At 72.2% G+C, this 57,070-nt stretch carries 45 protein-coding genes (1 of these 45 cut by a window edge); 17 read left to right on the top strand and 28 right to left on the bottom strand.

Annotated elements, in window-relative coordinates; genetic code table 11:
• From EV699_RS16545 to EV699_RS16515, 7 genes are all read right to left on the bottom strand, one after another.
• Window positions 1–1,153 carry the 5' portion of a GH1 family beta-glucosidase gene (locus EV699_RS16545; protein ID WP_132544826.1) on the bottom strand. Its footprint begins 185 nt before the window's first position, so 1,153 of the gene's 1,338 nt are visible here — the first part of the coding sequence; it begins with the start codon at window positions 1,151–1,153; the stop codon falls past the left edge of the window.
• 78 nt (window positions 1,154–1,231) lie between these two features.
• Window positions 1,232–1,873: a maleylacetoacetate isomerase gene (gene maiA, locus EV699_RS16540; RefSeq protein ID WP_132544824.1), complete on the bottom strand. Its 642-nt coding sequence runs from the start codon at window positions 1,871–1,873 to the stop codon at window positions 1,232–1,234.
• Window positions 1,874–1,999: 126 nt separating this feature from the next.
• Window positions 2,000–3,019, bottom strand: a complete 1,020-nt coding sequence (locus tag EV699_RS16535) for a fumarylacetoacetate hydrolase family protein (protein WP_132544822.1) — start codon at window positions 3,017–3,019, stop codon at window positions 2,000–2,002.
• Window positions 3,020–3,033: 14 nt separating this feature from the next.
• Window positions 3,034–4,173: a homogentisate 1,2-dioxygenase gene (locus EV699_RS16530; RefSeq protein WP_132544820.1), complete on the bottom strand. Its 1,140-nt coding sequence runs from the start codon at window positions 4,171–4,173 to the stop codon at window positions 3,034–3,036.
• Window positions 4,174–4,175: 2 nt separating this feature from the next.
• Complete coding sequence (locus EV699_RS16525; RefSeq protein WP_132544818.1) at window positions 4,176–4,400, bottom strand: DUF2783 domain-containing protein; 225 nt, start codon at window positions 4,398–4,400, stop codon at window positions 4,176–4,178.
• A 15-nt stretch (window positions 4,401–4,415) separates the two neighbouring features.
• Window positions 4,416–6,083, bottom strand: a complete 1,668-nt coding sequence (locus tag EV699_RS16520; RefSeq protein ID WP_132544816.1) for an FAD-dependent oxidoreductase — start codon at window positions 6,081–6,083, stop codon at window positions 4,416–4,418.
• A gap of 126 nt (window positions 6,084–6,209) precedes the next feature.
• Window positions 6,210–7,163 carry an MBL fold metallo-hydrolase gene (locus tag EV699_RS16515; protein WP_132544814.1) on the bottom strand — a complete coding sequence of 318 codons (954 nt, stop codon included), beginning with the start codon at window positions 7,161–7,163 and terminating at the stop codon, window positions 6,210–6,212.
• A gap of 125 nt (window positions 7,164–7,288) precedes the next feature.
• On the opposite strand from EV699_RS16515, the gene EV699_RS16510 reads away from it, so the two are divergent.
• Together EV699_RS16510 and EV699_RS16505 are read left to right on the top strand one after the other, a co-directional pair.
• On the top strand, window positions 7,289–7,789 hold the full coding sequence (locus EV699_RS16510) for a MarR family winged helix-turn-helix transcriptional regulator (RefSeq protein WP_132544812.1): 501 nt from the start codon (window positions 7,289–7,291) through the stop codon (window positions 7,787–7,789).
• A gap of 107 nt (window positions 7,790–7,896) precedes the next feature.
• Entirely contained in the window at window positions 7,897–8,247 is a 351-nt protein-coding gene (locus tag EV699_RS16505; RefSeq protein ID WP_132544810.1) for a RidA family protein, read from the top strand.
• A 46-nt stretch (window positions 8,248–8,293) separates the two neighbouring features.
• Here EV699_RS16505 and gcvT read toward each other — a convergent pair whose 3' ends face one another.
• From gcvT to EV699_RS16475, 6 genes are all read right to left on the bottom strand, one after another.
• Window positions 8,294–9,415, bottom strand: a complete 1,122-nt coding sequence (gene gcvT, locus EV699_RS16500) for a glycine cleavage system aminomethyltransferase GcvT (RefSeq protein WP_132544808.1) — start codon at window positions 9,413–9,415, stop codon at window positions 8,294–8,296.
• Window positions 9,416–9,443: 28 nt separating this feature from the next.
• Window positions 9,444–9,965, bottom strand: a complete 522-nt coding sequence (locus tag EV699_RS16495; RefSeq protein ID WP_132544806.1) for a glycine cleavage system transcriptional repressor — start codon at window positions 9,963–9,965, stop codon at window positions 9,444–9,446.
• Window positions 9,966–9,986: 21 nt separating this feature from the next.
• Window positions 9,987–12,851, bottom strand: coding sequence for an aminomethyl-transferring glycine dehydrogenase (gcvP, locus tag EV699_RS16490; RefSeq protein ID WP_132544804.1), 2,865 nt, complete (start codon window positions 12,849–12,851; stop codon window positions 9,987–9,989).
• A gap of 126 nt (window positions 12,852–12,977) precedes the next feature.
• Entirely contained in the window at window positions 12,978–14,357 is a 1,380-nt protein-coding gene (locus EV699_RS16485) for an L-serine ammonia-lyase (RefSeq protein WP_132544802.1), read from the bottom strand.
• A gap of 165 nt (window positions 14,358–14,522) precedes the next feature.
• Window positions 14,523–15,107 carry a YceI family protein gene (locus tag EV699_RS16480; RefSeq protein ID WP_132544800.1) on the bottom strand — a complete coding sequence of 195 codons (585 nt, stop codon included), beginning with the start codon at window positions 15,105–15,107 and terminating at the stop codon, window positions 14,523–14,525.
• Between the two features lie 71 nt (window positions 15,108–15,178).
• On the bottom strand, window positions 15,179–15,733 hold the full coding sequence (locus EV699_RS16475; RefSeq protein WP_132544798.1) for a cytochrome b: 555 nt from the start codon (window positions 15,731–15,733) through the stop codon (window positions 15,179–15,181).
• A gap of 121 nt (window positions 15,734–15,854) precedes the next feature.
• Here EV699_RS16475 and EV699_RS16470 point away from each other — a divergent pair, with 121 nt between their 5' ends.
• Window positions 15,855–16,781: a LysR family transcriptional regulator gene (locus EV699_RS16470; protein WP_132544796.1), complete on the top strand. Its 927-nt coding sequence runs from the start codon at window positions 15,855–15,857 to the stop codon at window positions 16,779–16,781.
• A gap of 16 nt (window positions 16,782–16,797) precedes the next feature.
• Here the strand turns inward: EV699_RS16470 and EV699_RS16465 are convergent, their stop codons facing one another.
• Window positions 16,798–18,336 carry a sigma 54-interacting transcriptional regulator gene (locus EV699_RS16465; protein ID WP_165904180.1) on the bottom strand — a complete coding sequence of 513 codons (1,539 nt, stop codon included), beginning with the start codon at window positions 18,334–18,336 and terminating at the stop codon, window positions 16,798–16,800.
• Between the two features lie 270 nt (window positions 18,337–18,606).
• Between EV699_RS16465 and ipdC the strand changes: the two genes are divergently transcribed.
• Window positions 18,607–20,256: an indolepyruvate/phenylpyruvate decarboxylase gene (ipdC, locus tag EV699_RS16460; RefSeq protein WP_132544792.1), complete on the top strand. Its 1,650-nt coding sequence runs from the start codon at window positions 18,607–18,609 to the stop codon at window positions 20,254–20,256.
• Between the two features lie 127 nt (window positions 20,257–20,383).
• On the opposite strand, the gene EV699_RS16455 is transcribed toward ipdC, so the two are convergent.
• On the bottom strand, window positions 20,384–21,124 hold the full coding sequence (locus EV699_RS16455) for a class I SAM-dependent methyltransferase (RefSeq protein ID WP_132544790.1): 741 nt from the start codon (window positions 21,122–21,124) through the stop codon (window positions 20,384–20,386).
• Between the two features lie 126 nt (window positions 21,125–21,250).
• On the bottom strand, window positions 21,251–22,450 hold the full coding sequence (locus tag EV699_RS16450; protein ID WP_132544788.1) for a BtaA family protein: 1,200 nt from the start codon (window positions 22,448–22,450) through the stop codon (window positions 21,251–21,253).
• Window positions 22,451–22,604: 154 nt separating this feature from the next.
• Between EV699_RS16450 and EV699_RS16445 the strand changes: the two genes are divergently transcribed.
• Window positions 22,605–22,832 carry a hypothetical protein gene (locus tag EV699_RS16445; protein ID WP_132544786.1) on the top strand — a complete coding sequence of 76 codons (228 nt, stop codon included), beginning with the start codon at window positions 22,605–22,607 and terminating at the stop codon, window positions 22,830–22,832.
• Between the two features lie 52 nt (window positions 22,833–22,884).
• On the opposite strand, the gene mgrA is transcribed toward EV699_RS16445, so the two are convergent.
• Window positions 22,885–23,910 carry an L-glyceraldehyde 3-phosphate reductase gene (gene mgrA, locus EV699_RS16440; protein ID WP_132544784.1) on the bottom strand — a complete coding sequence of 342 codons (1,026 nt, stop codon included), beginning with the start codon at window positions 23,908–23,910 and terminating at the stop codon, window positions 22,885–22,887.
• 398 nt (window positions 23,911–24,308) lie between these two features.
• On the opposite strand from mgrA, the gene EV699_RS16435 reads away from it, so the two are divergent.
• The 3 genes from EV699_RS16435 (at window position 24,309) to EV699_RS16425 (ending at window position 29,263) form a co-directional block, all read left to right on the top strand.
• Complete coding sequence (locus EV699_RS16435) at window positions 24,309–24,548, top strand: hypothetical protein (protein ID WP_132544782.1); 240 nt, start codon at window positions 24,309–24,311, stop codon at window positions 24,546–24,548.
• A gap of 73 nt (window positions 24,549–24,621) precedes the next feature.
• Window positions 24,622–25,272 (top strand): DUF4124 domain-containing protein, encoded by a 651-nt coding sequence (locus EV699_RS16430; RefSeq protein WP_165904179.1) that lies wholly within the window; start codon window positions 24,622–24,624, stop codon window positions 25,270–25,272.
• Window positions 25,273–25,573: 301 nt separating this feature from the next.
• A complete protein-coding gene (locus tag EV699_RS16425) occupies window positions 25,574–29,263 on the top strand; it encodes a hypothetical protein (protein ID WP_132544778.1) in 3,690 nt (1,229 codons plus the stop codon).
• A gap of 73 nt (window positions 29,264–29,336) precedes the next feature.
• On the opposite strand, the gene EV699_RS16420 is transcribed toward EV699_RS16425, so the two are convergent.
• A complete protein-coding gene (locus tag EV699_RS16420; protein ID WP_132544776.1) occupies window positions 29,337–31,133 on the bottom strand; it encodes a potassium channel family protein in 1,797 nt (598 codons plus the stop codon).
• Window positions 31,130–31,513 (bottom strand): DUF6394 family protein, encoded by a 384-nt coding sequence (locus EV699_RS16415; RefSeq protein ID WP_132544774.1) that lies wholly within the window; start codon window positions 31,511–31,513, stop codon window positions 31,130–31,132. The genes EV699_RS16420 and EV699_RS16415 overlap by 4 nt, the downstream gene beginning before the upstream one ends.
• A gap of 163 nt (window positions 31,514–31,676) precedes the next feature.
• Between EV699_RS16415 and EV699_RS16410 the strand changes: the two genes are divergently transcribed.
• From EV699_RS16410 to EV699_RS16400, 3 genes are read left to right on the top strand one after another with little or no spacing between them, the layout of a single operon-like run.
• Window positions 31,677–33,407 carry an FAD-dependent oxidoreductase gene (locus EV699_RS16410; RefSeq protein WP_132544772.1) on the top strand — a complete coding sequence of 577 codons (1,731 nt, stop codon included), beginning with the start codon at window positions 31,677–31,679 and terminating at the stop codon, window positions 33,405–33,407.
• A 34-nt stretch (window positions 33,408–33,441) separates the two neighbouring features.
• The gene (locus EV699_RS16405) at window positions 33,442–34,257 is read left to right on the top strand and encodes a shikimate dehydrogenase family protein (RefSeq protein WP_132544770.1); all 816 of its coding nucleotides are present in this window, start codon (window positions 33,442–33,444) and stop codon (window positions 34,255–34,257) included.
• A 36-nt stretch (window positions 34,258–34,293) separates the two neighbouring features.
• Window positions 34,294–36,012 carry an FAD-dependent oxidoreductase gene (locus EV699_RS16400; RefSeq protein WP_132544768.1) on the top strand — a complete coding sequence of 573 codons (1,719 nt, stop codon included), beginning with the start codon at window positions 34,294–34,296 and terminating at the stop codon, window positions 36,010–36,012.
• Window positions 36,013–36,022: 10 nt separating this feature from the next.
• Here EV699_RS16400 and nhaA read toward each other — a convergent pair whose 3' ends face one another.
• Together nhaA and EV699_RS16390 are read right to left on the bottom strand one after the other, a co-directional pair.
• Complete coding sequence (gene nhaA, locus EV699_RS16395) at window positions 36,023–37,192, bottom strand: Na+/H+ antiporter NhaA (protein WP_132544766.1); 1,170 nt, start codon at window positions 37,190–37,192, stop codon at window positions 36,023–36,025.
• 507 nt (window positions 37,193–37,699) lie between these two features.
• On the bottom strand, window positions 37,700–38,185 hold the full coding sequence (locus EV699_RS16390) for a hypothetical protein (protein WP_132544764.1): 486 nt from the start codon (window positions 38,183–38,185) through the stop codon (window positions 37,700–37,702).
• A 275-nt stretch (window positions 38,186–38,460) separates the two neighbouring features.
• On the opposite strand from EV699_RS16390, the gene EV699_RS16385 reads away from it, so the two are divergent.
• From EV699_RS16385 to EV699_RS16370, 4 genes are all read left to right on the top strand, one after another.
• A complete protein-coding gene (locus tag EV699_RS16385) occupies window positions 38,461–39,648 on the top strand; it encodes an AlbA family DNA-binding domain-containing protein (RefSeq protein ID WP_165904178.1) in 1,188 nt (395 codons plus the stop codon).
• Between the two features lie 454 nt (window positions 39,649–40,102).
• Entirely contained in the window at window positions 40,103–41,065 is a 963-nt protein-coding gene (locus tag EV699_RS16380) for a fatty acid desaturase family protein (protein ID WP_132544760.1), read from the top strand.
• Entirely contained in the window at window positions 41,062–41,553 is a 492-nt protein-coding gene (locus tag EV699_RS16375) for a GNAT family N-acetyltransferase (RefSeq protein WP_132544758.1), read from the top strand. Before EV699_RS16380 ends, EV699_RS16375 begins: the two co-directional genes overlap by 4 nt.
• Window positions 41,554–41,706: 153 nt before the next feature.
• A complete protein-coding gene (locus EV699_RS16370; protein ID WP_132544756.1) occupies window positions 41,707–42,474 on the top strand; it encodes a class I SAM-dependent methyltransferase in 768 nt (255 codons plus the stop codon).
• A 9-nt stretch (window positions 42,475–42,483) separates the two neighbouring features.
• Here the strand turns inward: EV699_RS16370 and EV699_RS16365 are convergent, their stop codons facing one another.
• From EV699_RS16365 to metH, 6 genes are all read right to left on the bottom strand, one after another.
• Window positions 42,484–44,037 (bottom strand): DHA2 family efflux MFS transporter permease subunit, encoded by a 1,554-nt coding sequence (locus EV699_RS16365; RefSeq protein WP_132544754.1) that lies wholly within the window; start codon window positions 44,035–44,037, stop codon window positions 42,484–42,486.
• An 8-nt stretch (window positions 44,038–44,045) separates the two neighbouring features.
• The gene (locus tag EV699_RS16360) at window positions 44,046–45,266 is read right to left on the bottom strand and encodes an HlyD/EmrA/EmrK family protein (protein WP_132544752.1); all 1,221 of its coding nucleotides are present in this window, start codon (window positions 45,264–45,266) and stop codon (window positions 44,046–44,048) included.
• Between the two features lie 16 nt (window positions 45,267–45,282).
• Window positions 45,283–46,779, bottom strand: a complete 1,497-nt coding sequence (locus tag EV699_RS16355; protein ID WP_132544750.1) for an efflux transporter outer membrane subunit — start codon at window positions 46,777–46,779, stop codon at window positions 45,283–45,285.
• 71 nt (window positions 46,780–46,850) lie between these two features.
• Complete coding sequence (locus tag EV699_RS16350) at window positions 46,851–47,348, bottom strand: MarR family winged helix-turn-helix transcriptional regulator (RefSeq protein WP_132544748.1); 498 nt, start codon at window positions 47,346–47,348, stop codon at window positions 46,851–46,853.
• 66 nt (window positions 47,349–47,414) lie between these two features.
• On the bottom strand, window positions 47,415–48,779 hold the full coding sequence (locus tag EV699_RS16345; protein ID WP_132544746.1) for a sedoheptulokinase: 1,365 nt from the start codon (window positions 48,777–48,779) through the stop codon (window positions 47,415–47,417).
• Window positions 48,780–48,811: 32 nt separating this feature from the next.
• On the bottom strand, window positions 48,812–52,504 hold the full coding sequence (gene metH / locus EV699_RS16340; protein WP_132544744.1) for a methionine synthase: 3,693 nt from the start codon (window positions 52,502–52,504) through the stop codon (window positions 48,812–48,814).
• Between the two features lie 141 nt (window positions 52,505–52,645).
• Here metH and EV699_RS16335 point away from each other — a divergent pair, with 141 nt between their 5' ends.
• Together EV699_RS16335 and EV699_RS16330 are read left to right on the top strand one after the other, a co-directional pair.
• Window positions 52,646–52,840, top strand: coding sequence for a hypothetical protein (locus EV699_RS16335; RefSeq protein ID WP_132544742.1), 195 nt, complete (start codon window positions 52,646–52,648; stop codon window positions 52,838–52,840).
• 71 nt (window positions 52,841–52,911) lie between these two features.
• Complete coding sequence (locus tag EV699_RS16330) at window positions 52,912–53,859, top strand: glycoside hydrolase family 17 protein (protein ID WP_132544740.1); 948 nt, start codon at window positions 52,912–52,914, stop codon at window positions 53,857–53,859.
• Between the two features lie 27 nt (window positions 53,860–53,886).
• On the opposite strand, the gene EV699_RS20005 is transcribed toward EV699_RS16330, so the two are convergent.
• Window positions 53,887–57,070 (bottom strand): beta strand repeat-containing protein (locus tag EV699_RS20005; protein ID WP_165904177.1); only part of this gene is annotated, 3,184 nt, incomplete at its 5' end.

Here is a 57,070-nt window from a genome sequence, read left to right as displayed (position 1 = left end):
CTTCGTGCAGCGCGCCGGTGTAGGCGCTGAGGTAGGCGATGCGGTGGTGGTCGTCGATGCTGCCGTCGGGGCCGGGGCCGTCCTGCCCGCCGGCGCCGTTCTCGGTGACGTAGATCGGCAGGCGGAAGCGGCGCGTCAGTTCGAGCAGTTCGTCGCGGAAGGCCTCGGGGTAGATCGGCCAGCCGATTTCGGAGCGTGGTGCATCGGCCGGGGCTTCGCCCCAGGTGAAGTTCCAGGTGCCCTGCGGGTCGGGCTTGACGAAGATCGGGCCGTAGTGATTGAGGCCGAACCAGTCGATCGGCCGGCAGATGCGCGCGAGGTCGCCGGCGCGCAGGTAGGGCTCGATCGCCGCGGCGATGCGCGGCGGGTAGTGGCCGAGCAGTTGCGGCTCGGGGAAGGCGCGGTTCCAGTGCTCGTCGAGCAGCGCCGCGGCCTCGTGGTGCTCGGGCAGGTCCTGCTCGGGCCACACCGCCTGGCGGTTGTGGATGGCGCCGATCGACGCCCCCGGCACCAGGTCGCGCAGCACGTCGACGCCGGCGCCGTGGGCGAGGTTGACGTGGTGGATCGCGGCGAGGTGGTCGGCACGGTCGGCACGCCCCGGCGCGCCCCACTCGATGGCGTAGCCGAACAGCGTGAACACCGCGAACTCGTTGAAGGTCGCCCAGCGCTTGACGCGATCGCCGAGGCGCTGCGCCATCAGCACCGCGTAGTCGGCGAACCAGCCGGCGCTGTCGCGCCGGGTCCAGCCGCCGCGGTCCTGCAGCGCCTGCGGCAGGTCCCAGTGGTACAGGCACGCCCACGGCTCGATGCCGGCGGCGAGCACGGCGTCGACCAGGCGGTCGTAGAAGTCGAGCCCCTTGGGGTTGGGGGAGCCGCGCCCGCGCGGCAGCACGCGCGGCCAGGCGATCGAGAAGCGGTACGCGGCCACGCCGAGTTCGCGCATCAGCGCGATGTCCTCGGGGTAGCGGTGGTAGTGGTCGCAGGCGACGTCGCCGGTGTCGCCGTTGGCGATCGCGCCCTGCTGGCGGCAGCGGATGTCCCAGATGCTCGGGGCGCGGCCGTCCTCGCTGGCAGCGCCTTCGATCTGGTAGCTCGACGTGGAAACGCCCCAGACGAAATCCCGGGGCCAGGCGGGGGTGTCAGCGGTGGGCATGGTGCTCTCCTGCGGGCGACGACGCGCCCTACCCCCTTATAGACCGCGCCCCCCGCCCGCGCCCGGCGGCGCGCGCACTCAGCGCGCGTCGGGCTGGCGGTCGGGTGCGGCGGCGGCGAAGGCGTCGAGCGCCTCGCAGGCGGCGACGATGCGGGTCACGCTCGGGAAGGCATCGAGCGGGCAGTCGAAGCGCCGCGCGTTGAACACCTGCGGCACCAGGCAGACGTCGGCGAGCGTGGGCCGGTCGCCGTGGCAGTAGCGGCCGCTGGCGGGGTGGCCGGCGAGCAGCGCTTCGAGCGCCGCGAGGCCCTCGGTGACCCAGTGACGGTACCAGTCGAGCTTCTGCGCCTCGCTGGCGCCGAGCTCGGCGACCAAGTACTTGAGCACGCGCAGGTTGTTGATCGGGTGGATGTCGCAGGCGACGACCTGGGCCAGCGCCCGCACCCGCGCGCGGCCGGCGGGGTCGCGCGGCAGCAGCGGCGGCTCGGGGTGGGTCTCGTCGAGGTACTCGCAGATCGCCAGCGACTGCGTGAGCACGCTGCCGTCGTCGAGCACCAGCGCCGGCACCAGGCCCTGCGGGTTGAGCGCGCGGTAGGACGCGGCCGCCTCCTCGCCCCTGACCAGGTTCACCGGCACGTGCTGGTAGGCGAGCCCCTTCAGGTTTAGCGCGATGCGCACGCGGTAGGCGGCCGAGGAGCGGAAGTAGTCGTGGAGTTGCATGGCCGTGGGCACCTCGGTGGTGGGGAGGCGGACGCGCCGCCGCGAAACGGACGGGAGAGCGGTCGTGGCGATCGAAATAACCCTCACCCCAACCCCTCTCCCACCGGGAGAGGGGCTCCAGCGGGGTCAGGGGCCGTCGTGGCGCTGCACGGTCTGCTCGATCGCGCCGAAGATCGAGCGGCCGTCGGCGTCGTGCATCTCGATGCGCACGCGGTCGCCGAAGCGCAGGAACGGGGTCTGCGGCGCGCCGGTCTCGATGGTCTCGTACATGCGCACCTCGGCCAGGCAACAGTAGCCGACCCCGCCGTGGGCGACGCTCGAACCGTGCAGGTCGCCCTGCTTGTTCGACACCGTGCCCGAGCCGACGATGCTGCCGGCTTCGAGCTCGCGCGTCTTCGCGACGTGGGCGACGAGCTGGCCGAAGTCGAAGGTCATGTCGACGCCGGCATCGGGGCGACCGAACGGCTCGCCGTTGAGGTGGACTTCGAGCGGCCGGTGCACCCTGGCGCCCTCCCACGCCGCGCCGAGCTCGTCGGGGGTGACGGCGACCGGCGAGAACGCGCTCGCCGGCTTCGACTGGAAGAAGCCGAAGCCCTTGGCCAGCTCCGCCGGGATCAGATGGCGCAGGCTGACGTCGTTGACCAGCATCACCAGGCGGATGCGCTCGCGGCACTGCGCCGGCGTGGCGCCCATCGGCACGTCGTCGGTGACCACCGCGAGCTCGGCCTCGAAGTCGATGCCCCAGTCCTCGCTCGCCGCGAGCACCGGGTCGCGCGGGCCGACGAAGCTGTCGGAGCCGCCCTGGTACATCAGCGGGTCGGTCCAGAAGCTCGGCGGCATCTCCGCGTTGCGCGCCTTGCGCACCAGCTCGACGTGGTTGACATAGGCCGAGCCGTCGGCCCACTGGTAGGCGCGCGGCAGCGGCGAGGCGCAGGCGGCCGGGTCGAAGGCGAAGGCGTCGGCGCGGGTGCCGGCGTTGAGCGCGGCGTACACGGCTTCGAGCCGCGGCGCGAGCGTCGCCCAGTCGTCGAGCGCGCGCTGCAGCGTCGGCGCGATCTCGGGCACGGCGGCGGCGCGGGCGAGGTCGCGCGACACCACCACCAGGCGGCCGTCGCGGCCACCGGCTTTCAGGGATGCGAGTTTCATCGGCGGCCTCCGCGTTAGCGCGCGCGCTTCCAGGAATTGACGTAATCGGGGTTCTCGACGCCTTCGGGCTGCGGCGCCAGGTCCACCGGCATGCGGGTGTCGATCATCACCGCGACCTCGTCGGTGTAGCGCCGCTCGCCGCCGGTGTTGGCCTCGGCGAGGGCGAACGCCTTCGGGTGCGGGCCGTGGGCGAAGCCGCTCGGGTGCAGCGTCAGCATGCCCGGGCCGATGTTGTCGCGGCTGAAGAAGTTGCCGCGGTGGTAGAAGATCGTCTCGTCGAACTCGTCGTTGTTGTGGAAGAACGGCACCTTCAGCGCGCCGGGGTCGGACTCCAGCGGGCGCGGGGCGAAGGTGCAGATCACCACGGCCTTCGACAGGAAGGTCGCGTGCGCGGTCGGCGGCAGGTGGTAGCGGTCGCTCAGCATCTCGCGGATGTCGCGCCAGTTGAGCTTCACCGGCACGCAGTCGCCGTGCCAGCCCACCGCGTCGAGCGGGTTGAACGGGAAGGTCACGGTGGTGAAGCGGCCGCGGCGCTTGATGCGCACGCGCGTTTCGGTCTCGCTGTACTGGGCCTTGAAGGCGTCGTCGATCTTCGGCGTCTCCAGCACCGCGAGGTCGAACAGCGCGTGGCGCCCGGCGATGCCGCGGTCGGGGAGCTGGTAGTAGTCCTCGGTGGCCTCGACCAGCAGGATCTCGACCGGCTCGGCGGCCTCGATCCGCCACGCGGTGCCGCGCGGCATGATGATGTAGTCGCCGTCGCGGAAGCTCATGTGGCCGTAGTCGCAGTAGAGCTCGCCGCGGCCGTTGTGCACGAACAGCAGGTCGTCGCCGTCGCCGTTGCGCACCAGGTGCGGCATGTTGCCGGCCGGCGCGCGCCACATGCGTACCTGCACCTGCGCGTTCGACATCACCGGGTGCGCCGTCCACGGGCACAGTTCGGTGGCGGGCAGGCGGTTGAGGTCCAGGCAGTGCGGCTGCAGCGGGCCGTCCCAGGCGCTCCAGTCGGTCGGCCGGTGCGCGTGCAGGATGTGGCTCGCGGCACCGAAGAAGCCCTCGCGGCCATGCTCGCGCTCGTAGAGCCCGGCGGGGATGTCGCAGTGCGCCTGCTTGTTGTAGAGCCCCTCGCACTTGGGGAAGGTGATCGGCTGTTTCATGGTCAGGCTCCGTCGCGGGCGATGGCGAGCGCCTGGCGCAGCACGCCGAGGTCGCCGATGTGGTTGGCGAGCAGCAGGATCAGCCGGGCGTTGAGCCGCTGGCTGTGCTCGTCGTCGAGGTCGCGGTGCGCCTCGATCAGGGCTTCGTAGAAGTCGTCGCCCGGGGTGTAGGCGCGCAGGTAGCGCTGCCCGGGCTCGCCGAAGTTCGGTTGCAGGTTCAGGGACATGGGGTCTTCCTCCGGTCAGGCCTGGGCGGTGGCGCGGGCGAGCGCGCGGCCGACCGCGGCGACGTCGAGCGCGCGCCAGCGGGCGCACACGTGCTGGTCGGGGCGCACCAGGTAGAACGTGCCGTCGGTGGCGTCGTAGCGCTGCGCCGCGAGCCCGTCGGCGTCGACCAGCACGCGCGCGCCGTCGACGCTGCCGGGGCGCGCCGCCACCACCACCACCTCGACCGGCAGCGGGCCGGCGGCGAGCGCGGCGAAGGCGGCGCGCGTCGGCGCCGCGATGCGCGCCGGGTCGGCGGCGAAGTACAGCCCGGTGAAGCCGCCGCCGGTATGCTCGAGCAGCCAGCCCGGGGCATCGCCGGCGCGCACCGGGGCGTCGTCGAGCGGCGCGCCGGGGAGCATCCAGCCGGCGAAGGCGTCGCCGTCGGGGGTGTTGAGCGGCGAGTCGACGAGCACGCTCGGCACCGACAGCCGGCCGCTGTTGACCAGCGCGCGGGCGAAGGCGTGCTCGCGGGCGAGTTCCAGCACGGCGTTGCGGAACTGCTTGCTGGCACCGCTCTTCGGCGTGATGAAGTCGGTCGAGCGCGTCGAGTTGAGGAGGTTCTCGTCGGCCGCGTACACGCGCTCGTCGGAGTAGCTGTCGAGCAGCCGGGCGGGGGCGCGACCGTCGATCACCAGCGCGAGCTTCCACGCCAGGTTGTCGGCATCCTGGATGCCCGAGTTGGCGCCGCGCGCGCCGAACGGGCTGACCTGGTGCGCGGCGTCGCCGACGAACAGTACGCGGCCGTGGTTGAAGCGCCCCATGCGCCGGCACTGGAAGGTGTAGACGCTGACCCACTCCAGCTCGAACGGGCGCTCGTCGCCGAGCATCGCGCGGATGCGCGGGATCACGTTCTCCGGCTTCTTCTCCTCCTCCGGGTCGGCGTTCCAGCCGAGCTGGAAGTCGAGGCGCCAGACGTCGTCGGCCTCGCGGTGCAGCAGCGCCGACTGGTTGGGGTGGAACGGCGGGTCGAACCAGAACCAGCGCTCGGGTGGGAACGCCGCCTGCATCACCACGTCGGCGATGAGGAAGCGGTCCATGAAGATCTTGCCGTCGATGTCGAGCCCGAGCATGCGGCGGATCGGGCTGCGCGCGCCGTCGGCGACCACCAGCCAGTCGGCCGCGAGCGCGTAGATGCCGTCGGGGGTCTCGACCTTCAGCAGCGCGCCGTCGTCCTGCGGCGTCACCGACACCACGCGGTTCTTCCAGCGCTGCTCGATCGCCGGCAGCGCCGCGGCGCGGCGGTTGAGGAACTCCTCGAGGTAGTACTGCTGCAGGTTGATCATGCCCGGGCGCTTGTGCCCGGCCTGCGGCAGCAGGTCGAAGTTGTACACCTCCTCCTCGCGGAAGAAGGTGCGCCCGACGTTCCACGACACCCCCTTGTCGACCACGGCGTCGCCGCAGCCGAGGCGGTCGAGCACTTCGAGCGTGCGCTTGGCGTAGCAGACGCCGCGCGAACCGATGCTGACGGTGTCGTCGTCGTCGAGCAGCAGCACCGGCACGCCGTGCCGGGCGAGGTCGATGGCCGTCGCCAGGCCGACCGGGCCGGCGCCGACGACGACCACCGGCACGCGCCGCACGGTGCCGGCGGCCAGCTCGGGCGGCGGCGTGTAGGCGAACTTCGGATACTGGTAGGTGCTCAGCATGGAGCGGTTCCTCCTCGGACCTGGGGGTGGCGGGGTGGGGCGCGCCGCGCGGGCGCAGCCGTCCCCGCGCGACCGGGCGGGCCGGTCGCGTTCGATACGGGTGTCGAAGAAGTGGGCGGGCGGGGCTCAGCCTTCGAGGGCGGCCCACATCTGCGTGTCGCGCTCGGCGGTCCAGACGCGCGGGTCGCGGATGCCCGAGGCCTCGTCGTAGGCACGGGTGACGTCGAACGGCATGCAGTGATCGAAGATCACCCAGTTGCCGAAGCGCGGCTGCATCGCCGCGTAGGTGGCCTTGTAGGTCTCGTTCAGCGACTTGCCCGCCGCCACCGCCGCCTGCGCCGAGCCGAACAGCGCGTCGATGAAGGCCTTGGTGCCGTCGAGCGCGGCGTTGACCTCGGCGGCGTTCTGCAGCGCCTCGCCACGCCCCGGCACCAGCTTCTCGGCGCCGAGCGCACGCAGGTTCTCGAGCGTCTGCGGCCAGTCGCCGAGATAGGCGTCGCCGGTGTAGAGCGCCGAGGCGTACTCGACCAGGTCGCCGGCGAACAGCACCTTCTCGCGCGGCAGCCAGACCACGGTGTCGCCCTTGGTGTGGCCGCGGCCGAGATGCATGATCCGCACCTCGGTTTTGCCCAGCCACAGCGTCATGCGGTTCTCGAACACCAGGTTCGGCCAGGTCAGCCCCGGCACCGACTCGAACGAGCGGAACAGGCGCGGGAAGCGGCCGTACTCGGACATCATGTCGGCCTCGCCGCGCTCGCGGATCAGCTCGTAGGTGCCCTGGCTGGCGATGATGGTCTCGGCACCGTAGGCCGCGGCACCGAGCACGCGCACCGCGTGGTAGTGGGTGAGCACGATGTGCCTGATCGGCTTGTCGGTGACGCTGCGGATGCAGTCGATCAGCCCCTGCGCCATCACCGGCGTGGCGAGGGTGTCGATGACCATCACGCTGTCGTCGCCGATGATCACCCCGGCGTTCGGGTCGCCCTCGGCGGTGTAGGCGTAGGCGTTGTCGGCGAGCTTGACGAAGCTCACCTTCTTTTCTTCGAGATCTCCCTGGGAGGCAAAGGCTTTCTGGCTCATGTGTATCCTCTCGCTGGCAGGCCGCCCGAGCGGCTCAGATTTTCCTTTGGTTCACGACGAAACCAAATTATCTTGTTACGGAAGGTCACCTTAGGTGTGACGAAAATTAGTTTACCACGAAACTAATGTCAAGCGATCCCAACCCCGTCGAAACCCCCGCGGGCGAGTCTCCGTTCGAACTCGACCACTTCCTCCCCTACCGCTTCAACGTGCTGGCGGAGTGCATGAGCCGTTCGCTCGCGCGCATCTACCAGGAGCAGTTCGGCATCTCGGTGCCGGAGTGGCGGGTGCTCGCCACGCTCGGGCGCGAGTCGCCGCTGTCGGCCGGCGAGGTCGGCAGCCGCGCGCACATGGAGAAGGCGCGCGTCAGCCGCACGCTCGCGCGCATGCTCGACGCCGGGCTGATCAACCGTCAGGTCGACGCGCGCGACAACCGCGTCGCGGTGCTCGCACTCACCCGCCGCGGCCAGGACATGTTCCGCCGCATCGCCCCGCTCGCGCGTGCCTGGGAGGCCGAGATGCTGCAGGTGCTCGACGCCGGTGAGGTCGAGCGCCTGCACGAGCTGCTCGACCGCCTGCTCGCGCGCCTGCGCGGGATGCGCGCCGGCAGCGACGACGCCGACTGAAACCCCGCCGGTGGCGCGCAAGACGCGCCTCCCCGCGGCAGAATGCGCGCGCACAGGCCACACTGGAGGCCAGCGCATCCGCGCATCACGCCCGGGGAGACACTCCAATGCACATCGACAGGCAGCAGATCGGCAAGCGCATGAGTCAGATCGTCGTCCACGGCGATACCGTCTACCTCGCCGGCCAGGTTTCCACCGATCGCAGCAGCGACGTGCGCAACCAGACCGAGGAGGTGCTTTCCAAGATCGACGAACTGCTGGCCGAGGCCGGCAGCGGCAAGACCCGCATCCTCTCGGCGCAGATCTGGCTGCGCGACATCGACCGCGACTTCACGGCGATGAACGACATCTGGGAAAAGTGGATGCCCGCGGGCTGTGCGCCGGCGCGCGCGACCACCGAGGCGAAGATGGCCGCCCCGGACATCCTGGTGGAAGTGATGGTGATCGCCGCGCGCTGAACGCGCGGCGCGTGGCCCGCCGCACGGCGGGCCGCGGCCGCATGCCTCAGCCGCGGTAGTAGCGCTGCGGCACGAACGGCGTGCGGCACACCGTCACCGCCACCGCCTTGCCGCGCACGCTGGCGACGAGCGCGGTGCCGGGCTCGGCGCAGGCGGTTTCGACGTAGCCCAGCATCACCGGCCGCCCGGCGCTGGGGCCGAAGCCGCCGCTGGTGACGCGCCCGACCGGGCGACCGTCGGCGGTGCTCAGCTCGGCGCCCTCGCGCACCGGCTGCTTGCCCTCGCCGACCAGGCCGACGCGCTTGCGCGCCACCCCCTCGGCGAGCTGGCGCAGGATGACGTCGGCGCCCGGGAAGCCGCCGGCGCGCGCGCCGCCGCTGCGGCGGACCTTCTGCATCGCCCACAGCAGCGCCGCCTCGACCGGGGTCGTGGTGGTGTCGATGTCGTGGCCGTACAGGCACAGCCCCGCCTCCAGGCGCAGCGAGTCGCGCGCGCCGAGGCCGATCGGGGCGACCTCGGGCGCTGCCAGCAGCGCGCGGGCGAGCGCCTCGGCCTGCGCCGCCGGCACCGAGATCTCGAAGCCGTCCTCGCCGGTGTAGCCCGAGCGCGTCACCAGGCAGGGGATGCCGGCGACGTCGACGCGGCGCGCGGTCATGAACACCATGCCGACGACCGCCGGGGCGAGGCGTTCGAGCACCGCGCCCGCCGCCGGCCCCTGCAGCGCGAGCAGCGCGCGGTCGGCGAGCTCGTCGACGTCGCAGCGCGCGCCGAGCTGCGTGCGCAGGTGCGCGAGATCCTGCGCCTTGCAGGCGGCGTTGACCACCAGGAACAGCCCGTCGGGCTCGCGCACCACCATCAGGTCGTCGAGGATGCCGCCGCGTTCGTCGGTGAACAGCGCATAGCGCTGCTGGCCGAGCGGCAGGTCGACGATGTCCACCGGCACCAGGGTTTCGAGTGCGGCGGCGGCCTCGGCGCCGGCGAGCCGCACCTGGCCCATGTGCGAGACGTCGAACAGCCCGGCCTGCGCGCGGCAGTGCAGGTGCTCCTTGAGGATGCCGGCGGGGTACTGCACCGGCATCGCATAGCCGGCGAAGGGCACCATGCGGGCGCCGAGTTCGAGGTGCAGCGCGTACAGCGGGGTGCGCGCGAGGTTGTCGGTGTCGGTCATGGCGGGCTCCGGGTGGGGACGGCGGTGCTCAGGCGAGGTCGTCGAGCGTCAGGTCGACCATCATCTCGTTGGCGAGCGCCTCCAGCGCGCCGCGCAGGTCGGCGAGGCCGAGCGTGGCCGGCACCGCGAGCCGCGCGTGCGCCTCGAACAGCGTCTCGCCGGACATCGACGCGCTGGCGACGCGGGTGTGCAGCTCGTCGATGCTGACGCCGAGGCGCGCCAGCGCGGCGGCGATCTCGCGCACGATGCCCGGGCGGTCCTGCCCGACCAGGTCGAGCGTGAGCGCACGCGCCGCGGCGGCGCCCGCCGCCTGGCTCCGGGCGATCTGCACGCGCAGGCCGTCGGCCTCCAGCGCCTGCAGCGCCGTGGCCAGCGCGTCGACCTGCGCGGCCGGCAGCACCACGCGCAGGATGCCGGCGAACTGGCCGGCGAGTTCGGCCATGCGGCTCTCGGTCCAGTTGCCGCCGTGCGCGGCGACGGTGCGCGCGAGGCTTTCCACCAGCCCGGGGCGGTCCGGGCCGATCACGGTGAGTACGAGCGAAGTCTGCATCGGGGCGTCTCCTGTGCCGGCTCAGGCGTAGTCGCCGAGCGGCACGCACGAACAGAACAGGTTGCGGTCGCCGTAGACGTTGTCGACGCGCCCGACCGGCGGCCAGTACTTGCCGGCGCGCAGGCCGGGCACCGGATAGGCCGCCTGGCTGCGCGGGTAGGCGTGCGGCCAGGCGTCGGCGCTGACCACCGCGGCGGTGTGCGGCGCGTGCTTCAGCGGGTTGTCCTCGGCGTCGAGCACGCCGCTCTCGACCGCGCGGATCTCCTCGCGGATCGCGATCATCGCCTCGATGAAGCGGTCGAGCTCGGCCTTCGACTCGCTCTCGGTGGGCTCGATCATCAGCGTGCCGGCCACCGGGAAGGACATCGTCGGCGCATGGAAACCGTAGTCGATCAGGCGCTTGGCGACGTCCTCGACGGAGATGCCGGTGATCTCCTTGAGCGGGCGCAGGTCGAGGATGCACTCGTGCGCGACGAAACCCTCGGCGCCGCTGTAGAGCACCGGGTAGTGCGGCGCGAGCCGCGCGGCGATGTAGTTGGCGGCGAGGAGGGCGTTGGCCGAGGCAAGCCGCAGGCCCTCGCCCCCCATCAGCGTGACGTAGGTCCAGGTGATCGGCAGGATCGACGCCGAACCGTAGGGTGCGGCACTCACCGGGCCGATCGCATGCGGCCCGCGCCCGGGCAGGAACTCGGCGAGGTGCGCGGCGACGCCGATCGGCCCGACCCCCGGCCCGCCGCCGCCGTGCGGGATGCAGAAGGTCTTGTGCAGGTTCAGGTGCGAGACGTCGCCGCCGTAGGCGCCGGGCGCACACAGCCCGACCTGGGCGTTGAGGTTGGCGCCGTCGATGTACACCTGCCCGCCGTGGGCGTGGACGATCTCGCAGATCTCGCGCACGCGGGTCTCGAACACGCCGTGGGTCGACGGGTAGGTGATCATGATCGCGGCGAGGCGCTCGGCGTGCTGCACGGCCTTGCTGCGCAGGTCGTCGACGTCGACGTTGCCCTGGCGGTCGCAGGCCACGACGACGACCTTCATGCCCACCATCTGCGCCGACGCCGGGTTGGTGCCGTGCGCCGAGCTCGGGATCAGGCAGACGTCGCGGTGCGCCTCGCCGCGGCTGGCGTGGTAGGCGCGGATCACCAGCAGGCCGGCGTACTCGCCCTGCGAGCCGGCGTTGGGCTGCAGCCACACCGCGGCGTAGCCGGTCACCGCGCACAGCATGGCTTCGAGCTCGTCGGTGAGCGCGCGGTAGCCGGCGGCCTGCTCGGCCGGCACGAAGGGGTGCAGCTGGCCGAACGCCGGCCACGTCACCGGGATCATCTCGGTGGTGGCATTGAGCTTCATCGTGCACGAACCGAGCGGGATCATCGCGCGATCGAGCGCGATGTCCTTGTCCGCGAGACGCCGCAGGTAGCGCAGCATCTCGGTCTCGGAGTGGTAGCGGTTGAAGGTCGGGTGGGTCAGGTAGGCGCTGCCGCGGCGCAGGCCGGCGGGGATCGCGTCGGCCACCACGGCCTCCAGCGCGTCGAAGTCCGGCAGCGCCGCGCCCGCCGCGGCGAAGGCCCCCCACAGCGCCAGCACGTCGGCGCGGGTCACGGTCTCGTCGAAGGACACGCCGAGGTGCCCGGCGTCGATCTCACGCAGGTTGTAGCCGCGCGCGCGCGCGGCGTCGTGGATCGCCGCGGTGTGCACGCCGCTGGCGACGGTGAGGGTGTCGAAGAACGCCTCCGGCGCCGGCGCGTAGCCGAGCGCGCGCAGCCCGGCGGCGAACACCCCGGTGAGGCGGTGCACGCGCGCGGCGATGGTCGCGAGCCCGGCCGGGCCGTGGTAGGCGGCGTAGAGGCTCGCGATCACCGCCAGCAGCACCTGCGCGGTGCAGATGTTGCTGGTCGCCTTCTCGCGGCGGATGTGCTGCTCGCGCGTCTGCAGCGCCAGGCGGAAGGCGGGCGCGCCCTGGGCGTCGACCGACACTCCGACCAGGCGCCCCGGCATCACCCGCTTGTGCGCGTCGCGGGTGGCGAGGTAGCCGGCGTGCGGGCCGCCGAAGCCCACCGGCACGCCGAAGCGCTGGCTGCTGCCGACGGCGACGTCGGCGCCCCACTCGCCCGGCGGGGCCAGCAGGGTCAGCGCCAGCAGGTCGGCAGCCACCACCACCAGGCCGCCCTGCGCCTGCACCGCGGCGGTGACCTCGCGGTAGTCGTGCACCGCGCCGTCGGCGCCGGGGTACTGCAGCAGCGCGCCGAAGCACGCGCGCCCCGGCAGCTCGCGGCGCGCATCGCCCACCACCACCTCGATGCCGAGCGGCTCGGCGCGGGTGCGCACCACCGCGAGCGTCTGCGGCAGCACGTCGGCGGCGACGAAGAACACCGGCGACTTGTTGCGGGCGACGCGCGCGCACAGCGCCATCGCCTCGGCGGCGGCGGTGGCCTCGTCGAGCATCGAGGCGTTGGCGATGTCGAGCCCGGTCAGCTCGGCGACCATGGTCTGGAAGTTCAGGATCGCCTCCAGCCGGCCCTGCGAGATCTCCGGCTGGTAGGGCGTGTAGGCGGTGTACCAGGCCGGGTTCTCGAGCACGTTGCGGAGGATCACCGGGGGCGTGTGGGTGCCGTAGTAGCCGAGCCCGATCAGCGACTTGAGCACGCGGTTGCGCTCGGCCAGCGCACCCAGGCGGGCCAGCGCCGCGGCCTCGGTGGTGCCCGCGGGCAGCGCCAGCGGGGCGCCGCTGCGGATGTCGGCCGGCACCACCCGCGCAATCAGCGCGTCGAGCGAGTCGAGCCCGAGCTCGGCCAGCATCGCGGCCTGCTCGGCCGCCGTCGGGCCGATGTGGCGGCCGACGAAATCGGTGGTCTGCTCCAGCTCGCCGAGCGAGCGCCGTGCATGCGACATGGGACTCTCCTCACAGGGGCGGCCGCTGCCGGCCGCGACAGGCGGCACCTTATACGGATTCCGCGGCGTTTCCGCGCGTGCCGCGCACCTCGCGGGGGCCGCACGCGCGCGCGCCGGGTGTGGCGCTCAGCATTCGATGACGTTGACCGCGAGCCCGCCGCGCGAGGTTTCCTTGTACTTGTCCTTCATGTCGGCGCCGGTCTCGCGCATGGTCTTGATCACGCGGTCGAGCGATACGAAGTGCGTGCCGTCGCCCTTCAGCGCCATGCGCGCGGCGTTGATCGCCTTCACCGCGCCCATCGCGTTGCGCTCGATGCAGGGCACCTGCACCAGCCCGCCGACCGGGTCGCAGGTCAGCCCCAGGTTGTGCTCCATGCCGATCTCGGCGGCGTTCTCGACCTGCGCCGGGGTGCCGCCGAGCACCTCGGCCAGCGCGCCGGCGGCCATCGAGCAGGCCACGCCGACCTCGCCCTGGCAGCCGACCTCGGCACCGGAGATGCTGGCGTTCTCCTTGTACAGGATGCCGATGGCGCCGGCGGTGAGCAGGAAGCGCACCACGCCGTCCTCGGTGGCGCCGCGCACGAAGCGCCAGTAGTAGTGCAGCACCGCCGGCACGATGCCGGCCGCGCCGTTGGTCGGCGCGGTCACCACGCGCCCGCCGGCGGCGTTCTCCTCGTTGACCGCGAGCGCGTAGAGGTTGACCCAGTCGAGCGCGGCGAGCGGGTCGCTCAGCGCCGCCTCGAAGCCGCTCGACAGCTTGCGGTGCAGCTCGGCGGCGCGGCGGCGCACCTTGAGCCCGCCGGGCATGGTGCCCTCGCGCTCGCAGCCGCGCCGTACGCAGCCCTGCATCACCTGCCAGATCGCCAGCAGGCCGGCGCGCACCTCGGCCTCGGAGCGCCACGCCTGCTCGTTGGCGAGCATCAGCCCGCTGATCGGCAGCTGCTGCTCGGCGCACAGCCTGAGCAGCTCCGCGCCGCTGCGGAACGGGTACGGGATCGGCGTGGTGTCGGCGACGATGCGGTCGGCGCCGGCCGCCTCCTCGTTGACCACGAAGCCGCCGCCGACCGAGTAGTAGACCTTGTTGCGCAGCTCCTCCCCGGTGTCGTCGCAGGCGATGAAGCGCATGCCGTTGGGGTGGTACGGCAGGCTCTGGCGCCGGTGCATCACCAGGTGCTCCTTCTCGACGAAGCGCACCGGGTGCACGCCCAAGAGCCGCACCAGGCGCTCCCCGCGGATGCGTGCCAGGCGCGCGTCGACGCCGTCGGTGTCGACCTGGTCGGGCAGTTCGCCCTCCAGCCCGAGCAGCACCGCCTTGTCGCTGCCGTGGCCGCGGCCGGTGGCACCGAGCGAGCCGTACAGCTCGACCTTGACCGAGGCCACGCGCTCGAGCAGGCCGTGCTCCTGCAACTGGCTGGCGAAGCGCCAGGCGGCGCGCATCGGCCCCACCGTGTGCGAGCTCGACGGGCCGATGCCGATCTTGAACATGTCGAAAACGCTGATGGCCATGGAGGTCCTCCGGCCGTCGCGGCGGCAAGGTCGTGGGAAGGGGCGCTGCGCCAAGCTTAGACACACGCCCGCCCCGCCGGGCGCCAAATGGCGCCGCCGCGAGCCGCGCAAACGCAACGGCCGCCCCGGGGGGCGGCCGCGTGCGCTACCGGTACGGCGCCGGCATCACTTCTCGCGGACGCCCTCGATGATGAACTTCAGCGCCACGCTGTCGGCCTTCGGGCCGAGCGGCTGGGTCATGCCGAAGTCGCTGCGCTTGACCGTCGTGGTGCCGGTGTAGCCGCGGCGGTAGCCCCCCCAGGGGTCGTCGCCGGCGCCGACGAACTCGAGCGCCACGCTCACCGGCTTGGTCACGCCGTGCAGCGTCAGGTCGCCGTCGAGCGTGGCCTTGCCGTCGCCCTTGTCGGTGAACTTGGTGCTGACGAACTTCGCCTCGGGGAAGTCCTTGACGTCGAGGTACTTCTCGCGCAGGTGCTTGTCGCGCTCGGCGAAGTTGGTGTCCACCGTGTCGGTCCTGACCGTCGCCGCGATCTTCGAGGCGGCCGGCTGGGCGGCGTCGTAGCTGAAGCTGCCTTCGAGCTTGTTGAAGCGGCCCTGCAGCATGCTGAAGCCCAGGTGCGAGATCTCGAAGGTGACGAACGAGTGGTTCGGATCGATCTTGTAGTTCTCGGCGGCCTGGGCGCTGCCGAAGGCGAAGGCGGCGGCGAGGCCGGCGGCCAGCAGGGAACGGCGGACAAGACTGTGACGCATGGCGGATGATCTCCGTAGTCGTTGGGCGGATGGCAATGCAAAAGCGCGCCCGCGGGCGCGGTCGGAACAGGTCAGCGGCGCGGCGCGCGGCCGGCCATGCGGCTCAGCGTGCCGTCGCGGTCGATGAGCTGATGCTTGAGCGCGGCGGCGGCATGCACCACCACCACGGCCAGCGTGCCCCAGGCGAACAGCACGTGGGCGCTGTCGAACACCTCGGCCACGGCTTCGTCGACCGTCAGCAGCGCCGGGAGTTCGAACAGGCCGAACACCTGCACCGGGTGGCCGTCGGCGGTCGACACCAGGTAGCCGCTCACCGGGATCAGCACGGTCATCAGGTACAGCACGCGGTGGCCGAGCTTCGCCCCCAGGCGCTCCCAGGGCTTGAGGCTCGCGGCGAGCGGCGGGGCGCGGTCGAGCAGCGCCCAGGCGATGCGCACGAGCGCCAGCACCAGCACCAGCAGGCCGGTCGAGCGGTGCAGGCTCGGCGCCCAGCGGTAGGCGGGGTCGTAGTAGTCGAGCCCGCTCATGTACCAGCCGAGCGGGATCAGCGCGAGGATCAGCAGCGCGATCGTCCAGTGCAGCGCGCGGGCGACGGTGCCGTAGCGGTCGGGCGAGTTGGTCAGCATGGTCGGGACTCGCGGAAGGCGGCGCGGGTCCGGCCCGCGAAGTGAAATCAGCCTAGCACGTGATTCGCAAGCGATAACCGCTCGCATCGTCACATCATTGTTGAACCGGAGGCGACAATCCATGCGGCAGACGGCCACCATCGACGACATGCTGCTGTTCGCCTGCGTCGTCGAGCGGGGCGGGCTGAGCGCCGCGGCGCTCGAACTCGACCTGTCGCGCTCGCTGGTCAGCAAGCGCATCGCCGCGCTCGAAGCGCGCCTCGGCGCGCGCCTGCTCAACCGCACCACGCGCCGGCTCAGCCTGACCGAGCCCGGCGAGGCCTACTTCGGCTACTGCGTGCAGGTGCGCGACACCCTCGCCGAGGCCGAGGCGCGCGTCGCCGACTTCGGCGAGCGCCCGCGCGGCGTGCTGCGCCTCGCCGCGCCGGTGACCTTCGGCGAGCTGTACGTGGCGCCGCTGCTCGCCGAGTTCCTCGCCGCCCACCCCGGCCTGGTGGTCGACATGGACCTCGACGACCGCTTCGTCGACCTCGTCGACGGCGGCTACGACCTCGCCATCCGCATCGGCGCGCTGGAGGACTCGACCCTGGTCGCGCGGCGCCTGGCGACCACCGACGTCGTCGTGGTCGGCGCGCCGGCGTACTTCGCCCGCCACGGCGTGCCGCGCCACCCCGCGGAGCTCTCCGGCCACAACTGCCTGACCTACCGCCACCACCGCGGCCGGCGCGACGAATGGCGCTTCACCGGCCCCGACGGCGTGGTGACGGTGCGGGTGTCGGGCAACCTGCGCAGCACCGGCATCGCGCTGCGCAACGCCGCGCGCGCCGGCCTAGGGCTGACCTACCCGCCGCGCTTCATGGTGGCCGCCGACATCGCCGCCGGGCACCTGCAGCCGGTGCTCACCGACTGGTGCCGCGACGGCATCGGCATCCACGCGGTCACCCCGCAGGGCCGGCAGCTGCCGGCGAAGACCCGCGCGCTGATCGACTTCCTGCGCGAGCGCCTCGCCGCCGAGCGCCAGTGGACGCACGCCGACGAGGCCGGCTGAGGGCCGCGCCGGCGCCCTAGTTGCGCGACGCCGCCGCGCCGCCGGCGATGCCGTACTGGCGCAGCTTGTTGGCGATCGCGGTGTGCGACAGGCCGAGGCGGCGGGCGAGCTGGCGCGTGCTCGGGTGGCTCGGATAGAGGCGCGTCAGCATCAGCCGTTCGAGCCGCGCGACGGCATCGGCGAGGGTGCCGGCGAACAGCGCGTCGCTGACCTCGTCGGCCGACTCGGCGGGGCCGAGCGCGAGGTGCTCGGCGGTGATCGCACCGGCCTCGGCGACGGTCACCGCGCGCAGCACGGTGTTTTCGAGCTGGCGCACGTTGCCCGGCCACGGGTGGGCGAGCAGCGCCTGCTCGGCCTCGGCGGTCAGCCGCGGCGGCGCGATGCCGAGCTGGCGGCTCGCCGCCTCGATCGCCGCCTGCGCGATCGGCAGGATGTCGGCCTGGCGCTCGTGCAGTTGCGGCACCTGCAGGCTGAGCACGTTGAGGTGGTAGTAGAGGTCGTCGCGGAAGCGCCCCTCGCGGCAGCGCTCGGCGAGGTCCTCGCGGGTGGCGGCGATCACGCGCACGTCGCTGCGCCACGACTGCAGCGCGCCGACGCGGCGGAAGCGCCCGGTCTGCAGGAAACCGAGCAGCTTGAGCTGCAGCCCCGTGCTCAGCCCGGCGACCTCGTTGAGGAACAGCGTGCCGCCGGCGCCCTGCTCCAGCAGCCCCGGCTGCTCGCCGGCGCCGAAGAGGATCTGCTCGGCGCTGTCCTCGGCCAGGTCGGCGGCGTTCAGGCGCAGGAACGGCGCCTCGCGGCGCGGCCCGGCGAGGTGGCAGGCGTGCGCGAGCGCGGCCTTGCCGGTGCCGGTGGCGCCGTGGATCAGCAGCGGTGCCGGCAGTGGCGCCATGCGCCGCGCCTGGCGGATCAGCGCACGCATCGACGCCGATTCGTGGGTGATCGACTGGAAGCCGGCGAGGTCGGCGCCGCACTCCACCGGCGTCGCCGCGCCGCCGTGCAGCACCAGCACCGCGCCCGACAGCGACTTGCCGATCTTGCCGACCGGCACCAGCACCGGGAACACGTCGGCGAGCAGCGCCTGCCCGCGCACCGCGAGCTGCACGCCGTAGCGGCTGCGGTCGAGCTTGTCGATCAGCTCCACCAGGTCGAGGTTGTCGACCAGCGGCGCCAGCGCCGTGCCCTGGCCGTCGGCGCCCTTCAGCTTGAGCAGTTGCTGCGCGGCCTCGTTGGCGACGATCACCCGCCCCTGCAGATCGACCGACAGCACCGGTGCCGGCAGCGCCGACAGCAGCGTGCGCAGCTCCGACTGCTTGCGCTCGCTCGGCAAGAGCGGGATCGGGCGCACGTCGAGCACGCCGGGGACGGCGCGGATCTCCACGGTGACGCGCTGCAGATCGTCGAGCTTCATCGCCGCGGCGTACATGAACAGGGCGCCGCGGCGGTCGGTCTGCGTCAGCATCTCCAGGCCGTCGAGGTTGATGTTGTGGCGGGCGAGCACGGTGAGCACCGCGGTGCCGATGCCGACCCGGTCTTCGAAATTCACCTGTAAGCGCATACGGACTCCTCCTCCCCTTCCCTGCGTTCTCTGTGGTGTACGCTCCATAGTGATAGTTTACGCTGAGGAGCATTGCCAAATTTCCATAACTTACATGGTCTAAGCCACTTATTTCGCAACCCCGTCAAATCTCCTTGACGCCGCCTCCGCGGACGGCCGGGCAGGGCGTGCCACGCCCGCCGACGCCGTGGCGATGCGGCGCCGGCGCTGCGCATACGCTAAAACCCCTCACGGCGCACCGTGCGCCCCGGCCAGCGAGGAGCCCCCGCGATGAACCTGTCCCAGCGACTGCTGCACGCCCTGCGCGACCACGGTGCCACCGAAATCTTCGGCATCCCCGGCGACTTCGCGCTGCCGTTCTTCAAGCAGATCGAGGAAAGCGGCGTGCTGCCGCTGTACACGCTGTCGCACGAGCCCGGCATCGGCTTCGCCGCCGACGCCGCCGGGCGCTTCAACGGCAAGCTCGGCGTGGCGGCGGTCACCTACGGCGCCGGTGCGCTGAACATGATCAACCCGGTCGCCGGCGCCTACGCCGAGCGCTCGCCGCTGGTGGTGATCTCGGGCGCGCCGGGCGCCGCCGAGGTGCGCTCGGGCATGCTGCTGCACCACCAGGTCAAGACCACCGATTCGCAGTTCGCGATCTTCCGCGAGATCACCTGCGCGCAGTGCCGCCTCGACGACGCCGCCAGCGCGCCGGCCGAGATCGCGCGCGTGCTGCGCGCCTGCCGCGAGCAGTCGCGCCCGGTGCTGATCGAGGTGCCGCGCGACATGGTCGCGGCGCCCTGCGACGAGGTGCCGGTGCTGCCGCCGACGCCGTTCGACCCCGAGGCGGTGGCGGCGGCCGCCGCCGAGGTCCTCGAACGCCTGCGCACCGCCGCACGCCCGGCGCTGCTGGTCGACATCGAGGTGCGCCGCTACGGCGTCGAGGCCGGCGTCGCGGCGCTCGCGGCGCGCCTCGGCATCCCGGTGGTGACCACCTTCATGGGCCGCGGCCTGCTCGCCGAGGCCGGCGTGGCGGTCGCCGGCACCTACCTCGGCAGCGCCGGCGACGCCGCGATCACCACGCTGATCGAGGACGCCGACTGCCTGCTGATGCTCGGCGTGCTGATGTGCGACACCAACTTCGGCGTCTCGTCGAAGCAGATCGACCTGCGCAAGGCGATCCACGCCGCCGACCGCCAGGTGCAGATCGGCTATCACCAGTACCCCAACATCCCGCTCGCGGCGCTGGTCGACGCGCTGCTCGCGCAGATCGGTGACACCACGCTCGCCAGCGCGGCGCCGCTGCTGGAGCCCGCACCGGCGCTCGAAGCCTTCGTCGACGACGCGCCGGTGTGCCCGCGTGACGTCGCCGCAGCGCTCGCCTTCATGATGAACAACCACGGCGCGCTGCCGATCGCCTCCGACATGGGCGACTGCCTGTTCACCGCGCTGAGCATGGCCAACACCGCGCTGACCGCGCCCGGCTACTACGCGACGATGGGCTTCGGCGTGCCCGCCGGGCTCGGGCTGCAGGCGAGCACCGGCCAGCGCCCGCTGATCCTGGTCGGCGACGGCGCCTTCCAGATGACCGGCTGGGAGCTCGGCAACTGCAAGCGCTACGGCTGGGACCCGATCGTGGTGCTGTTCAACAACGCGAGCTGGGAGATGCTGCGCGTGTTCCAGCCGGAATCGGGCTTCAACGCCCTCGGCGAGTGGCGCTTCGCCGAACTGGCGGACGCGCTGGGCGGCATCGGCACGCGCGTGCGCACGCGCGCCGAGCTGCACGCGGCGCTGTCGACCGCCTGGCAGCGGCGCGGCCGGTTCGAGCTGATCGAGGTGATGATCGAGCCCGGCCAGCTCTCCGACACGCTGCAGCGCTTCGTCACCGCGCAGCGCGAGCTGCGGCTGAAGCGCGAGCAGGCGGCGGCGCAGCGCTGAGCCGGCCCGGGCCGCGCGCAGTGGCGCCGTACCTCGCGGGCGTACACGCACGCATGCCGAAAACGGGCGCAGCGCCCCCCGCGCCGCGCTGACACCGACACGGCCCGGCCTCGCGCCGCCGCCGGTGTCAGGCCGCGGCCGGGTCCGGCTTGCGACCGATGTAGACGTAGTACGGCACCCGCAGCCCCGGCAGGTAGGGCAGCGGGGCGCGTCCCTCGCGCAGGTGCACGCAGGCGCTGCGCGCTTCGAGGTAGGGCAGGTGGTCGGGGCTCGGGTGTACGCCGTCGTGGGCGAACCACGCCGGCCAGCCGTGGCGCGCCAGCGCCGGGTGCCGCGCCCGCCCCGGCGCCGGGCTGCGCCGGGCGACGTAGAAGTCCACCACGCCGAGCAGCCCGCCCGGCGCGAGCATCGCCAGCGCGTTGTCCACCGCCAGGAACCAGTCGGGGATCATCGTCAGCGCATAGGACAGGACCACCGCGTCCACCGGCTGCGACGGCCGGTAGCGCGTGGCGTCGGCCTCGACCGTCACCACGTTCGGCCACGCGCGCCAGCGCCGGCGGGCCTGTTCGAGCAGCGGCGGGCACAGGTCCACCACCTCCACGCGCTCGAAGTCGGCCAGCCGCGCGCCGAGGAAGGCGAGGTTGCGCCCGGTGCCGCCGCCGAGCTCGACCAGCCGCGCATGGCCCGGCAGCCGCGCTGCGAGTTCCAGCAGCAGTTCGGCGCGCCCGTGCAGCAGGCGCTCGCGGAAGGCGTCGTAGGCCGCGGCCTGCGGGCCGTAGAACGCGGTGAGGCGCTCGGCGGGGGTGCCGTGGCGCGGCTGCCCGCGCAGCAGGCGCCAGAGGATGCGGCCATCGGTGGCGAGGTTCACGGTGGGCTCCCGGTGACGGTCGAGATGGCAATCGGGCGGTTCGCGCAGGCGCCGCCGCGGGGGTGCGGCCGTGCCCGCCCGGGCCCGGCGCGCCGCCGTGTGTGCGCCTGCGCGCCACGGCGCCGCTCAGGCGCGCAGCCGGGCGATGTGGAAGCCGGCGTAGGTGTGCACGCGGTCCTGCAGTTGCAGGCGCGCAGCCAGCGCACGGTCGAAGTCCAGGCGCTCGGGCAGCCGCCCGGCGCCGGGCACGCGGATGTGTTCGAGGTAGTCGGCGGCGGCGTGGGCGCTGCGGAAGATCAGCCGCGCGTCGGGGGTGGCACGGGCGAAGATCGCCGCCCATTCGTCGGCCAGCGCCTGCGGGTGGTAGACGCTCATCCAGTCCATGTGGTCGAGCAGCACGAAGCGCGAGATGCGCTCGGAGGTGCCGCGCAGGAAGCCGGTGACGGTGTCGGTGTGCGCCACCACGCGCGCGGCGAGCCCGCCCTTGAGGCGCTCGAAGTTGGCGCGCTTGAGGTACTCGGGGCAGCACTCGCGGGTGTAGCGCCCGCGCACGTAGACGCTCCAGAAGTAGTTGTCGGCCACCGGCAGCTCGCGGAACACGTAGTCGATCGACGCGCGCACGAAGCCGGCGATGCCGCCGGCGTGCTGGCGCGCGACCTCCTCGCGCTGCGGGTGCGGTACGCCAAGCAGGCTCATCGTCAGCGGCTGCGCGATCGCCCAGGTGAGCGTGCGCCCCCACAGCCGCGGCGCCACCTCGGCGTCGTAGCGCGCGCGCTGCGCGTCGAGGTCGTGGGCCTCGAACAGCGCCTCGACCGCGCCGCGCAGCCGCGGCTGCGCCCGCAGCCAGGCGCGGAAGCCGCGCGCCACCAGCCCGGCGAGGCCGCAGTAGAAGAAGCTGTCGGCATCGCGGCGCTGCCCGAACCAGGCGATGCGCCGGTCCCAGTAGTGCGCGGCGAACGGTGACAGCGCGTCGCGCAGGGCGTCGCGGTACAGCTCGGTGGCGTGGCGGTGGCGGCCCTCGCCGAACAGCGCGAAGAAGTCGGCGAAGTCGAGCCGGCGGATGCCGGCGAGCTTCAGTTCGAGCAGCGCCGTCTGCCGCGGGTTGGCGTCGACCGCGTGGATGCGCGCCGGCGCGCACAGCGCGTAGTCGAGCACGTTGCAGCCGGCGCTGGTGATCACCAGCAGGCGGTCGTCGGCGCCGATGGCGAGCGCCTGGCGGTCGACGGCGGGGTCCTCCCAGCAGGTGTTGTAGACGAGCGAGCGGGCGTAGAGCGCATCGAACACGCCCTGGTGCAGGCGGTCGGCGAGGGCGGGCTGGGCGGGCACCGGGGCGTCTCCAGGGGCGGCGGCGATCGAGGCCCGGCAGTGTGCCGGCGGCGCATGACGCCGCGGTGACGGCGCCGGCGGCGCGAACGTCCGGCGGCGGGCGTTGTCTCAACGGGCTCGGCGGACACCGCATGACACAGGAGGGAGGTCCCGCGTGATCACGTTCGAAGACTGTCTGCACTGCACCGATCTGGACGAAGATCTGGCGACCCGGCTGGCGCGCCGCGAACGGCTGCCGGTGGTCGTCGCGGTCGCCAAGTTTGCCGCCATCCGCTCGGTGGGACGGCCGGCCGTCATCCACATCCGCGGCGCCGGGCACGCGCCCGCGACACCCCAGAGCGAATCTGCACCGCCGCCGCGGCTGCTGCGCCGGCAGGGCTGAACGGGAGCCTGCCACCCCGGTTTCGGCGGGCGCCTGCGGGCGCCCGCTGCGCTTACAGCTCGCTCGACACCGCCCACAGGTTGACGCCGGCATCGACGGCATGGCGGTCGATCGCGGCCAGTTCCTCGGCGCTGAAGGCGAGGTTTCGCAGCGCCTGCACGTTCTCGACGATCTGCTCGGGCCGGCTCGCACCGATCAGCGCCGAGGTCACGCGCGCATCGCGCAGCACCCAGGCGAGCGCCATCTGCGCCAGCGACTGCCCGCGCGCGCGGGCGATGTCGCTGAGCCCGCGGATGCGCGCGAGGTTGGCGTCGCTCAGCCAGTCGCGCTTGAGGAAGTGGTCCTGGCTCGCGCGCGCGTCGGCGGGGATGCCGTTCAGGTAGCGGTCGGTGAGCATGCCCTGCGCCAGCGGCGTGAAGGCGATGCAGCCGCTGCCGGTCTCGCCGAGCACGTCGAGCAGCTCGCCCTCGATCCAGCGGTTCAGCATCGAGTACGCCGGCTGGTGGATGAACAGCGGCACGCCGTGGGCGCGCAGGCAGTCGGCGGCCTCGCGGGTGTGCTCGGCCGAGTACGAGGAGATGCCCACGTACAGCGCCTTGCCCTGCTGCACCGCGGTGGCGAGCGCGCCCATCGTCTCCTCGATAGGCGTGTCGGGCTCGAAGCGGTGCGAATAGAAGATGTCGACGTAGTCGAGCCCCATGCGTTTGAGGCTCTGGTCCAGGCTCGCCAGCACGTGCTTGCGGGTGTTGCGGTCACCGTAGGGGCCGGGCCACATGTCCCAGCCGGCCTTGCTGGAGATGATCAGCTCGTCGCGGTGCGCGGCGAACTCGCGCCTGAGGATGCGGCCGAAGTTCTCCTCCGCGGCGCCGGGCGGCGGGCCGTAGTTGTTGGCGAGGTCGAAGTGCGTGATGCCGAGGTCGAAGGCCGTCGTCAGCATCTTCGCCTGGCGTTCGAGCGGCGTGCCGTCGCCGAAGTTGTGCCACAGCCCGAGCGACAGCGCGGGCAGCTTCAGGCCGCTGCGCCCGCAGCGGCGGTAGACCATGTCGGTGTAGCGGTTCGGGTCGGCGGTGTAGCTCATGGAGCATCCTCGGGGCAGGGGCGGAACCAGCAGCGTAGCCGATGGCGGCCCCCTCCCGCCCGTACCGCTAAAGTGCGCGGGCCACGGCGCGGAGTAGAGGCTGTTGTGCACCCGCTCGCCATCCCTGTCGAGCCTCCCGGCTTCGCGGGCGCCCATCCCGTGCCTCTACGGCGTGTCCAACGGCCCCGGTTCGCCCTGCGCATCGGGCCTGCTACGCCCGTCGAGACGCGCTGCGCAGACCCGACGCTCAAATGGCTTGACGCCATTCTCCCTGGCTACCAGGGGCTCCTCGGCTCGCGGGTCGCTCCATGCCTCCTCGGTCGCTACTATACCGTCGCTACGGCGAGCGGGCTGCCGGGGGTCGGCAGCGGACACGCCGGGAACGAATGGAGCGAGCGATGGACACCAACAAAAACGACTGCCCCGCTACACAGGGCGACGACATGGAACTGCTGGGCCTCCTGAGCGAGGCCAGCGCCCGCGCCGCCGCCGGCGATACCGTCGGCTGGCTGGCGTTCGAACTGCACCCCGATGGCACCGCCACCCGCCATGTCATCGGCGCCGCCCGCATCGACCGCCACCGCATCGCCGGCATGGCGATGGAACTGGCCCAGCGGGCGCTATCACCGGCGCAGTGACAGCCCCCTGATCCAGCGGCACTTCTGCGCCTCGCGCTCAGCCGCGGGGCGCCTCTGCACACGGAGGCCCGGCATGCCGCATCCCCTCCCGCGCCGCCTCGCCGCGGCCGGCATCCTCCTCGCCGCCGCCGTGGCGTCCGCACAGGCCGACAACGTCTACAAGTGGGTCGACCGCTGGGGCGGCGTGCACTACCAGCAGACGATCCCATCGCCCGAGGCGCAGCGCACGATGGTGCTGCCGCTGGAATACGGCCAGTGGGGCGCCAACCTGACCGCGGGCGAGCGCGCGGCACGCGACGCCTACATGGCCGACTTCGTGCGCCAGCGCGACGCGCAGTTGGCGATCGAGGCCGAGGACCGCAGGGCGCGGCGCCTGGAAGAGCAGCGCACCAGGGACTACGCCCCCACCGTGGCAGCCCCGCGCGAACTCAGTTGGGAGGACCGCAACAAGATCGAGAACATCGAGCGGCACATGGGCAGCTCCTTCCTCAAGCCCGGCGAGCGCAAGGCGCTCCAGCGCCAGATCGACAGCATCCGCGGGCTGCCGGAGCCGGCGCAGCAGGAGCGCCGAGCCTATCAATTCGGCGACACGCTGCGGCGCACGCCAAGCGGCGCGATCAACGTGCGCACCGGCGAGTTCATGCCGAAAGCCGGGCGCGGTCGCTACCTCGACCCATCGACCGGCAAGGTCATCCCGTCACGCTCGGTCTGGGACGACGACTGACGCCCGGCGTCGCCCGTCCCGCCCACCCCCTCCCCACAGCCCGCCCCGCGCGGGCTTTTTCATGCCCGCCACTTGACAACCGTGGAGTAGAGGCTGTTGTGCACCCGCTCGCCATCCCTGTCGAGCCTCCCGGCTTCGCGGGCGCCCATCCCGTGCCTCTACAGCGTGTTCAAGGACCCCGGTTCGCCCTGCGCATCGGGCCTGCTGCGCCCGTCGAGATGCGCTGCGCAGACCCGACGCTCAAATGGCTTGACGCCATTCTCCCTGGCTACCAGGGGCTCCTCGGCTCGCGGGTCGCTCCATGTCTCCTCGACTGCGCGGGCTGCGCTTGCTGCACGCCCAACTGGCAGCCCTGTTTTCCGAGTTGCGCTTTCCGTCCGACGCGAAGCCCGATCCGACCGACTATCGCGGCCGCATCGGCGAGGGCTGGGCTGCCATCGCCGCGCATCCCGAACGTCGCTTTCTGCTGCTGATCGACGGCGCCGACGAGGCGGCGAGCGCCTGGATCACGCAGGAGGTGCTGCCCTACGAGATTCCACCCAATCTCGCCATCCTGCTGAGCGCCCGGCACAAGCCCGGGGACGCCGACGGCCGGGCCTGGCTGCGGGATTTCAGCTTCGCACCGGGCAGGCCCTGCGCCGCGCCGCTCGAACTGACCCCGTTGACCGCAGCGGCGGTGGGTGACGCCATCATCCAGCTCGGCTATCCGCTCGATGCGCTGGTCGAGCGCGCGGCCGTGCTCGCCGAGCTGTACCGGCTGACCGACCGGGGCGACCCGCTGCTGGTGAACCTGTGGGTGCGCCAGCTCTGGAGCGAGCGGCAGCGGGCCGCCCGCTACACGGCCGCCGACCTGCAGCGGCTGCAACCGAGCTTCGCCGGCTTCCTGCAGGTGTGGCGCGAGGAACAGGACAAGCTCTGGAAGGCACAGGGCCTGACGGTGGACTTCGATGATCTCGAACGGCTGTTGCGCCTGCTGGCGCTCGCGTACGCGCCCCTGCGCATCGAGGACGTGCTGGCCTTGCTCGCGCGCCTGCCGCCTGCCACCACGTGGGACCTCGTCTTCGTCCGCACGCTACTGAACGGCGCCTCGCGCCTGGTGGTGCGCACGGGTGCCGGCTACGCCTTCGTGCATTCGCGCCTGGGCGATCACTACCGGGCGGAATTGCCGGCGCACAAGGAAGAACGCGAAGCCCTCCCCAACGCCTATCTCGCCTGGGGCGCCGAGACGGTTCGCAACCTGAATGCCGGCACGTTCGCCCCGGTGCAGTGCCCGGCCTACCTGCTGCGCCACTACTATCTGGACCACGTGACGGCCGCACGGCTGGTGCCCGAGCAGGCCCTGGAGGCGCACCTGCTGCCCCTGCTGGGCGGCGGCTGGCACCGCGCCTGGCTCGAAGAAGAAGGCGCCTATGGGGGCTTTCTGGCCGATCTCGCCCGGGTCCGACAGACGCTTCGCCAAACCAACACGGCCCGCCCCGGGCCGCCGTACCGCGTGGCCGAAGAACTCCGCATCAGTTTCATACGCACCAGCATCCGGGCGCAGACGGCCAGGCTGCCGCCCGAACTGATCGTGGCGCTGGTACAGGCGGGGGAATGGACCGGCTTGCGCGGACTGCGGGTAGCGGAACAACTGCCCGACTTACAGAAGCGAACACAGGCGCTCGTAGGTCTGCTTGATCTCTTGCCCGCTCATCTCCGCCAGCAAGGCCTCGCCCAGGCCCTCGCCGTCGCCACCGCGATCGGCGACGAAGGGCCACGTGCCGACGCGCTCGCCGCCGTCGCCGGACCACTCGCCGGCGAACCGGCGCTGCTCGCCGAGGCCCTCACCGCCGCCACCGCGATCAGGAGCGAAGGGCCACGTGCCGACGCGCTCACCGCCATCGCCGTCGCCGTCGCCGCGCACCTCACCGGCGAGCCACGCCGGCAGGTACTCGCCGAGGCCCTCACCACCGCCACCGCGATCGGCGACGAAGAGCGGCGTGCCCACGCGCTGACCGCCGTCGCCGCGCATCTCGCCGGCGAGCCGGCGCTGCTCGCCCGGGCCCTCGCCGCCGCCACCGCGATCAGGAGCGAAGGGCCACGTGCCGACGCGCTCACCGCCATCGCCGCACACCTCGTCGGCGAGCCACGCCGGCAGGTACTCGCCGAGGCCCTCGCCGCCGCCACCGCGATCGGCGGCGAATGGCAGCGTACCCGAGCGCTCGCCGCCGTCGCCGCGCACCTCGCCGGCGAGCCGACACTGCTCGCCCAGGCCCTCGCCGCCGCCACCGCGATCAGGAGCGAAGGGCCACGTGCCCGAGCGCTCGCCGCCGTCGCCGGACCACTCGCCGGCGAACCGGCGCTGCTCGCCGAGGCCCTCACCGCCGCCACCGCGATCAGGAGCGAAGGGCCACGTGCCGACGCGCTCACCGCCATCGCCGTCGCCGTCGCCGCGCACCTCACCGGCGAGCCACGCCGGCAGGTACTCGCCGAGGCCCTCACCACCGCCACCGCGATCGGCGACGAAGAGCGGCGTGCCCACGCGCTGACCGCCGTCGCCGCGCATCTCGCCGGCGAGCCGGCGCTGCTCGCCCGGGCCCTCGCCGCCGCCACCGCGATCGGCGACGAAGAGGCGCGTGCCAAGGCGCTCGCCGCCGTCGCCGCGCACCTCGCCGGCGAACGACGCCGGCAGGTATTTGCCGAAGCCCTCGCCGCCGCCACCGCGATCGGCGACGAAGGGTGGCGTGCCTACGCGCTCGCCGCCGTCGCCGCGCACCTCGCCGGCGAGCCGGCGCTGCTCACCGAAGCCCTCGCCGCCACCACCGCGATCGGCGACGAAGCGGCGCGTGCCCAGGCGCTCGTCGCCGTCACCGCGCACCTCGCCGGCGAACGACGCCGGCAGGTACTCGCCGAGGCCCTCGCCGCCGCCATCGCGATCGGCGACGAAGGGTGGCATGCCCAGGTGCTCGCCGCCGTCGCCGCGTACCTCGCCGGCGAGCCGGCGCTGCTCGCCGAGACCCTCGCCGCCGCCACCGCGATCGGCGACGAAGCGGCGCGTGCCCGGGCGCTCGCCGCCGTCGCCACGCACCTCGCCGGCGAGCCGGCGCTGCTCGCCGAGGCCCTCGCCGCCGTCACCGCGATCGGCGACGAATGGCGGCGTGCCCAGGCGCTCGTCGCCGTCGCCGCGCACCTCGCCGGCAAGCCGGCGCTGCTCGCCGAGACCCTCGCCGCCGCCACCGCGATCGGCGACAAAGCAGCACGTGCCCGGGCGCTCGTCGCCGTCGCCGCGCACCTCGCCGGCGAGCAACGCCGGCAGGTACTCGCCGAGGCCCTCACCGCCGCCACCGCAATCAGCTACGAAGAGCGGCGTGCCCAGGTGCTCGCCGCCGTCGCCGCGCACCTCGCCGGCGAGCCGGCGCTGCTCGCCCGGGCCCTCACCGCCGCCACCGCGATCGACTACGAATGGCCACGTGCCCAGGCGCTCGCCGCCGTCGCCGCGCACCTCGCCGGCGAGCCGGCGCTGCTCGCCGAGGCCCTCGCCGCCGCCACCGCGATCGGCGACGAAGGGTGGCGTGCCCAGGTGCTCGCCGCCGTCGCCGCACACCTCGCCGGCGAGCCGGCGCTGCTCGCCCGGGCCCTCGCCGCCGCCACCGCGATCGGCGACGAAGGGTGGCGTACCCGCGCGCTGGCCGCCGTCGCCGTGCACCTCGCCGGCGAGCCGGCGCTGCTCGCCGAGGCCCTCGCCGCCGCCACCGCGATCGGCGACGAAGTGTGGCGTGCCAACGCGCTCGCCGCCGTCGCCGCACACCTCGCCGGCGAGCAACGCCGGCAGGTACTCGCCGAGGCCTTTGCTGCATTCATACAAGCACTTGACCTTGTGGCGGAGCGAGATCGAAACGCGCTGTTGGACTTCACCACCCGCTTGCTGCCCGTCATCAGGGCACTGGGCGGCCCCACCGCGCTAGTGGGAACGGCCGAGGCGATCGTCGACACGGCCGAGTGGTGGCGCTGAGCAACATCCGCGCCCGGCCGAGCGCCGCGGGATTCCTGGCGCCTCGGCAGGTAGCGTGCGCGGCGCGGCGACCTCAGCCCCCGCCAGCCCGCGCCGCGCGTCGCCGGGCGAGCCAGCGCCACACCGTGCCGTCGGGGTGTTCGACGCCGTCGAGGGCGTATTCGAGCGCGTTGTTGCTGCACAGCACCCAGCGCATGCGGTCGGCGGTGCCGGCGCGCGCGGCGAGCAGCAGGGTGTCGCCGCGGCGCAGCTCGGTGTCGGGCGCCGGCAGCATGTACTCGGCGCCCTCGCGCAGCAGCACCAGCACGACGGCCGGCACGCGGCGCTTGCGCTCCTCGGGGTCGCGCAGCACGTCATCGATGCGCACCGTGCGGCCGCTGCCGAGCGTGTCGTGCACCGCCGGCGCCTGCTCGGCGTCGATCGTCACCTCCCAGGTGTCGGGGGTGAGCCCGGCGCACAGCACCTCCAGGCGCGCGAGCAGGCTGCAGCTCCAGCCCTCGCCGGCGGCGCGGGCGCGGCCGAGGAAGTCGTTGAGCAGCGGGTGGGTCAGCGCGGCGATGATGCGCCACACGGTGATGCGGCTCGGCGAGATCACCAGGTCGACGCCGGCGGCGGCGAACAGCGGGTCGTTGGCGCGCCGCGCCTGCCGCGCGACGATGTACAGCGCCGGGTTCAGCGCGCGCGCGGCGATCGCGATGGCGAGGTTGTCGGTGTCGTCGTCGGTGCCGGCGATGATGCCGACCGCCTCATCGATGCCCGCCTGGCGCAGCGGCCCGGCCTCGGTCGGGGTGCCGACCACCGCGCCGGCCGGGGCGCGCGCCGGGTCGGCCTCGATGACCGTGTACGGCACCCCCTCGGCGACCAGCGCCGCCTGCGTCGCCCGGCCGAAGCGCCCGTAGCCGCAGATGATCCAGCGCCCGTGCGGCGGCCCGATGTGCGCCGGCAGCGGGTGCCCGGGCACGCGGATCAGGTACTCGAACAGCATGTGCAGCGAGGGCGCGCGCAGCGCCATCGCCATGTGCTCGCCGAAGGTCGCGAACGGGTCGATCACGTAGGCGGTGCCGAAGGCGTGCAGGTCGGCCGCGGTGGCCGCGTGCTCGGCGCGCGCCACCACGGTCAGTTGCGGGTTCAGCAGCCGCGCGGCGATCGCCACCTTGACGTCGACCGCGTCCTCGCCCGAGGCGGCGACCACGCCGCGGCAGTTCGGGTTGTGCAGGCCGGCGAGTTCGAGCACGCGCACCTCGCGCGCGTCGGCGGCGAGCGCGGGCACGTCGAAGCCCAGGTCCTCCAGGTCGAGCGCCGCCAGCCGCTCGGCGTCGCCGTCGATCACCACCGGCTGCACCCCGCGCCGGCACAACGCCCGCACCAGCTGGTTGCCGGTCTCGCCGTAGCCGCACACCACGTAGAAGGGCTCGGAGAGGCCGCGCACCTTGCGGCCGAAGCGGTTCTCGGCGAGCGCGCGGCGGAACGCCGGGTCGCCGATCAGGTTGAGGATGTTGCCGACCGCGTACAGCCAGCCGATCACGGTGAGGTAGATGCACACCGTCACCCACAGCCGCTGCGCGGCCGTGAAGGCGTGCGGCACCTCGCCGAAGCCGATCGTCGAGCCGGTGTAGCTGATGAAGTAGAAGGCGTGGAAGAGGTCGAAGCGCCACTCGCGGCCGTCGGCGTCGAGGCCGGGGATCGCCACCAGCCCGGCGATCGAGACCGCATACACCGCGATCAGCACCAGCAGCGGCTGGCGCATGCGCCGCAGGAAGATGAACACCACGCTGTTGATCGCGGCGCCCGGCCGCCCCGTCGCCGGCGCCGGCGCCACCGACGCGGACGTGCCCAGGCGCCGGCGCAGCAGCAGGAAGACGAAGTTCATCGCCGCAGGCTGATGGTTTCGGCGATCAGCAGCACCACCGAGGCCATGTTCGCGAGCGCCGCGCCGCTGGCGAGCGACACCACCGAGGTGATCACCCGCGGCGCCTCGCCGAGCGCGTAGACGTGCTCGGCGATCGCCCACACCACCGCGGCGGCGATCAACTGCAGGTCCGCCACCAGGCTCGTCGCCAGCAGCACCGCGCCCATGTGCGTGCGGTCGCCGAGCTTCAGCACCGTCGCGATCAGGCTCACCACCACCGCCGCCGCCAGTTCGTAGACGTCGTGGTGCACCGCGTTGTCGATTTCGCCGATGACGAAGCCGAAGTTCAGCGTCGCCGCCAGCAGGATGAAAAAACCGAAGACCACCTTCTCGAGATTCATCGCGCCCCCCGCGCGCTGCCGCACCTGACAGCGAGTGTAGAGGGCCGCGCCCCGCCGCTCCCGATGCACCGTCACGCCGCCACCGCGGTGTGCGATCAGTGCTTGCGCCGAATACTGAAACGTGATTCCATATCAGAACACAAATTCATTCGAGGGCCTTGCGATGCTGCTGGAGCTTGCCAATCTCCCGTCCGCCGAAGCGGATTTCGACGTGGTCGTGATCGGCGCCGGCGGCGCCGGGATGTCGGCGGCGCTGTTCGCGGCGATCGAGGGCGCCCGCGTGCTGCTGGTCGAGCGCACCGAGTACGTCGGCGGCACCACGGCGTTTTCCGGCGGCACCACGTGGATCCCCGGCACCCGCCACGGCGCGGGCGTCAACCCCGACGACAGCCTCGACACCGCCGCCGCCTACCTGACGCGCGCGATCGGCGAGCGCACGCCCGCGGCGCTGCGCCGCGTGCTGCTCGAAACCGGCCCGGCGGCGGTCGAGCACGTCGAGGCGCACTCCGAGGTCAAGTACCGCGCCTACCCGCTGCACCCCGATTACCTGTCGGAACTCGAAGGCTCGACACTGCGGGGCCGCGCGCTCGAACCGCTGCCCTTCGACGGCCGCAAGCTGGGGGCGCTGCTGCCGCTGGTGCGCCCGCCGATCCCCGAGTTCACCGTGCTCGGCGGCATGATGGTCGACCGCAACGACATCCAGCACCTGCTGCGCATCACGAAGTCGTTCGCGTCGTTCCGCTACAGCATGAAGCTGCTCGCGCGCCACCTCGGCGACCGCCTGCGCCACCCGCGCGGCACCCGCCTGGTGATGGGCAACGCGCTGGTCGCGCGCCTGCTGTACTCGCTGTCGCAGCGCCCGAACGTCTCGCTGCTGATGCGCACCACGGTGGAGAAGATCGAAGTCGACGCCGACGGCGTGCACGCGCTCAGCGTGGTGCAGGACGGCACGCGGCGCAGCCTCCGCGTCAACGGCGGCGTGATCCTCGCGAGCGGCGGCTTCAACCGCCACCCGCAACTGCGCCAGGAAATGCTGCCCGGCATCGACGCCGCCTGGTGCCCCGGCGCGCCCGGCCACACCGGTGCGGCGCACGACCTGGTGCGCGGGCTCGGCGCGCACTACGGCAGCGGCGGGCTCAGCCACTGCTTCTGGGCGCCGGTGTCGCTGCGCCAGCGTGCCGACGGCAGCACCGCGGTGTTCCCGCACTTCCTGATGGACCGCGCCAAGCCCGGCATGCTGACGGTGAACCAGGCCGGCGAGCGCTTCCTCAACGAGAGCACCTCGTACCACCTGTTCGGCATCGCGATGCAGGACGCGCACCGGCAGTCGCCGTCGATCCCCGCCTTCCTGATCGCCGACGCCGAGGCGCTGCGCAAGTACGGCATGGGCATGGTGCGCCCCGGCGGCAAGGGCCTCGCGCCCTTCCTCGCCGACGGCTACCTGACCGAGGCCGCGAGCCTCGACGAGCTCGCCGCCAAGCTCGGCCTCGACGCCGAACGCCTGCGCGGCACCGTCGAACGCTTCAACGCGCACGCCAGCGCCGGCGCCGACCCCGACTTCGGCCGCGGCACCACCGCCTACCAGCGCAACATCGGCGATGCCACCGCGCCGGGGCCCAACCCCAACCTCGGCCCGCTGCAGACCGCGCCGTTCTACGCGGTGCGGCTCTACCCCGGCGACATCGGCGCCGCCACCGGCTTCGTCACCGACACCCGCGCGCGCGTCGTCGACGCCGCCGAGCAGCCGATCCCCGGCCTCTACGCCGTGGGCAACGACATGCACTCGGTGATGGGCGGGGTCTACACCGGCCCCGGCATCACCCTCGGGCCGGGCCTGGTGTTCGGCTACATCGCCGGCCGCGACGCCGCCCAGCGCGCCGCGGCACAGCCCTGATTCCACGACCCCACCGCACCCGGAGCCCACCCCCATGAACAGCTATGCCAGCCTCAACGGCGAAACCCGCGTGCTCGCGATCATCGGCGACCCGATCGCCCAGGTGAAATCGCCGGCCGGCGTCACCCAGTCGCTGCTCGAACGCGGCCGCAACGCCGTGCTGGTGCCGATCCACGTGACGCCGGCGGACGTCGACGGCTTCCTCGACGGCCTCGGCCGCGCCCGCAACGTCGACGGCATCATCGCCACGGTGCCGCACAAGTTCGCCGCCTACCGCCACTGCGCGAGCGCCACCGACCGCGCGCATTTCCTCGGCGCGGTCAACGTGATGCGGCGCAACGCCGACGGTACCTGGCACGGCGACATGTGCGACGGCGTCGGCTTCGTCGACGGCATCCGCGCCGCCGGCTGCGTGCCGCAAGGCCGGCGCGCGCTGCTGGTCGGTGCCGGCGGTGCCGGCTCGGCGATCGCGCTGGCGCTGCTCGAAGCCGGCGTCGCCGAACTCGCGGTGCACGACGGCGACGCGGCGCGCCGCGATGCGCTGGTCGAGCGCCTGCGCGGACGCTTCGGCGCGCGGGTGCGGGTGGGCTCGACCGACCCGGACGGTTTCGGCGTGGTGGTCAACGCCACCCCGGCCGGCATGCGCCCGGAGGACCCGTACCCGGTCGACGTCAGCCGCCTCGCGCCGGCGATGTTCGTCGGCGACGTGATCACCGCGCCCGCCGTCACCCCGCTGCTCGAAGCCGCACGCCGCCTCGGCTGCCCGACACAGGTCGGCGCCGGCATGTTCGCCGCGGTGCGCGAGCTGATGCTCGACTTCCTGCTGCAGGCCGGCCCGCTGGCGCGCTGACGCCGCCGCGCCACCCGCCCGACCCCGAGGACCGCCATGACCTCCCCCATCACCTGCGATCTGCTCGTCGTCGGCTCCGGCGCCGGCGGCCTGTCGGCGGCCGTCACCGCCGCCGCACTCGGCCTCAAGGTGCTCGTCGTCGAGAAAGAACCCGTCTACGGCGGCACCACCGCCTGGTCGGGCGGCTGGCTGTGGATTCCGCGCAACCCGCTCGCGGTCGCCGCCGGCATCCGCGAGGACCTCGACGGCCCGCGCACCTACCTGCGCCACGAGCTCGGCGCGCACTACGACGCCGCGCGGGTCGAGGCCTTCCTCGAACACGGCCCGCGGATGGTCGCGTTCTTCCAGGCGCAGACCGCGGTCGAATTCATCGACGGCAACGCCATCCCCGACTTCCACGGCCACGCGCCGGGGGCGCGCGAGGGCGGGCGCTCGGTGTGCGCCGCGCCCTTCGACGCGCGCGAACTCGGCCCGCGGCTCGCCGGGCTGCGTCCGCCGCTCGACCTGATCGCGCCGTGGGGCATGGGCATCGCCTCGGGGGTGGACCTGCGCCACTTCCTCAACGCGATGCGCGCGTGGGCGTCGTTCCACTACGTGGCGAAGCGGGTGGCGACGCACGTCAGGGACCTGCTGCTGCACCGGCGCGGCATGCACCTGGTCAACGGCAACGCGCTGGTCGCGCGGCTTGCCAGGTCGGCGTTCGACCGCGGCGTCGAGCTGTGGCTGTCGAGCCCGGTCGAGCGCCTGCTGCACGGCGGGCACGGCGTGCGCGGCGCGGTGGTGGCAACGCCGCAGGGGCCGGTGGAGGTGCACGCGCGCCACGGCGTGGTGCTCGCCTGCGGCGGCTTCCCGCACGACGCGGCGCGCCAGCGCGCGCTCTTCCCGCACGCGGCGGACGGTGCCGGGCACTGGTCGGCGGCACCGTCGAGCAACACCGGCGACGGCCTGCGCCTCGGCGAGAGCGCCGGCGGCGAGGTCGCCGGCGAGCTCGCCGGCGCCGCCGGCTGGGCACCGGTGTCGCTGGTGCACCGCCGCGACGGTTCGGTCGGCCACTTCCCGCACCTGATCGAGCGCGCCAAGCCGGGGCTGATCGCCGTCACCCGCCGCGGCGCGCGCTTCGTCAACGAGGCCGGCTCGTACTACGACTTCATGAATGCGCTGTTCGCCGTGACCCCGCCGGGCGAACCGGTCGAGGCCTGGCTCGTCTGCGACCACCGCTTCATCCGCCGCTACGGCCTCGGCCACGTCCGCCCGGCGCCGCTGCCGCTCGGGCCGTCGCTGCGCTCGGGCTACCTGCGCCGCGGGCGCAGCATCGACGCGCTGGCCGCCGCCTGCGGCATCGACGCCGCCGGGCTGCGCGCGACCCTCGACGCCTACAACGGCGCCGCCCGCGACGGCCGCGACCCGGCCTTCGGGCGCGGCAGTACGCCCTACGAGCGCGTGCAGGGCGACCCGACGCAGGCGCCCAACCCCTGCGTGGCGCCGATCGAGCACGGCCCCTGCTACGCGGTGAAGGTGGTGCCGGGGAGCCTCGGCACCTTCGCCGGGCTCAGGACCGACGCCGCCGCGCGCGTGCTCGACCGCGCCGGCGCGGCGATCCCCGGCCTCTACGCCGTCGGCAACGACATGGCGAGCGTGATGGGCGGGTGCTACCCGAGCGGCGGCATCACCCTCGGCCCGGCGATGACCTTCGGCTACATCGCCGCGCACCACGCCGCCGGCGTGCCGCTCCCCGGCGACGCACCGGTGGCGTGAGGCGCCGCCGTCAGCGCCGCGCCAGCGCGCGGCGCAGCAGCAGGTAGCCGAGCGCGCCCGAGGTGAGCGAGCCGCCGATGATGCCGATGCGCTCGGCGAACAGCCGCTCCAGGTCGTCCTCGTGGAAGGCCAGCGAGCCGATGAACAGGCTCATCGTGAAGCCGATGCCGCACAGCACCGCGACCCCGCCGAGCGCGCGCCAGTCGCTGCCTTCGGGCAGCCGCGCGAGGCCGAGGCGGATGCCGAGCCAGCTCATCGCCAGCACGCCGATCGGCTTGCCGAGCAGCAGGCCGCAGGCCACGCCGAGCGCCACCGGGTGCGTCAGCACCTGGGCGCTGACGCCGGCGAGCGAAATGCCCGAATTGGCGAAGGCGAACAGCGGCAGGATGCCGAAGGCGACCGTGCCGTGCAGGTCGTGCTCGATGCTGTGCAGCGGCGAATGCTCCGGGTCGGACGGGTTGCGCAGCGGGATGAACAGCGCCAGCGCCACGCCGGCGAGCGTCGCGTGCACGCCCGACTTGAGCACCGCCACCCACATGATCAGGCCGATGAACAGGTACGGCGTCAGGCGGGTGACGCCGCGCCGGTTGAGCAGGTAGAGCAGCGGCAGGCAGGCCAGCGACACGGCCAGCGCGACCATCGACAGGTCGCTGGTGTAGAACAGCGCGATGATCACGATCGCGCCGAGATCGTCGAAGATCGCGATCGACACCAGGAACACCTTGAGCGCCGTCGGCACCCGCTCGCCGAGCAGCGCGAGGATGCCGAGGGCGAAGGCGATGTCGGTCGCCGCGGGGATCGCCCAGCCGCCGAGCGACACCGGGTCGCCGACATTGAAGGCGACGTAGATCAGCGCCGGCGCCACCATGCCGCCGAGCGCGGCGAGCGCCGGCAGCGCGATCTGCCCGAGTTCCGACAGCTCGCCTTCCAGCACCTCGCGCTTGAGTTCGAGCCCGACGAGGAAGAAGAACACCGCCATCAGGCCGTCGTTGACCCACAGCAGCAAGGGTTTGGCGATCTCCAGCGGGCCGACGCGCACGGCCACCGGCAGGCTGATGAACAGGTCGTAGAGCGGCGCGAGCGGCGAGTTGGCGACCACCATCGCCAGCACCGCCGCGGCGAACAGCACGATGCCGCCGGCGGCTTCGAGCTTCGTGAATTCCCTGATCGCATTCAGCATCGGCATGGCGCTCCATTCGGGGTGGACGCCAAGGGTAACCGCAAGCGGCGGCGGGTGACCGTGGCGACATCCCCCGCGACGGTGCGTTCGGGTGCGCGCGAAGCCGTGGGCTCCAGGCGCGTGGCGTGGGTGTGAAGCCGGTCGGTGCCGGCCGTTCAGGCATCGACGACGGGTGGCGGAGCGTCGGCGGGGACGTTCCAAGACTCGCCGCCGCCCTGCAAAGCATCGCCGGAGGGGTGCGAAGGGTCGGCACCGACCCTCGCGGGGCCGGCGGCGGGGTTCGAAGTATCGGCGGGGGGATTCAAACAACCGGCGCGGATGCTCGGAGTGTCGGCATCGGTGCTTGATGCGTCGACGTCGATCGTCGGAGAGCCGGCGCCGGCGGTCGGGGTATCGGCGGGGGTGCCTCGAAGCTCGGCGCCGCCTCCAGAAGCATCGGCATCGCCCCAAAATGGGGCGGCGCGGGCCTTCCGAAGCCCCCGCCGCCCCTACCGCTCCCGGCAGGCGCTACGCCTGGCCGGCCTTCTCGGTTCGGGTCTGACGCGGCGCACCGGGGAAGCGCGAGCGCAGGTCTTCGTAAATGGCCTCGGCGCCCGGCAGCCCGCGCCGCGCGGCCTCGCGCACGCTCTGGTAGTAGGCGAGGTCGGCCATCAGGATCTCGTTGCCGAGCACCATCAGGGTGTCGTCGACCTGCTCGTGCAGGCGGTCGAGTTCGGCGAAGAAGCGCAGCACCTGGCTGCGCAGCGCGCGGTCCTGCTCGACCTCGGCGAGGTCGATGAAGCCCGGCCGGAACTCGGGGTTGTTCGCCATGTAGGTGCGGCACTTCTCGTCGAAGCCGATGCTCTTCTCGCCGAGCTTGGCGAGTTCCCTGCGCTCCTGCACGGTCAGGCTGAGCAGGAAGGGCAGGCGCGCGCGCAGGCTCTGCACGGTGTCGCGGAGAAAGGCGAGGTCCTCGTCGCCGAGGCGGCTGGAGATGCGATTGTCATTGGCCATGTGGGGCCTCCATGTCGGGCGAAACGGGAGTCCGAATCCATGTTTCTGTCGCAGCGGGTAGCGCTCGGGTGCAGACCTCCTTTGCCTCCTGTGGCAGCGGTGTGCGATGTCGACGGGGTAAACGTAGCAGAGGGTGGGGCGGGGGCAAGGTAACTAATGACTGCGGTGACAAAACACGCTGGTTTCGACAGTAAGATGGTTGACCGTAGTTGTCGGTGTACATTTCATATGGCGACGACGATTATCTGAAAACCAGTAAAAACGCGAGGCGAACTGTGTCGATTGAGAGAGCTGAGTTTGATCGCATCACCGAGCAAGACCTTCAGGAGCTTGTCGAGGCACAGGTTCCGGAAGGGCTTCGCTTAGACTTTAAACTCACATGCTATGGCAAATCAGACTCGGACAAACGAGAACTCTTAAAAGACGCATCCGCGCTAGCGAATTCACATGGCGGCCATCTGATAATAGGCATCGAGGAAATTGAAGGCGTTGCCACCAACGTCGTTGGCGTAGACACTGACGCCGATGCAGAAATTTTGAGGATGGAGCAAATCCTCAGAAATGCCATAGAACCTCCCATATCTGGCATAAGAATGCGTTCAATACCTTTGACCAATGGGCGCAAGGTACTTTTGCTTCGCATCCCCCGAAGCTGGAGGCCTCCTCACCGCGTTACGGCTCAAAGCATAAATAAATTCTATGCCCGTCATTCAGCCGGTGTTCATGAACCCAGTATCGAGGAGTTGCGAGCCTTGTTCGATCAATCGTCTTCCGCCTTAGAAAGAGCCCGACAATTTAGAAATGACAGACTAGACTTGATAGACAAGGGCTACGGTGATCGACCGCTCGCAAGCAATGGTCGTCTCTTTATTCACATCATACCGATCGCGGCTTTCTCCGGCTTTCTGAATCTCGATGTTGAAGCGATACATGAGCAGGAGAAAAAATTTCATCCACTTGATGCTTTACAAAGATCACCACGCTTCAACTTTCATGGATTCATTAATGAACGAGGCGGCGACCAAAACTGCGGGTACACGCAAGTTTTTCGCAACGGAATTGTAGAGGCAACGAAAGCCAACATCATCAAAAGAGACCACAAGCATTCAATCATTAAAGCCCCCACCTTAGAAAAGTGCATCTTTCAGCAACTTCCAATTTACCTAGACGCACTAAAGGACATGAGAGTCCCTCCTCCTTTAACCATAATGATCACACTTAAAGACACTAAGGGCGCATATTATATTGTGAAACAATATACACGATTCGATGAGGTGCCTACGCTACCCGACGACACTCTATTTCTCCCGGAGTGCGTGCTTGAGGACTATGGCTCCACCTTGGACTATCACAAAGCGATACGACCTGCCTTTGACGCCTTATGGAATGCAATCGGCTACGCCAAAGCGGGCTTCTTTAACGAAGAGGGACTTTGGAATGAGCCGCTCCCTGCAAGCTCGTAGGTTGGCGGTGAGCGCAGCGAACCCCAACGTTGCGGCAGCGATCATGGCGGTAATGGAATGGTTGCCCCGGCGCGCCAGCCGAATGTGTGCCGGCGCGCCACGCATTCTTTTCTCTGTCGGCATGCAGCACATATGGCGCAATAAGCGCAGCGCATTGCGCCCTACATGGACCTACCTAGGCTACTCCACGGCGAGCCACCAACGCTTGTCGGCCCCCCCACCCAAGGGCGTCAGGGCACGCGAGCGTTCATCGATTTTTTGTTCGCGCTTTGTGATAAATTTCCTGCCCATCAGCCGAGGGGTGAATTGCCGGTTTTCAATACGATTTCATTTGTTCGAAAACGCAATTGCCGCGCCTCTCCGCCAGCAGGAAGCGAGTGATGAACAGCTGCGATGTCTGGGCAAGCAGAACCCAGACCTCGGAACATGAAACCATCGCCGTGAGAACCTTGACATGCTTCCAATTCCGGTCGAAATCGAACGTCGCGCACTGCCAAGAGACTTGACCGACCAGGTCAATCAACTGGTCGGCGCGCGCCCCGTACCGTTCACGATCACGCTGGTTTCCGCCTGGGTCGTGATTTTCGGCGCCATCGGCCTGGCCCAATGGATCGGCACGTGGTGGGCTGCACTTGGGGCGATCCTCATCGTCGCGACCCGGATGAACGTCCTCGCCCTGCTGGTGCACGACCAGGTCCACCTGCTCGGCTATCGGCACCGCTTCGGAGACCTCCTGGTCAACCTGTTCTGCGCTTACCCACTGGTGATCCTGACGGTGGAGGGTTATGCCCAGATCCACCTGGCGCACCATCGCGACTATTTCACGCCGGATGACCCCGATCACGTGCGCAAGTCCGGGCCCGAATGGAGTTTCCCCAAGTCGCGCCCTGAGTTCCTGAAAATCGCCCTGCGCGATGTGCTTGGGCTGAATATTCTTGCGCTTGCCCGCGGCAAGCGCGAGCGCACGGGGCGGATACGCTTTGTCCGCCCCGGCTACAACCCTAAATGGTTGCGACCGGTCTATTTCCTGGTCGTGATCGCCATCCTCATATACACCGGGACCTGGCAACTGGCACTGCTGTACTGGGTCCTGCCCCTGCTGACCGTGATGCAACTGATCGTGCGCTGGGGCGCCATCTGCGAGCATGAATACAATCGCGAAGGCGCCGCCGTGATGGAGACCACGCCGTTGATCGAATTGCGCTGGTGGGAGAAGTTGCTGCTGCCCAACCTGAATTTCTCACTGCACATCTATCACCATTATTTTCCCGGCGTTGCATTCAGCCGGCTGCCGCTGATTCACCGGATGTTCAAGGAGGCGGGGCTGGTCGATGAGCAAGCGGTTTTCAAGGGGTACGGGGCTTATTTCCGCTATCTGACCCGGCACCCGCAGACCGGGTGCAGCAGCACGTCATGACGAGTTCCGGCGCTGCTCGGCACCGATGCATTTACGAAGCACGCTTCCCCGACGACCTCGCGCGGGTCCGGGCGCTGTTCGAGGAATACGCCGCCGGGCTCGGCATCGACCTGGGCTTCCAGGGGTTCGCGGAGGAACTGGCCGGGCTGCCCGGCCGCTACGCACGGCCGACGGGCGGGGTGTGGCTCGCGGTCGCCGGCGACGCGGTGGTCGGCTGCATCGCGCTGCGCCCGCTCGACGCGGAGCGGGCGGAGGTCAAGCGGCTCTACGTGCGGCCGGCGCTGCGCGGCAGCGGGGCCGGCCGGGCGCTGGCCGAGCGGGCGCTCGCGGCCGCGGCCGGCGCGGGCTACCGCCGCGTGCTGCTCGACACGCTGCCGTCGATGACCGGGGCGATCGCGCTGTACCGCTCGCTCGGCTTCGCCGAGGTGGCGGCGTACTACCACAACCCGGTGCCGGACACGCTGTACCTGGGGCGGGAACTGCCCTGAGCGGCCCCGCCGCCCCCTCGCACGGCCCCACCGCCTGCGGCCGGGACAGGAGCGCCGCCGGTCTGGCACGATGCCGCGCGTGCGCGACCGCCCGCGGGGTGCCCGGCACGGGCCCGGCGCGCCTTCACCCGCCGACCGGCGCCGAGGTACCCGATGGATACGCCCGACGACTCCCACATCGACGCCGCGCTGGAGGAGGTTGGCAGCTTCGTCCGCCGGCAGGGCGATGGCGACTACTTCGTGCACCACCGCGAGCGCTACCGCAACGACCTCGCGACCGTCGGGGGCTTCCACCGCGGCGGCGAGATCCTCGAGATCGGCTCGGTGCCCTGCCACCTGACCGCGGCGCTCAGGCTGCTGGGCTACCCGGTCGTCGGCATCGACCTCGCGCCCGAGCGCTGCCGGCCGATCATCGACCGCTACGGGCTGGCGCTGCGCCACTGCGACATCGAGCGCGAGCCGCTGCCCTTCGCCGACGGTGCGTTCCGCTACGTGCTGTTCAACGAGGTGTTCGAGCACCTGCGCATCGATCCGCTGTTCACGCTGTCGGAGCTCAACCGGGTGCTGGCGGACGACGGCGTGCTGATGCTGACCACGCCCAACCTCTACGCGATCCAGCAGATCGCGCGCTTCCTGAGCGGGCGCGGCTTCGGCGATCCGCTGACGGAGTTCGCCAAGCTGCGGGCGATCGGCCACATGGGCCACGTGCGCGAGTACTCGCACCGCGAGGTGCGCCGCTTCCTGGCGTACAGCCGCTTCGCCGTCGAGCGGGTCGACTTCCACCACTACTACTACCCGCGCACGCTGCGCGGGGCGCTCGCCTACGTGCTGTTCCGCGTGCTGCCGGCGCGCTTTCGCAGCTACCAGGTGGTGCTGGCGCGCAAGGCCGGGCCGTCGCCGGCCCTGGCGCCGCTGCGCTGACGCGGCGGCTCAGTGCGCGCCGGCCGCGTCCCCGGCCGCGCCGCGCCCCTGCGGGCGGGCGATCCAGACGATGCCGATCAGCACCACGAAGATCACCCCGGAGATCCAGAACAGGTCGTTCGCGGCGAGCAGGTGCGCCTGGCCGCCGACCTGGCGCTCGAGCGCGCCGAGCGCCTGCTGCGGGTCGAGGCCGGCGCGGGCGTAGCCGTGCAGCGCCTGCGCGGTGCTCGACGAGAACGGCGTCAGGTGCTCGGCGAGCTGCGCGTGGTGCAGCGCGGCGCGGTCGTCCCACTGCGTGCCGAACACCGAGGCGCCGATCGCGCCGGCGGTGATGCGGGCGAAGTTCGACAGCCCCGAGGCCGCCGGGATGCGCTCGGGCGGCAGGCCGGAGAGGATCAGCGCGGTCAGCGGCACGAAGAAGCACGACACCGCCACCCCCTGCACGAACTGCGGCAGCGCCAGCGTGTAGACGTCGGCACCGGTGGTGAAGCCGGCGCGCATGAAGGCGACCACGGCGAAGACGACGAAGGCGAAGCTCGCCAGCCGGCGCGGGTCGGTGTACGGCATGACGCGGGCGACCAGCGGCGTGCACGCCAGCGCGAGCACCCCGGTCGGCGCCGTCACCAGCCCGGCCCAGGTGGCGGTGTAGCCCATGTACTGCTGCAGCCACAGCGGCATCAGCACGACGTTGCCGAAGAACAGCGCGTAGGCGCAGGCGATCGTGATCACGCCGACGCTGAAGTTGCGCCGCGCGAACAGCGACAGGTCGACGATCGGGTGGCGCTGCGTCAGCTCCCAGATCAGGAACACCAGGAAGCCGATGCCGGCGACCAGCGCGAGGCCGACGATGAACGGCGAGGCGAACCAGTCGAGCTCCTGGCCCTTGTCGAGCATCAACTGCAGCGCGCCGACCCACAGCACCAGCAGCGCGAGGCCGACGGTGTCGATCGGCAGCCGCCGCGTCGCGCTCTCGCGCCCGGCGAGCGCGCGCGCGGTGAACAGCGCCGCGACCAGGCCAACCGGCACGTTGATCCAGAAGATCCACGGCCAGCTCAGGTTGTCGGTCAGCCAGCCGCCGAGGATCGGCCCGGCGACCGGCGCCACCAGCGTCGTCATCGACCACGCGGCGAGCGCCGTCGGCGCCTTCTCGCGCGGGAAGGCGGCGAGCAGCAGCGCCTGCGACAGCGGGATCATCGGCCCGGCGACGAAACCCTGCACCACGCGGAAGAAGATCAGCGCCTCCAGCGTCGACGCGAAGCCGCAGGCGAGCGAGGCCAGCACGAAGGCCAGCACCGAGGCGATGAACAGCCGCAACTGGCCGAAGCGCTGCGTCGCCCAGCCGGTCAGCGGCACCGCGATGGCGTTGGCGACGGCGAACGAGGTGATCACCCAGGTGCCCTGCGAGGGGCTGACGCCGAGGTCGCCGGCAATCGACGGCAGCGAGACGTTGGCGATCGTGGTGTCGAGCACGTTCATGAAGGTCGCCGTCGACAATGCGACGGCGGCGACCGCGAGCCGTGCGCCGTGCAGCGGCGGGTGGGCGACGGGGGCAGCGGCGGCCATGGCGCGCCTCAGCCGCGCTTGCCGCGCGGATCGGCCGGCCCGGCGACGACCGGCGCGCCGGTGCTGCCGGCGAGCTCGCCGTCGTTGTCGGCGATGATCGTGCGGATGCGCTCGCGGATGTCGGCCAGCGCGGCGGTGTCGCCGACGGTCTGCGCCAGCGGCTCGCCGCGGGCGCCGGCGGTGGCGAGCTGCGGCCCGCTCTGGTCGCGCACGTCCACCTCCACCTGCATCGACAGGCCGATGCGCAGCGGGTGGGCGGCGAGTTCACCGCGGTCGAGCTCGATGCGCACCGGCACCCGCTGCACCACCTTGATCCAGTTGCCGCTGGCGTTCTGCGCCGGCAGCAGCGCGAAGGCCCCGCCGGTGCCGGCGCCGAGGCCGACGACCTTGCCGTGGTATTCGACGTGGCGGCCCCAGGTGTCGGCGCTCAGCTGCACCGGCTGGCCGATGCGCAGGCGGCCGAGCTGGCTTTCCTTGAAGTTGGCGTCGACCCACAGGCGGTCGAGCGGTACCACCGCGAGCAGCGGCGTGCCGGGTTCGATGCGCGTGCCGACCTGCACCGTGCGCTTGGCGACCTGGCCGTCGACCGGCGCGGTGATCGTGGTGCGCGCGAGCGCGAGCGCGGCGGCCTCGACCTGCGCGGCGGCGCGCTTGACGTCGGGGTGGGTGTCGACCGTGGTCCCCTCGACCATCACCGCATTCGCCGCGAGCTGCTGGCGCACGTTGGCGAGCAGCGCCTCGGCGGCGCGCATCGCGCTGCGGGCGTGTTCGATCTCCTCGGCCGACACCGCGCCGTTGCCGCCGAGCTTCTGCCGGCGGGTGTAGTCCTCCTGCGCCTTGGCGAGGTCGGTCTCGCGGTTGCGCACGCTGGCGGCGAGCGCGTCGCGGGTGGCGAAGAGCTGGCGCACGCCGCGCACCGCGCGGGCGAGCTCGGCCTCGGCGGCATCGAGCGCGACCCTGGCGTCGGCCGGATCGAGCTCGACCAGCGGGTCGCCGGCGCGCACGCCATCGGTGTCCTCGGCGCGCACGCTGAGCACGGTGCCGGGGATGCGCGGCGTGACCGTGACGACGTCGCCGGCGACGTAGGCGTCGTCGGTGCTCTCCAGCAGGCGCGCGCTGGTCCACCACCAGGCGCCGCCGGCGGCGGCGCCGAGCGCGACCACCGCGGCGAGGGCGGCGAGCAGCGGGCGGCGGCGGGAAGGGTCGATCGGGGTGGGTGCATCGTTCATGGCGGTCTCCTGGAGTTCAGCCGCGCCCGGCGCTGGCGCCCGGCGCGGCAGTGCGCGCGGCGACGGCGTCGTCCGGCGTGTAGCCGCCGCCGAGGGCGCGCACGAGGGCAAGCGAGGTGTCGATCTGGCGCGTGCGCAGCTCGGCGCCGAGCCGGCGCTGCACCAGCACCTGGGTTTCGGCGCTGAGCACGGTGAGGTAGTTGGCGAGGCCTTCGCGGTAGCGCAGCTCGGCGAGGCGGTAGGCATCCTCGACGCTGGCCTGCGCGGCCTGCTGCTCGGCGCGCTGGCGCTCGAGCGAGCGGGCACTGGCCAGGGCATCGGCAACCTCGTGCAGCCCCTCGACCAGCGCGGCGTTGTACTGCTCGACGGCGAGATCGCGCTCGGCCTCGCGCCCGGCGAGGTTGGCGCGCAGGCGCCCGGAGTCGAAGATCGGCAGCGTCACCGCCGGCGTCAGCGACAGCGAGCGGTTGCCCGCCTGCAGCAGGTGTTCGAGGCCGAGGGTCTGGAAGCCGGCGAAGGCGGCGAGGTTGACGTTGGGGTAGAACGCCGCGCGCGCCGCCTCGCTGTCGCGACTGGCGGCCTCGGCGCGCAGGCGCGCGGCGATCACGTCGGGGCGGCGGCCGAGCAGCTCGGCCGGAAGCGTCGCCGGCAGCGTGAGGCGTTCGGGCGTCGCCAGGCGCGGGCGCGGCAGGCCGAGGCCGTAGTCCGGCCCGCGCCCGGCGAGCGCGGCGAGCTGCTGGCGGTAGAGCCGCACGCGCTCCTCGGCGGCGGCGATCTCCTGCCGCGCCGCCGGCACCGCGCCTTCGGCCTGCTTCAGCTCGACGCCGGAATCGACCCCGGCGGCGACGCGCTGGCGCGTCAGCGTCAGCACCTTCTCGCGCTGCGCCAGCGTCGCCCGCGCCACGTCGAGCTGGGCGTAGGCGCCGTCGAGCGCCGCCCAGCCGCGGGCAAGGCCGACGGCGAGCAGCAGCCGCACCGCCTGCGCCTCCACCGCCGCGGCCTGCGCGCGATCCTCGGCGGCGGCGGTCTCGGCACGGCGCCGGCCCCAGAAGTCCAGCTCCCAGGAGAAGTCGAGCCCGGCGCGCGCGTCGGTGACCACGCTGCCGCCGAGCGGCGGGGGGAAGATGTAGTCCTCGGGCAGCCGCTCGCGGGTGACGCGCACATCGGCATCGACGCGCGGCCCGGCGGCGGCGGCCGTCGCCGCGGCCAGCGCCTGCGCCGCGCGCAGCCGCGCCGCGGCGGCGTTCAGCGTCGGGTTGTCGGCGAGCCCGTCGCGGATCAGGCCGTCGAGCCCGGCATCACCGAGCGCCTGCCACCAGCCGGCGTCGGGCCAGGCCGCCGGCGCGGCCTGCGCGGCGTTCAGCGTGCGCGTCATCGCCAGGGTGCCGGCGTCGGTGTAGCGCGACTGCGCGGCGATGCCGGAGGGGTCGGCGCAGGCGGCGAGCAGCGCCAGCAGCAGCGGGGCGGCGAGCGCAGCGCGCGGGGTGAAGGGGAAGGCAACGGGGTCGGCCATGATTTGTCTGCCTGTTTAGTTACTGCCTATGCAGTTAATTGGACGCAGAAAAGGGCGTACACGACTCCCCCTCAGGCGTCCGCGTTGGCGATGACGCGACGCAGGAAATCCTTGAACTGCGCCAGTTCCTGCTGGTTGAAGCCGCGCAGGTGGCGGTTCAGCACCTTGACCGCGACGGCCGGCAGCAGGTCGCAGAGCTTGCGTCCCTCGTCGGTGATGCTCAGGCGCACCACGCGACGATCGTTGTTGCAGCGCACGCGCCGGATCAGGCCCTTGGCCTCGAGGCGGTCGAGCATGCGCGTCATCGCCCCGGTGTCGGCGCCGATCTGGCGGCACAGGTCGCCGGCGGTGTCGGCGCAGCCGTTCGCCAGGTTGAGCAGGGTCGCCCACTGCGCGCTGGTGATGTCGTGCGGCGCCATCTCGGCATCGACCATCGCGGTCAGCCGGTTCACCGCCTGGCGCAGCAGGTAGCCGACGCTCTCGTCGAGGCGGTAGCTGTCGACGCTGTACAGGTCGCCGGTGGAGGTGTCGACGGTATCGGCGACGGGGGGTTCGATCAGTGTCTGCATGGTCAGCAATTTAGTTGCCTATGCAGATACTGTCAAGTCGGCAAGTTGACAGGGGCCCCTGCCCCTTCAGCGGTAGCGGATGATGCGCCCGGCGGCGACGAGATCGGGGTAGAGGCCGAGGCCGACCCCGGCGCACAGCGCGGCACCGAAGGCGGCCTCCTCGGCGTGCACCGGGATGCTGAGCGGCAGGCCGAAGCGCTCCGCCAGCAGGCGGCACAGCGTCGGGTTCAGGCGCAGGCCGTTGCCGCAGCCGACCAGGTAGCGGCGGCGGGCACGCTCGGCCTCGGGCAGCCGCGCGTAGAGCGCACCGAGCTCGTCGGTGATGCCCTGCAGGAAGCCGAGGATCAGTTGCTCGGGCGTGAAGTTGTCGAGCGACACGCCGGTGATGGCGCCGCGGCGCTGCGGCTCGTCGCGGCTGCCGAGCAGGCGCGTGTCGACCGCCAGCCGCCCGGCCCCGGCCGGCAGCGCCGCGGCCGCCAGGCGCTCCATCGCCGCGTACAGCGGCGGGCCGTCGTAGCCGGCGAACACCTGGCAGGCGCGACGCAGGCAGCGCTCCAGCGCCGCGTAGGCGGTGCCGCCGCACAGCGCGGCGCCGACCTGCAGGAAACCGCCGGGAAAGGGGCGCAGCTCCAGCCCGTCGACCGCCGTGGCGTCGCGCGTGTACACCGACACCTGCCCGCTGGTGCCGACGTTGACCAGCACCGCGGCCGGCGCCTCGCGCACCGCGCCGAGGAAGCCGGCCTGGTTGTCGCCCGGCGCGCAGAACACCGCGGCGCCGTCCGCGGCCTGGCCGATGTACGCCCCCGCGGCCCCGGGCGGCGGCAGCCACGCCGGGTCGATGCCGGCGCGCTGCAGCGCCTGCGCATCGAAGGCGCCGGCGCGCCGGTCGAACAGCCCGAGTGCGGCCGCCTGCGACGGGTCCTGCGGCGGCACCGTGCCGCGCCCGGCGAGCTGCATCGCGACGTAGTCGGCGATGGTGCAGAGCGCCACCGCCGTCGCCGGCACCCCGCCGTGCTGCAGGTCGTGGTGATGGGTGACCAGCCCGAAGCCGGTCGCCAGCGCGTGGCCGGTACGCGCGGCGAGCGCCTCGACGTGGCTGCGGCCATCGGGGCCGGGGCGCGCGCCGCGCTGGTCCTGCCAGGTGGCGAGCCGGCTCACCGCGCGCCCGGCGCGGTCGACGTAGACGATGCCGTGCATCTGCCCGGTGACCGCCACGCCGCGCACGCCCGCCCGGCCGGCGCTCAGGCGCGCGAGCACCTCGCGCGCCGCCGCGAGCAGGACGTCGGCGTCCTGCAGGCGCTCCCAGGGGTGCTCGCCGGCGCACGCGGCATGGTGCTCGATGCTCGTCGCGGCCAGCAGCGTGCCGCGCTCGCCGTCAAGCAGCACGCCGCCCACCGAGGTCGTCCCCACGTCCAGCCCGGCCAGCAGCATCGTTCCTCCTGCGGCGCGCGGTGCCCGCGGCCTCACGCCTCGGCGTCGTAGCCGAGGTTCGGCGCCAGCCAGCGTTCGGCGGTGGCGAGCTCCCAGCCCTTGCGCCGCGCGTAGTCGGCGACCTGGCCGCGGTCGATGCGGCCGAGGCCGAAGTAGCGCGCCTCGGGGTGGGCGAAGTACCAGCCGCTGACGGCCGCCGTGGGCAGCATCGCGAAGTGCTCGGTGATCTGCATGCCGGCGTTGTGCTCGGCGTCGAGCAGCCGCCACAGCGTGGCTTTCTCGGTGTGGTCGGGGCAGGCGGGGTAGCCCGGCGCCGGGCGGATGCCGCGGTAGGCCTCGTCGATCAGCGCCTCGTTGTCGAGCGCCTCGTCGGGCGCGTAGCCCCAGAACTCGCGGCGCACGCGCGCGTGCAGGCACTCGGCGAAGGCCTCGGCGAGGCGGTCGGCGAGCGCCTTCAGCAGGATCGCGCTGTAGTCGTCGTGCGCGGCCTCGAAGCGCGCGACGTGCGCGTCGATGCCGATGCCGGCGGTGCAGGCGAAGGCGCCGACCCAGTCGGGGGTGCCCGCCGGGGCGACGTAGTCGGCGAGCGAGCGGTTGGGCTTGCCGGCCGGGCGCACGCTCTGCTGGCGCAGGTGGTGCAGCCGGGCGTGCTCGGTATCGCGCGCTTCGTCGGCCCACAGCACGGTGTCGTCGCCGTCGCGGTTGGCCGGGAAGAAGCCGATCACCGCGCGCGCTTCGAGCCAGTGCTCGGCGACGATGCGGGCGAGCATCGCCTGGGCGTCGGCGAACAGCTTGCGCGCCGCCTCGCCGACGACCTCGTCGTCGAGGATGCGCGGGAAGCGCCCGGCGAGCTCCCAGCTGGCGAAGAACGGCGACCAGTCGATGTAGTCGACGAGTTCGGCCAGCGGGTAGGCGGTGAAGCTGCGCACGCCGGTGAAGCGCGGGCGCGGCGGCACGTAGGCGTCCCACGCCGGGGCGAAGGCGTTGGCGCGGGCCTGGTCGAGCGCGAGCAGCGGCTCGCGGGCGCGGCGGTTCCTGTGCTGCTCGCGGCGCGCGGCGTACTCGGCCTTGGTGCGCGCGGCAAAGCCCGCCTGCAGCTCGGGGCTGACCAGCGACTGGGCGACGCCGACGGCGCGCGAGGCATCCTTCACGTAGACCACGGCGTTGGGGTAGGCGGGGTCGATCTTCACCGCGGTGTGGGCGAGCGAGGTGGTGGCGCCGCCGATCAGCAGCGGCAGCTCGAAACCCTGGCGGTTCATCTCGCGGGCGACGTTGACCATCTCGTCGAGCGAGGGGGTGATCAGGCCGGACAGCCCGATCAGGTCGGCGTCGACCTCGCGCGCGGTGGCGAGGATCTTCTCGGCCGGCACCATCACGCCGAGGTCGAACACCTCGAAGTTGTTGCACTGCAGGACGACGCCGACGATGTTCTTGCCGATGTCGTGCACGTCGCCCTTGACGGTCGCCATCACGATGCGGCCGTTGCTGCTCGCCACCTGGCCGGTGCGCGCCTTCTCGGCCTCGATGTAGGGGATCAGGTAGGCGACCGCCTTCTTCATCACGCGCGCCGACTTCACCACCTGCGGCAGGAACATCTTGCCGGCGCCGAAGAGGTCGCCGACGACGTTCATGCCGTCCATCAGCGGCCCCTCGATGACCTGGATCGGGCGCTCGAAGGCCTGGCGGGCCTCCTCGGTGTCGGTCTCGACGAACTCGTCGATGCCCTTGACCAGCGCGTGTTCGAGCCGTTTCGCCACCGGCCAGCCGCGCCATTCGAGGTCTTCCTTCTTCGCGCCGCCGCCGCCGTCGTCGCCCTTGTAGCGCTCGGCGATCTCCAGCAGGCGCTCGGTGGCGTCGGCGCGGCGGTTCAGCACCACGTCCTCGACGCGCTCGCGCAGCTCGGCGGGGATCTCCTCGTAGATCGCGAGCTGGCCGGCGTTGACGATGCCCATGGTCATGCCGGCGCGGATCGCGTGGTACAGGAACACCGAGTGGATCGCCTCGCGCACCGCGTTGTTGCCGCGGAAGCTGAAGCTGACGTTGCTGACGCCGCCCGAGACCATCGCGTGCGCCAGGTGGGTGCGGATCCAGCGCGTGGCCTCGATGAAGTCCACCGCGTAGTGGGCGTGCTCGTCGATGCCGGTGGCGATGGCGAAGATGTTGGGGTCGAAGATGATGTCCTCGGCCGGGAAGCCGACGACTTCGGTGAGGATGCGGTAGGAGCGCGCGCAGATCTCGCGCTTGCGCGCCAGCGTGTCGGCCTGGCCGGCCTCGTCGAAGGCCATCACGATCACCGCCGCGCCGTAGCGGCGCACCCGCCGCGCCTGCTCGATGAAGCCCGCCTCGCCTTCCTTGAGGCTGATCGAGTTGACCACCCCCTTGCCCTGCACGCACTTCAGCCCGGCTTCGAGGATGTCCCACTTCGAGGAGTCGATCATCACCGGCACGCGGGCGATGTCGGGCTCGGCGGCGATCAGGTTGAGGAAGCGCACCATCGCCGCCTGCGAGTCGAGCATGCCCTCGTCCATGTTGATGTCGATGATCTGCGCGCCGTTCTCGACCTGGCTGCGCGCCACGTCGAGCGCGGCGTTGAAGTCGCCGTCCTTGATCAGGCGCTTGAACACCGCCGAGCCGGTGACGTTGGTGCGCTCGCCGACGTTCACGAACAGCGCGTCGGGGGTGATCGTGCACGGCTCCAGCCCGGCGAGGCGGCACGCCGGCGCGGACACCGGCCGCCGCCGCGGCGCCAGGGCGGCGACCGCGTCGTGGATCGCGCGGATGTGCTCGGGGGTGGTGCCGCAGCAGCCGCCGACGATGTTGACGAAGCCCGACTCGGCCCACTCGCGCACCTGGGCGGCCATTGCCGCGGGGCCGAGGTCGTACTCGCCGAACTCGTTCGGCAGGCCGGCGTTGGCGTGCACCGAGACGAAGCTCTCGGCGACGCGGCTCATCTCGGCCACGTAGGGCCGCAGCAGGTCGGGGCCGAGCGCGCAGTTCAGGCCGAAGGCGAGCGGGCGCACGTGGCGCAGGCTGTTGTAGAAGGCCTCGGTGGTCTGCCCCGATAGGGTGCGGCCCGAGGCGTCGGTGATGGTGCCCGAGATCATCACCGGCAGGCGGTGGCCGAGCGCGTCGAAGAGTTCCTCGAGCGCGAACAGCGCCGCCTTGGCGTTCAGCGTGTCGAAGATGGTCTCGACCATCAGGATGTCGGCGCCGCCCTCGACCAGCGCGTGCCCGGCTTCGAGGTAGGCGCCGCGCAGTTCGTCGAAGCTGGTGTTGCGAAAGCCCGGGTCGTTGACATCGGGCGAGATGCTCGCGGTGCGCGAGGTCGGTCCGAGGATGCCGGCGACGAAGCGCGGCCTGTCGGGGGTGGTGTAGGCGTCGGCGACGGCGCGGGCGAGGCGGGCCGCCTCGCGGTTCAGTTCCGGCACCAGGTCTTCCATGCCGTAGTCGGCCATCGACACCCGCGTGGCGTTGAAGGTGTTGGTCTCGATGATGTCGGCGCCGGCGTCGAGGTAGGCCGCGTGGATGTCGCGGATCACCTCCGGCTTGGTCAGCACCAGCAGGTCGTTGTTGCCCTTGAGGTCGCGCGGCCAGTCGGCGAAGCGGCTGCCGCGGTAGTCGGCCTCGGCCAGCCGGTGGCGCTGGATCATCGTGCCCATCGCCCCGTCGAGGATCAGGATGCGGCGTTCGAGCAGTTCGGTGAGCTGGGCGGTGCGGTCGGTCATGGCGGCGGGCTACGGCAAGTCGGCGGGGGAACTCGCGATTCTGGCGGTGCCGGCGCGTGCAGGCAACGCGACGGCGCGCATCCCCGTGGCGCATTCGGCATACTCCCGCCCACCTGCCGATGCCGTGCGAGGCCGCCCCCGATGGCCGACATCCTGCCGTTCCGACGCCCCAAGCCCGCCAAGCCGATGGATCGCGCCGCCGGCCGCGAGCTCTGCAAGTCCGGCTTCCACAAGTGGGAGGTGCTGAAGGAGCGCGCCTTCGACGTGAAGCTCGGCAGGCTCGTCACCGCCTGGCGCTGCGCGCGCTGCGGCGCCACCCGCACCGAGGCACGCTGAAGCGCCTCCCCCGCCCCACCGGCGAGGGGGCCGGGCGCGCGGGTCATGCCCCTCCCCCGCGACGGCCCGCCATGCCCGCCCTGCTCCGCCTGCTGCTGCTCGTCCTGACGTTCGCCTGCGCCGCTCCCGCGGCGGCGGCCGACCTCACGCGCCTGCGCGCCGCGCTCGCCACGGTGCGCTTCATCGCCTACACCCCGAGCGCCCATGCCGAGACGCCCGACGGACGGCCGCTGCCGGTGGCGCCGGCGGCGATCCGCGCCGACCTCGCGCGGCTGCGGCCCGACTTCGACGGCCTCGTCACCTACGCCACCCGCGACGGCCTCGAAGCGCTGCCGGCGCTCGCCGCCGAACAGGGCTTCCGCGCGCTGGTGCTCGGCGTGTGGGAACCCAATGATCCGCACGAACTCGATGCCGCGATCGCCGCCGCCCGCGCCTACCCCGGGCTCGTCGTCGGCATCTCGGTCGGCAACGAGGGGCTGATCAGCGGGCGCTACGACTGGCCGACGCTCGCCGCCGCCCTGCAGCGGGTGCGCACCGCGCTGCCCGGGCTGCCGCTCAGCACCTCCGAACCCTTCGTGATCCACCTCGATCGCGCGCCGGCGGGCTTCCTCGCCGCGCAGGACTTCGTGCACCCCAACATCCACCCGCTGTTCGAGGCCTGGTTCACGCCCGAGCGGCTCGACGGCGGCATGGACTTCCTCGCCGCGATCCTCGACCGGCTGCACGCCGCCGCCCCCGGCAAGCCGGTGCTGGTGAAGGAGACCGGCGTGCCCGGCGAACCCGGCGGGGTGTGGTCGCCGGCGCTGCAGGCGGCGTTCTGGCAGCGGCTGTACGCGCGCTTCCCCGGCACCCCGGAGCACGCCTTCACCGCCTTCGAAGCCTTCGACGCACCGTGGAAACCCGCCGCGCTCGCCCGCCAGTTCAAGGCGCCGCCCGACCCGCGCGAGGCCCACTGGGGCTTCTACACGCGCGACGGCACGCCCAAGCCGGTGGTCGAACGCCTGCGCGCGCCGCGCTAGCGGCGACGTGCGCAGGGCCGGGTACGCCTAGCGCATCGACACCTCACCGCCGCCGCAGGCGCCGCCGGTCTGGTCGGCCGGCAGGCACAGCGGCGATTCGTCGAGCGTGAACAGGCTCAGCGCCGGGTTCAGCAGCGCCGGGTCGATCTCGAACTCGTTGCGCTGTTCGAGGCCCGACTGCTGGCTCGCGGTCTGCTGCGCCTGGTTCAGGTTGATGCCGATACCCGAGAGGATCCGGAAGGCGTCGTTGTTGATCGCGCTGAAGAAGATCTGCCCGCCGCTGTCGTTGGCGAGCGACCCGCCCTGCGGCGCGACGATCACCACCGGCTGTGCCTTGGTGCCGATCGAACTCGCCGCGGCGAGGTTGACCACGCCGCTCGACTTCACGTGCCACTGCCCGGCGATGCCGTTGCGCGGCGACACGCCGTTGATGGCACCGGTGCCGGTGAGCACGGTGCCGACCGGGTGCCCGACGGCGATGTCGACCGTGTGCGGCACGCCGCCGTCGACGCCGGCCTCGACCTCGTCGATCAGCACCGTGCCCTGGTCCGCGGTGAACGCGATGTCGCCGTCGCGGGCACGGATCGCGTCGATGCGCACCGAGTCGAGCTCGTCGATGGTCACGTCGCCGCTGCCGGTGGAACCGACGTCGAGGCGCTCGACCGCGGTGTGCAGCGTGATCGGCCCCTGCGCGGTCGCGAGCAGCGCGCCGGTCGACAGCCGCGTGCCGACATCCTGCGCGATGCCGCCGGCGCCACCGTCGAGGCTGATGCCGCCGCCGGCATCGAGGGTGCCGAAGCTGAGCCCGTCGCCGCCGAGCGTGATCGCGCCGGCCGCCGCGATCGGCGTCCTGACGTCGAGCGCGCCGCCGGTGGTGCTCAGCGTGAACGCCCCGGCGCCGGCGCCGCCGATCGGCCCGACGACCAGCAGGCCGCCGCCGTCGTGCAGCGTGAAGCTGCCGCCGCGGCTGACGCTGCCGAGCACGCCGATCGCGTTCGGCGCGCCGAACAGCGCATCGCCGCCGACGGCGAGGTCGAGCCGGGGCGCCTGCACGCTGCCGGTCGCGGTGAGCGAGCCGGTGGCCACCAGCGCGAGCGTGCCGTTCGCCGTCACCGAGCCGAGCAGCAGGTCGCCAAAGGCGCTGACGGTGACGTTGCCCGCGTCGGTGATCGTCAGCCCGCCGCCGAACTGGCCGCCGGCGTCGAGCACGACGTCGTGGCCGCCGGCCGCGAGCGCGGTCGCGCCGGCGACGTTCAGCGGACCGACGTCGGTGATGGCGCCCTGGGCGGTCACCAGCAGGCTGCCCGCGGACACCGGCCCGAGTGCCAGCGCACCGCTGTCGCGCAGGCTCACGGCGCCGCCGCGGGTGATGCTGACGCTGCCGCCGAAGACGTTGCCGGCGTCGGTCAGCGTGATGTCGGCGCCGCCGGCGTCGAACACCGCCGCACCGCTGAGCTGCAACGGTGCCGCTTGCGTGATCGCGCCGCCGGCGGTCGCACTCAGGTTGGTGACGTCGATCACGCCGAGGGTGAGCGCGCCGCTGCTGCGCAGGGTGACGCTGCCCCCGGTCGCATCGACCGCCGCGCCGAACAGGTTGTCGGCGCGGTTCAGCGTGACGTCGGCTCCGCCGCTGTCGAAGGCGGCCACGCCGTCCACCCGCACCCGCCCCGCCTGGGTGATCGCGCCAGCGGCGACGAAGGCGGCGGTGCCGTGGATGTCGAGCGCCTCGGCGAGGGCAACGCCTGCGGCCTTCGGCGCCGGCACCTCGGCACCCGAGACGATGGCGACCGGCGCGAAATCGAGGTTGCCACCGGCCTCGAGCCGCCCGCCGCCGCTGTCGGACCGGAGCGCGACGCTGACCGCATCGGACTCGTCGATGAAGATCGCGCCGCTGGCGGTGGCCGCGATCCGCGCCACGCTGGTGACGAGCGGGGCGAGCGCGCTGCCGATGGCGCCGCCGGCCTGCAGCGCTAGGTCGCCGGTGAGGATCCGCCCGGCGCTGCGCGTGATCGCCTGCGCGGCCTCGACCAGCACTTTGCCGGACGCGCTGGTGACGTCGGCCCCCAGGGCCACGTTGCCGCTGCCGCTCGACAGGTTGATCTCGCCGCCCGTGCCGGCGCCGGTGAAGCCCACCGCCTGGTCGATCGTCAGGTCGCCCGTCCCGGCCCGCAGCCGGATGTAGCCCGTGCCGGCATTCGCCGGAACGGCGATGCCGCTGCCGCTCACCGTCAGCGCACCGCCCGCCTGCACGTCGTAGACACCGCCGGCGCCGGCGCGGTTGGCGATGCCGCCGAGGTCGGCCAGCGTCACCGCATCGGTTTCGCTGACGAACACCCCACCGCCGTCGGCCTGCGCGGCGAGCGTGCCCGCCGTTGTTTGCAGGCGTCCGCCCCCCGTGCCGATCGCCCCCGCGGCGCGCAGCGCGACGTTCGTGCCCTGCACCGTGCCCGTCCCGCCGATGCCGCCGGCGGTCGCGATCAGCGTGGCGTTGCCGGTGGACACCACGCCGCTGACGCTGATCGCACCATTGGCGCTCACATCCAGGTCGCCACTGACCGTGGAGCTGCCGAGTTCGAGCGCACCGACGCTGTTCAGCACCACGTGGCGCCCGCTCAACACCGTGAGCGGGCCGCCGAAGCTGTTGGCGGCGTCCAGCGTGATGTCGTTCGTCGCCCCGGCCGCAAGCACCGTCGCCCCGCTCACCGTGAGCGGGCCGTCGTCGCTGATCGCACCCCCGGCGGTCACCGCGAGGTCGCCACTGACCGTGGAGCTGCCGAGCGCCAGCGCGTTGGTGTCGCGCAGCGTGACGGTGTGGCCCGTCGCCGCCAGCGCAGCGCCGAAGTCGTTGCCGAGGTTGTCCAGGGTGATGTCGAAGCCGGCCGCGCTGAGCGTCGTCGTGCCCGTCACCGCCAGCGTGCCCAGCGGCGCCTGCGTCACCGCACCCCCGGCGGTCACCGCAAGGTCGCCACTGACCGTGGAGCTGCCGAGTTCGAGCGCACCGACGCTGTTCAGCACCACGTGGCGTCCGCTCAGCACCGTGAGCGGGCCGCCGAAGCTGTTGGCGGCGTCCAGCGTGATGTCGTTCGTCGCCCCGGCCGCAAGCACCGTCGCCCCGCTCACCGTGAGCGGGCCGTCGTCGCTGAGCGCACCGCCGGCGGTGGCCGCGAGGCTCGCGGCGCTGAGGTCGGCGAGCGCCATCGCGCCGCTCGCC

This window comes from Plasticicumulans lactativorans (genome assembly GCF_004341245.1).
Classification (GTDB): Bacteria; Pseudomonadota; Gammaproteobacteria; order Competibacterales; family Competibacteraceae; genus Plasticicumulans_A; species Plasticicumulans_A lactativorans.
The sequence above is the reverse complement of the archived record's forward strand: the minus strand, read 5'-3'. Positions and strand labels throughout refer to the sequence as shown.

What these genes read in the sequence shown, in the direction of transcription:
- maiA (WP_132544824.1), bottom strand. Translation starts at nt 1,873, where the DNA reads ATGCAACTCCACGACTACTTCCGCTCCTCGGCCGCCTACCGCGTGCGC.
- EV699_RS16535 (WP_132544822.1), bottom strand. Translation starts at nt 3,019, where the DNA reads ATGAAACTCGCATCCCTGAAAGCCGGTGGCCGCGACGGCCGCCTGGTG.
- EV699_RS16530 (WP_132544820.1), bottom strand. Translation starts at nt 4,173, where the DNA reads ATGAAACAGCCGATCACCTTCCCCAAGTGCGAGGGGCTCTACAACAAG.
- EV699_RS16525 (WP_132544818.1), bottom strand. Translation starts at nt 4,400, where the DNA reads ATGTCCCTGAACCTGCAACCGAACTTCGGCGAGCCCGGGCAGCGCTAC.
- EV699_RS16520 (WP_132544816.1), bottom strand. Translation starts at nt 6,083, where the DNA reads ATGCTGAGCACCTACCAGTATCCGAAGTTCGCCTACACGCCGCCGCCC.
- EV699_RS16515 (WP_132544814.1), bottom strand. Translation starts at nt 7,163, where the DNA reads ATGAGCCAGAAAGCCTTTGCCTCCCAGGGAGATCTCGAAGAAAAGAAG.
- EV699_RS16510 (WP_132544812.1), top strand. Translation starts at nt 7,289, where the DNA reads ATGTCAAGCGATCCCAACCCCGTCGAAACCCCCGCGGGCGAGTCTCCG.
- EV699_RS16505 (WP_132544810.1), top strand. Translation starts at nt 7,897, where the DNA reads ATGCACATCGACAGGCAGCAGATCGGCAAGCGCATGAGTCAGATCGTC.
- gcvT (WP_132544808.1), bottom strand. Translation starts at nt 9,415, where the DNA reads ATGACCGACACCGACAACCTCGCGCGCACCCCGCTGTACGCGCTGCAC.
- EV699_RS16495 (WP_132544806.1), bottom strand. Translation starts at nt 9,965, where the DNA reads ATGCAGACTTCGCTCGTACTCACCGTGATCGGCCCGGACCGCCCCGGG.
- gcvP (WP_132544804.1), bottom strand. Translation starts at nt 12,851, where the DNA reads ATGTCGCATGCACGGCGCTCGCTCGGCGAGCTGGAGCAGACCACCGAT.
- EV699_RS16485 (WP_132544802.1), bottom strand. Translation starts at nt 14,357, where the DNA reads ATGGCCATCAGCGTTTTCGACATGTTCAAGATCGGCATCGGCCCGTCG.
- EV699_RS16480 (WP_132544800.1), bottom strand. Translation starts at nt 15,107, where the DNA reads ATGCGTCACAGTCTTGTCCGCCGTTCCCTGCTGGCCGCCGGCCTCGCC.
- EV699_RS16475 (WP_132544798.1), bottom strand. Translation starts at nt 15,733, where the DNA reads ATGCTGACCAACTCGCCCGACCGCTACGGCACCGTCGCCCGCGCGCTG.
- EV699_RS16470 (WP_132544796.1), top strand. Translation starts at nt 15,855, where the DNA reads ATGCGGCAGACGGCCACCATCGACGACATGCTGCTGTTCGCCTGCGTC.
- EV699_RS16465 (WP_165904180.1), bottom strand. Translation starts at nt 18,336, where the DNA reads ATGCGCTTACAGGTGAATTTCGAAGACCGGGTCGGCATCGGCACCGCG.
- ipdC (WP_132544792.1), top strand. Translation starts at nt 18,607, where the DNA reads ATGAACCTGTCCCAGCGACTGCTGCACGCCCTGCGCGACCACGGTGCC.
- mgrA (WP_132544784.1), bottom strand. Translation starts at nt 23,910, where the DNA reads ATGAGCTACACCGCCGACCCGAACCGCTACACCGACATGGTCTACCGC.
- EV699_RS16435 (WP_132544782.1), top strand. Translation starts at nt 24,309, where the DNA reads ATGGACACCAACAAAAACGACTGCCCCGCTACACAGGGCGACGACATG.
- EV699_RS16430 (WP_165904179.1), top strand. Translation starts at nt 24,622, where the DNA reads ATGCCGCATCCCCTCCCGCGCCGCCTCGCCGCGGCCGGCATCCTCCTC.
- EV699_RS16425 (WP_132544778.1), top strand. Translation starts at nt 25,574, where the DNA reads ATGTCTCCTCGACTGCGCGGGCTGCGCTTGCTGCACGCCCAACTGGCA.
- EV699_RS16420 (WP_132544776.1), bottom strand. Translation starts at nt 31,133, where the DNA reads ATGAACTTCGTCTTCCTGCTGCTGCGCCGGCGCCTGGGCACGTCCGCG.
- EV699_RS16415 (WP_132544774.1), bottom strand. Translation starts at nt 31,513, where the DNA reads ATGAATCTCGAGAAGGTGGTCTTCGGTTTTTTCATCCTGCTGGCGGCG.
- EV699_RS16410 (WP_132544772.1), top strand. Translation starts at nt 31,677, where the DNA reads ATGCTGCTGGAGCTTGCCAATCTCCCGTCCGCCGAAGCGGATTTCGAC.
- EV699_RS16405 (WP_132544770.1), top strand. Translation starts at nt 33,442, where the DNA reads ATGAACAGCTATGCCAGCCTCAACGGCGAAACCCGCGTGCTCGCGATC.
- EV699_RS16400 (WP_132544768.1), top strand. Translation starts at nt 34,294, where the DNA reads ATGACCTCCCCCATCACCTGCGATCTGCTCGTCGTCGGCTCCGGCGCC.
- nhaA (WP_132544766.1), bottom strand. Translation starts at nt 37,192, where the DNA reads ATGCTGAATGCGATCAGGGAATTCACGAAGCTCGAAGCCGCCGGCGGC.
- EV699_RS16390 (WP_132544764.1), bottom strand. Translation starts at nt 38,185, where the DNA reads ATGGCCAATGACAATCGCATCTCCAGCCGCCTCGGCGACGAGGACCTC.
- EV699_RS16380 (WP_132544760.1), top strand. Translation starts at nt 40,103, where the DNA reads ATGCTTCCAATTCCGGTCGAAATCGAACGTCGCGCACTGCCAAGAGAC.
- EV699_RS16375 (WP_132544758.1), top strand. Translation starts at nt 41,062, where the DNA reads ATGACGAGTTCCGGCGCTGCTCGGCACCGATGCATTTACGAAGCACGC.
- EV699_RS16370 (WP_132544756.1), top strand. Translation starts at nt 41,707, where the DNA reads ATGGATACGCCCGACGACTCCCACATCGACGCCGCGCTGGAGGAGGTT.
- EV699_RS16365 (WP_132544754.1), bottom strand. Translation starts at nt 44,037, where the DNA reads ATGGCCGCCGCTGCCCCCGTCGCCCACCCGCCGCTGCACGGCGCACGG.
- EV699_RS16360 (WP_132544752.1), bottom strand. Translation starts at nt 45,266, where the DNA reads ATGAACGATGCACCCACCCCGATCGACCCTTCCCGCCGCCGCCCGCTG.
- EV699_RS16355 (WP_132544750.1), bottom strand. Translation starts at nt 46,779, where the DNA reads ATGGCCGACCCCGTTGCCTTCCCCTTCACCCCGCGCGCTGCGCTCGCC.
- EV699_RS16350 (WP_132544748.1), bottom strand. Translation starts at nt 47,348, where the DNA reads ATGCAGACACTGATCGAACCCCCCGTCGCCGATACCGTCGACACCTCC.
- EV699_RS16345 (WP_132544746.1), bottom strand. Translation starts at nt 48,779, where the DNA reads ATGCTGCTGGCCGGGCTGGACGTGGGGACGACCTCGGTGGGCGGCGTG.
- metH (WP_132544744.1), bottom strand. Translation starts at nt 52,504, where the DNA reads ATGACCGACCGCACCGCCCAGCTCACCGAACTGCTCGAACGCCGCATC.
- EV699_RS16335 (WP_132544742.1), top strand. Translation starts at nt 52,646, where the DNA reads ATGGCCGACATCCTGCCGTTCCGACGCCCCAAGCCCGCCAAGCCGATG.
- EV699_RS16330 (WP_132544740.1), top strand. Translation starts at nt 52,912, where the DNA reads ATGCCCGCCCTGCTCCGCCTGCTGCTGCTCGTCCTGACGTTCGCCTGC.